At 75.1% G+C, this 54,700-nt stretch carries 63 protein-coding genes and 2 tRNA genes (2 of these 65 only partly in view); 33 read left to right on the forward strand and 32 right to left on the reverse strand.

The genetic code is table 11. The features are described 5' to 3' along the window. A protein-coding gene (locus tag ND486_RS18355; protein ID WP_374231490.1) for a glycoside hydrolase family 3 N-terminal domain-containing protein crosses the window boundary here: on the reverse strand, window positions 1-705 show its 5' portion. Its footprint begins 483 nt before the window's first position; 705 of the gene's 1,188 nt are visible here — the first part of the coding sequence; the start codon lies at window positions 703-705; the stop codon falls past the left edge of the window. Window positions 706-830: 125 nt separating this feature from the next. Beyond that, window positions 831-1,820 (reverse strand): glutathione S-transferase family protein, encoded by a 990-nt coding sequence (locus ND486_RS18360; RefSeq protein ID WP_179760868.1) that lies wholly within the window; start codon window positions 1,818-1,820, stop codon window positions 831-833. A gap of 35 nt (window positions 1,821-1,855) precedes the next feature. Between ND486_RS18360 and ND486_RS18365 the strand changes: the two genes are divergently transcribed. The 3 genes from ND486_RS18365 (at window position 1,856) to ND486_RS29850 (ending at window position 5,086) form a co-directional block, all read left to right on the forward strand. Continuing rightward, window positions 1,856-3,061, forward strand: coding sequence for an acetyl-CoA hydrolase/transferase C-terminal domain-containing protein (locus ND486_RS18365; protein WP_251785465.1), 1,206 nt, complete (start codon window positions 1,856-1,858; stop codon window positions 3,059-3,061). Between the two features lie 340 nt (window positions 3,062-3,401). Then, the gene (locus ND486_RS29845; RefSeq protein WP_308215858.1) at window positions 3,402-4,253 is read left to right on the forward strand and encodes a class I SAM-dependent methyltransferase; all 852 of its coding nucleotides are present in this window, start codon (window positions 3,402-3,404) and stop codon (window positions 4,251-4,253) included. Further along, a complete protein-coding gene (locus ND486_RS29850) occupies window positions 4,250-5,086 on the forward strand; it encodes a methyltransferase domain-containing protein (protein WP_308215859.1) in 837 nt (278 codons plus the stop codon). The genes ND486_RS29845 and ND486_RS29850 overlap by 4 nt, the downstream gene beginning before the upstream one ends. A gap of 47 nt (window positions 5,087-5,133) precedes the next feature. Here ND486_RS29850 and ND486_RS18375 read toward each other — a convergent pair whose 3' ends face one another. From ND486_RS18375 to ND486_RS18400, 6 genes are all read right to left on the reverse strand, one after another. After that, window positions 5,134-5,358 (reverse strand): hypothetical protein, encoded by a 225-nt coding sequence (locus tag ND486_RS18375; RefSeq protein WP_208821447.1) that lies wholly within the window; start codon window positions 5,356-5,358, stop codon window positions 5,134-5,136. A 26-nt stretch (window positions 5,359-5,384) separates the two neighbouring features. After that, window positions 5,385-6,296 (reverse strand): alpha/beta hydrolase, encoded by a 912-nt coding sequence (locus tag ND486_RS18380; RefSeq protein ID WP_251785467.1) that lies wholly within the window; start codon window positions 6,294-6,296, stop codon window positions 5,385-5,387. Further along, the gene (locus ND486_RS18385) at window positions 6,260-6,835 is read right to left on the reverse strand and encodes a GtrA family protein (protein ID WP_251785469.1); all 576 of its coding nucleotides are present in this window, start codon (window positions 6,833-6,835) and stop codon (window positions 6,260-6,262) included. The genes ND486_RS18380 and ND486_RS18385 overlap by 37 nt, the downstream gene beginning before the upstream one ends. Window positions 6,836-6,962: 127 nt before the next feature. Next, window positions 6,963-7,517 (reverse strand): protocatechuate 3,4-dioxygenase subunit alpha, encoded by a 555-nt coding sequence (gene pcaG, locus ND486_RS18390; protein WP_224403341.1) that lies wholly within the window; start codon window positions 7,515-7,517, stop codon window positions 6,963-6,965. Further along, window positions 7,514-8,212 (reverse strand): protocatechuate 3,4-dioxygenase subunit beta, encoded by a 699-nt coding sequence (pcaH, locus tag ND486_RS18395; RefSeq protein WP_062400788.1) that lies wholly within the window; start codon window positions 8,210-8,212, stop codon window positions 7,514-7,516. Before pcaH ends, pcaG begins: the two co-directional genes overlap by 4 nt. 29 nt (window positions 8,213-8,241) lie before the next feature. Beyond that, complete coding sequence (locus tag ND486_RS18400) at window positions 8,242-9,465, reverse strand: 4-hydroxybenzoate 3-monooxygenase (RefSeq protein ID WP_251785471.1); 1,224 nt, start codon at window positions 9,463-9,465, stop codon at window positions 8,242-8,244. Between the two features lie 69 nt (window positions 9,466-9,534). Between ND486_RS18400 and ND486_RS18405 the strand changes: the two genes are divergently transcribed. Continuing rightward, complete coding sequence (locus ND486_RS18405; RefSeq protein ID WP_208821458.1) at window positions 9,535-10,293, forward strand: IclR family transcriptional regulator; 759 nt, start codon at window positions 9,535-9,537, stop codon at window positions 10,291-10,293. Window positions 10,294-10,350: 57 nt separating this feature from the next. Then, entirely contained in the window at window positions 10,351-11,478 is a 1,128-nt protein-coding gene (locus ND486_RS18410; protein ID WP_208821461.1) for an epoxide hydrolase family protein, read from the forward strand. Between the two features lie 4 nt (window positions 11,479-11,482). On the opposite strand, the gene ND486_RS18415 is transcribed toward ND486_RS18410, so the two are convergent. Further along, the gene (locus ND486_RS18415; RefSeq protein ID WP_251785473.1) at window positions 11,483-12,712 is read right to left on the reverse strand and encodes an FIST N-terminal domain-containing protein; all 1,230 of its coding nucleotides are present in this window, start codon (window positions 12,710-12,712) and stop codon (window positions 11,483-11,485) included. Window positions 12,713-12,787: 75 nt separating this feature from the next. Continuing rightward, complete coding sequence (locus ND486_RS18420) at window positions 12,788-13,096, reverse strand: S24/S26 family peptidase (RefSeq protein ID WP_062404275.1); 309 nt, start codon at window positions 13,094-13,096, stop codon at window positions 12,788-12,790. A 112-nt stretch (window positions 13,097-13,208) separates the two neighbouring features. Here ND486_RS18420 and sodN point away from each other — a divergent pair, with 112 nt between their 5' ends. The 3 genes from sodN (at window position 13,209) to ND486_RS18435 (ending at window position 14,546) form a co-directional block, all read left to right on the forward strand. After that, on the forward strand, window positions 13,209-13,616 hold the full coding sequence (sodN, locus tag ND486_RS18425; RefSeq protein WP_062400785.1) for a superoxide dismutase, Ni: 408 nt from the start codon (window positions 13,209-13,211) through the stop codon (window positions 13,614-13,616). Window positions 13,617-13,740: 124 nt separating this feature from the next. After that, a complete protein-coding gene (locus ND486_RS18430; protein WP_208821471.1) occupies window positions 13,741-14,073 on the forward strand; it encodes a helix-turn-helix transcriptional regulator in 333 nt (110 codons plus the stop codon). Further along, window positions 14,070-14,546, forward strand: coding sequence for an SRPBCC family protein (locus tag ND486_RS18435; protein WP_251785479.1), 477 nt, complete (start codon window positions 14,070-14,072; stop codon window positions 14,544-14,546). Before ND486_RS18430 ends, ND486_RS18435 begins: the two co-directional genes overlap by 4 nt. Window positions 14,547-14,555: 9 nt before the next feature. Here ND486_RS18435 and ND486_RS18440 read toward each other — a convergent pair whose 3' ends face one another. After that, on the reverse strand, window positions 14,556-15,023 hold the full coding sequence (locus ND486_RS18440) for a MarR family transcriptional regulator (protein ID WP_251785481.1): 468 nt from the start codon (window positions 15,021-15,023) through the stop codon (window positions 14,556-14,558). 80 nt (window positions 15,024-15,103) lie between these two features. Here ND486_RS18440 and ND486_RS18445 point away from each other — a divergent pair, with 80 nt between their 5' ends. From ND486_RS18445 to ND486_RS18455, 3 genes are all read left to right on the forward strand, one after another. After that, on the forward strand, window positions 15,104-16,279 hold the full coding sequence (locus ND486_RS18445; protein WP_251785482.1) for an FAD-dependent monooxygenase: 1,176 nt from the start codon (window positions 15,104-15,106) through the stop codon (window positions 16,277-16,279). 19 nt (window positions 16,280-16,298) lie between these two features. After that, a complete protein-coding gene (locus ND486_RS18450) occupies window positions 16,299-16,853 on the forward strand; it encodes a DUF1697 domain-containing protein (protein WP_251785484.1) in 555 nt (184 codons plus the stop codon). Between the two features lie 255 nt (window positions 16,854-17,108). Further along, window positions 17,109-17,708, forward strand: a complete 600-nt coding sequence (locus ND486_RS18455; protein ID WP_251785485.1) for a superoxide dismutase — start codon at window positions 17,109-17,111, stop codon at window positions 17,706-17,708. Window positions 17,709-17,765: 57 nt separating this feature from the next. Here ND486_RS18455 and ND486_RS18460 read toward each other — a convergent pair whose 3' ends face one another. After that, entirely contained in the window at window positions 17,766-19,058 is a 1,293-nt protein-coding gene (locus ND486_RS18460; protein ID WP_251785491.1) for a competence/damage-inducible protein A, read from the reverse strand. 405 nt (window positions 19,059-19,463) lie between these two features. On the opposite strand from ND486_RS18460, the gene ND486_RS18465 reads away from it, so the two are divergent. Continuing rightward, on the forward strand, window positions 19,464-20,909 hold the full coding sequence (locus tag ND486_RS18465; protein WP_251785492.1) for a glycosyltransferase family 2 protein: 1,446 nt from the start codon (window positions 19,464-19,466) through the stop codon (window positions 20,907-20,909). A 43-nt stretch (window positions 20,910-20,952) separates the two neighbouring features. Here the strand turns inward: ND486_RS18465 and ND486_RS18470 are convergent, their stop codons facing one another. Then, entirely contained in the window at window positions 20,953-21,429 is a 477-nt protein-coding gene (locus ND486_RS18470) for a thioesterase family protein (RefSeq protein ID WP_062400776.1), read from the reverse strand. A gap of 254 nt (window positions 21,430-21,683) precedes the next feature. Between ND486_RS18470 and ND486_RS18475 the strand changes: the two genes are divergently transcribed. From ND486_RS18475 to ND486_RS18485, 3 genes are all read left to right on the forward strand, one after another. Beyond that, window positions 21,684-22,076, forward strand: coding sequence for an STAS domain-containing protein (locus ND486_RS18475; RefSeq protein WP_043280132.1), 393 nt, complete (start codon window positions 21,684-21,686; stop codon window positions 22,074-22,076). 6 nt (window positions 22,077-22,082) lie between these two features. Next, window positions 22,083-22,175 (forward strand) — tRNA-Sec (locus ND486_RS18480). A 43-nt stretch (window positions 22,176-22,218) separates the two neighbouring features. Continuing rightward, entirely contained in the window at window positions 22,219-23,469 is a 1,251-nt protein-coding gene (locus ND486_RS18485; RefSeq protein ID WP_251785493.1) for an amidase family protein, read from the forward strand. 13 nt (window positions 23,470-23,482) lie between these two features. Here ND486_RS18485 and ND486_RS18490 read toward each other — a convergent pair whose 3' ends face one another. Continuing rightward, window positions 23,483-24,529, reverse strand: a complete 1,047-nt coding sequence (locus ND486_RS18490) for a PLP-dependent cysteine synthase family protein (protein WP_251785922.1) — start codon at window positions 24,527-24,529, stop codon at window positions 23,483-23,485. A 74-nt stretch (window positions 24,530-24,603) separates the two neighbouring features. After that, on the reverse strand, window positions 24,604-25,638 hold the full coding sequence (selD, locus tag ND486_RS18495; RefSeq protein ID WP_251785494.1) for a selenide, water dikinase SelD: 1,035 nt from the start codon (window positions 25,636-25,638) through the stop codon (window positions 24,604-24,606). 184 nt (window positions 25,639-25,822) lie between these two features. On the opposite strand from selD, the gene ND486_RS18500 reads away from it, so the two are divergent. From ND486_RS18500 to ND486_RS18520, 5 genes are all read left to right on the forward strand, one after another. Then, window positions 25,823-26,680, forward strand: coding sequence for a hypothetical protein (locus tag ND486_RS18500; protein WP_251785495.1), 858 nt, complete (start codon window positions 25,823-25,825; stop codon window positions 26,678-26,680). Window positions 26,681-26,749: 69 nt separating this feature from the next. Beyond that, window positions 26,750-28,081 carry an L-seryl-tRNA(Sec) selenium transferase gene (gene selA / locus ND486_RS18505; RefSeq protein WP_251785496.1) on the forward strand — a complete coding sequence of 444 codons (1,332 nt, stop codon included), beginning with the start codon at window positions 26,750-26,752 and terminating at the stop codon, window positions 28,079-28,081. A 3-nt stretch (window positions 28,082-28,084) separates the two neighbouring features. Then, a complete protein-coding gene (locus ND486_RS18510; protein WP_251785497.1) occupies window positions 28,085-29,905 on the forward strand; it encodes a selenocysteine-specific translation elongation factor in 1,821 nt (606 codons plus the stop codon). Between the two features lie 48 nt (window positions 29,906-29,953). Continuing rightward, window positions 29,954-30,367, forward strand: coding sequence for an STAS domain-containing protein (locus ND486_RS18515; RefSeq protein WP_062400770.1), 414 nt, complete (start codon window positions 29,954-29,956; stop codon window positions 30,365-30,367). A gap of 259 nt (window positions 30,368-30,626) precedes the next feature. Continuing rightward, entirely contained in the window at window positions 30,627-30,953 is a 327-nt protein-coding gene (locus tag ND486_RS18520; RefSeq protein WP_060710891.1) for a WhiB family transcriptional regulator, read from the forward strand. A gap of 111 nt (window positions 30,954-31,064) precedes the next feature. Here the strand turns inward: ND486_RS18520 and ND486_RS18525 are convergent, their stop codons facing one another. Together ND486_RS18525 and ND486_RS18530 are read right to left on the reverse strand one after the other, a co-directional pair. Next, complete coding sequence (locus tag ND486_RS18525) at window positions 31,065-31,550, reverse strand: hypothetical protein (protein WP_251785498.1); 486 nt, start codon at window positions 31,548-31,550, stop codon at window positions 31,065-31,067. Between the two features lie 466 nt (window positions 31,551-32,016). Then, the gene (locus ND486_RS18530) at window positions 32,017-34,314 is read right to left on the reverse strand and encodes a SpoIIE family protein phosphatase (protein ID WP_251785499.1); all 2,298 of its coding nucleotides are present in this window, start codon (window positions 34,312-34,314) and stop codon (window positions 32,017-32,019) included. Between the two features lie 215 nt (window positions 34,315-34,529). Here ND486_RS18530 and ND486_RS18535 point away from each other — a divergent pair, with 215 nt between their 5' ends. The 4 genes from ND486_RS18535 to ND486_RS18550 all read left to right on the forward strand — a co-directional run bounded on the left by ND486_RS18535 (window position 34,530) and on the right by ND486_RS18550 (window position 37,558). After that, complete coding sequence (locus ND486_RS18535) at window positions 34,530-34,958, forward strand: STAS domain-containing protein (protein ID WP_251785500.1); 429 nt, start codon at window positions 34,530-34,532, stop codon at window positions 34,956-34,958. An 82-nt stretch (window positions 34,959-35,040) separates the two neighbouring features. Then, entirely contained in the window at window positions 35,041-35,472 is a 432-nt protein-coding gene (locus ND486_RS18540; protein WP_062400766.1) for an ATP-binding protein, read from the forward strand. A 1-nt stretch (window position 35,473) separates the two neighbouring features. Further along, window positions 35,474-36,250, forward strand: coding sequence for a SigB/SigF/SigG family RNA polymerase sigma factor (locus ND486_RS18545; protein ID WP_208825020.1), 777 nt, complete (start codon window positions 35,474-35,476; stop codon window positions 36,248-36,250). Window positions 36,251-36,340: 90 nt separating this feature from the next. Further along, window positions 36,341-37,558: an NAD(P)/FAD-dependent oxidoreductase gene (locus ND486_RS18550; protein WP_251785501.1), complete on the forward strand. Its 1,218-nt coding sequence runs from the start codon at window positions 36,341-36,343 to the stop codon at window positions 37,556-37,558. Window positions 37,559-37,611: 53 nt separating this feature from the next. On the opposite strand, the gene ND486_RS18555 is transcribed toward ND486_RS18550, so the two are convergent. Next, window positions 37,612-37,833: a DUF3618 domain-containing protein gene (locus tag ND486_RS18555; protein WP_062404273.1), complete on the reverse strand. Its 222-nt coding sequence runs from the start codon at window positions 37,831-37,833 to the stop codon at window positions 37,612-37,614. Window positions 37,834-38,054: 221 nt separating this feature from the next. Here ND486_RS18555 and ND486_RS18560 point away from each other — a divergent pair, with 221 nt between their 5' ends. The 5 genes from ND486_RS18560 (at window position 38,055) to ND486_RS18580 (ending at window position 40,838) form a co-directional block, all read left to right on the forward strand. Further along, entirely contained in the window at window positions 38,055-39,119 is a 1,065-nt protein-coding gene (locus tag ND486_RS18560) for a spore photoproduct lyase family protein (protein WP_251785502.1), read from the forward strand. A gap of 7 nt (window positions 39,120-39,126) precedes the next feature. Further along, entirely contained in the window at window positions 39,127-39,519 is a 393-nt protein-coding gene (locus ND486_RS18565) for an HNH endonuclease signature motif containing protein (RefSeq protein WP_161151331.1), read from the forward strand. 86 nt (window positions 39,520-39,605) lie between these two features. Then, entirely contained in the window at window positions 39,606-40,073 is a 468-nt protein-coding gene (gene bcp, locus ND486_RS18570) for a thioredoxin-dependent thiol peroxidase (RefSeq protein ID WP_073576290.1), read from the forward strand. A gap of 35 nt (window positions 40,074-40,108) precedes the next feature. Beyond that, the gene (locus tag ND486_RS29855; RefSeq protein ID WP_251785503.1) at window positions 40,109-40,765 is read left to right on the forward strand and encodes a transposase; all 657 of its coding nucleotides are present in this window, start codon (window positions 40,109-40,111) and stop codon (window positions 40,763-40,765) included. Beyond that, a tRNA-Leu gene (locus ND486_RS18580) sits at window positions 40,765-40,838 on the forward strand. The genes ND486_RS29855 and ND486_RS18580 overlap by 1 nt, the downstream gene beginning before the upstream one ends. Before the next feature lie 18 nt (window positions 40,839-40,856). Here the strand turns inward: ND486_RS18580 and ND486_RS18585 are convergent. Then, complete coding sequence (locus ND486_RS18585; protein WP_251785504.1) at window positions 40,857-41,570, reverse strand: TVP38/TMEM64 family protein; 714 nt, start codon at window positions 41,568-41,570, stop codon at window positions 40,857-40,859. 177 nt (window positions 41,571-41,747) lie between these two features. Between ND486_RS18585 and ND486_RS18590 the strand changes: the two genes are divergently transcribed. Beyond that, entirely contained in the window at window positions 41,748-42,146 is a 399-nt protein-coding gene (locus ND486_RS18590) for a carboxymuconolactone decarboxylase family protein (RefSeq protein WP_208825034.1), read from the forward strand. Window positions 42,147-42,150: 4 nt separating this feature from the next. Here ND486_RS18590 and ND486_RS18595 read toward each other — a convergent pair whose 3' ends face one another. The 10 genes from ND486_RS18595 to ND486_RS18640 all read right to left on the reverse strand — a co-directional run bounded on the left by ND486_RS18595 (window position 42,151) and on the right by ND486_RS18640 (window position 48,660). After that, complete coding sequence (locus ND486_RS18595; RefSeq protein WP_251785505.1) at window positions 42,151-42,840, reverse strand: non-canonical purine NTP pyrophosphatase; 690 nt, start codon at window positions 42,838-42,840, stop codon at window positions 42,151-42,153. Next, window positions 42,837-43,637, reverse strand: coding sequence for a ribonuclease PH (gene rph / locus ND486_RS18600; protein WP_224403355.1), 801 nt, complete (start codon window positions 43,635-43,637; stop codon window positions 42,837-42,839). Before rph ends, ND486_RS18595 begins: the two co-directional genes overlap by 4 nt. Window positions 43,638-43,659: 22 nt before the next feature. Next, window positions 43,660-44,445, reverse strand: a complete 786-nt coding sequence (locus ND486_RS18605; protein WP_251785506.1) for an MBL fold metallo-hydrolase — start codon at window positions 44,443-44,445, stop codon at window positions 43,660-43,662. Between the two features lie 8 nt (window positions 44,446-44,453). Then, on the reverse strand, window positions 44,454-44,855 hold the full coding sequence (locus ND486_RS18610; protein WP_073576166.1) for a hypothetical protein: 402 nt from the start codon (window positions 44,853-44,855) through the stop codon (window positions 44,454-44,456). After that, window positions 44,848-45,222 carry a hypothetical protein gene (locus ND486_RS18615; protein ID WP_073576167.1) on the reverse strand — a complete coding sequence of 125 codons (375 nt, stop codon included), beginning with the start codon at window positions 45,220-45,222 and terminating at the stop codon, window positions 44,848-44,850. The genes ND486_RS18610 and ND486_RS18615 overlap by 8 nt, the downstream gene beginning before the upstream one ends. A gap of 62 nt (window positions 45,223-45,284) precedes the next feature. Beyond that, window positions 45,285-46,115, reverse strand: coding sequence for a glutamate racemase (gene murI, locus ND486_RS18620; protein WP_062400757.1), 831 nt, complete (start codon window positions 46,113-46,115; stop codon window positions 45,285-45,287). A 3-nt stretch (window positions 46,116-46,118) separates the two neighbouring features. Continuing rightward, window positions 46,119-46,715: a rhomboid family intramembrane serine protease gene (locus ND486_RS18625; protein ID WP_208825042.1), complete on the reverse strand. Its 597-nt coding sequence runs from the start codon at window positions 46,713-46,715 to the stop codon at window positions 46,119-46,121. Window positions 46,716-46,764: 49 nt separating this feature from the next. Then, a complete protein-coding gene (locus tag ND486_RS18630) occupies window positions 46,765-47,712 on the reverse strand; it encodes a cysteine synthase (RefSeq protein ID WP_251785507.1) in 948 nt (315 codons plus the stop codon). 62 nt (window positions 47,713-47,774) lie between these two features. Further along, entirely contained in the window at window positions 47,775-48,050 is a 276-nt protein-coding gene (locus ND486_RS18635; protein WP_062404265.1) for a MoaD/ThiS family protein, read from the reverse strand. Window positions 48,051-48,165: 115 nt separating this feature from the next. Next, complete coding sequence (locus tag ND486_RS18640) at window positions 48,166-48,660, reverse strand: M67 family metallopeptidase (RefSeq protein WP_100880863.1); 495 nt, start codon at window positions 48,658-48,660, stop codon at window positions 48,166-48,168. Between the two features lie 134 nt (window positions 48,661-48,794). Between ND486_RS18640 and ND486_RS18645 the strand changes: the two genes are divergently transcribed. Beyond that, window positions 48,795-50,483 carry a bifunctional UDP-sugar hydrolase/5'-nucleotidase gene (locus ND486_RS18645; protein ID WP_251785508.1) on the forward strand — a complete coding sequence of 563 codons (1,689 nt, stop codon included), beginning with the start codon at window positions 48,795-48,797 and terminating at the stop codon, window positions 50,481-50,483. A 16-nt stretch (window positions 50,484-50,499) separates the two neighbouring features. On the opposite strand, the gene ND486_RS18650 is transcribed toward ND486_RS18645, so the two are convergent. Beyond that, window positions 50,500-51,051 (reverse strand): DUF2017 domain-containing protein, encoded by a 552-nt coding sequence (locus tag ND486_RS18650; RefSeq protein WP_251785509.1) that lies wholly within the window; start codon window positions 51,049-51,051, stop codon window positions 50,500-50,502. Between the two features lie 2 nt (window positions 51,052-51,053). Further along, window positions 51,054-51,362, reverse strand: coding sequence for an ATP-dependent Clp protease adapter ClpS (clpS, locus tag ND486_RS18655; protein ID WP_060710877.1), 309 nt, complete (start codon window positions 51,360-51,362; stop codon window positions 51,054-51,056). A gap of 38 nt (window positions 51,363-51,400) precedes the next feature. On the opposite strand from clpS, the gene ND486_RS18660 reads away from it, so the two are divergent. Both ND486_RS18660 and ND486_RS18665 read left to right on the forward strand, forming a co-directional pair. Next, window positions 51,401-52,687, forward strand: coding sequence for a nicotinate phosphoribosyltransferase (locus ND486_RS18660; protein WP_251785510.1), 1,287 nt, complete (start codon window positions 51,401-51,403; stop codon window positions 52,685-52,687). Window positions 52,688-52,690: 3 nt separating this feature from the next. Beyond that, entirely contained in the window at window positions 52,691-53,266 is a 576-nt protein-coding gene (locus ND486_RS18665; protein ID WP_251785511.1) for an isochorismatase family protein, read from the forward strand. 81 nt (window positions 53,267-53,347) lie between these two features. Here ND486_RS18665 and ND486_RS18670 read toward each other — a convergent pair whose 3' ends face one another. Continuing rightward, window positions 53,348-54,700, reverse strand: partial view of a BCCT family transporter gene (locus ND486_RS18670; RefSeq protein ID WP_251785512.1) — the 3' portion only. It continues 483 nt past the right edge of the window; the window shows 1,353 of its 1,836 coding nt (coding positions 484-1,836); its start codon lies beyond the right edge, outside the window; the stop codon is at window positions 53,348-53,350.

Below are 54,700 nucleotides of genomic sequence, written 5' to 3' on the forward strand. Positions count from 1 at the left end.
GGGGAAGTGCTTGAGGACCCCGAACACCCCGCCGGCCTGCTGCCCCTCGGCCCAGGCGGCGGCGTAGCGGGTGACGGTGGCCGGGTCGTCGGAGAACGAGCGGTCCCCGATGACGGCGGTGCGCGGCTGGTCGGAGACGTCGACCGACGGCGCGAGGTTCCAGGTGACGCCACGGGCCCTCAGCTGCCCGGCGCGCTCGCGGGCGATCCCGGCGACCTCCTCGGGGCTGTCGGACGCGGCCATCTGCCGGGCGCTGGGGACGTCGCCGTCGAGCTCGTCGATGCGCTGGACCCGGCCGCCCTCCTCGTCGACGGCGACGGCGAGCGGCGTGCGGGACGCCTTCTGCAGTGCCGCGAGCCGGTCGTCCTGCAGCAGCGCGGTCGCGTTGCCGCCGAGGAACACCCCGCCGACCTGCGACTCCCGCACGATCGCGGTGGCGCCGGCCGGGTCGGCGGCGTCCACCCCGACCATCAGGCGCTGGGCGAGCCGGTCGCGCGGGGACAACGCCGCCACCATCGGGGCGCAGGTGTCCGGGTCCGGTGCGGGCCGGGCCGCCGGTGCCGCCTGCGGCGCTGCGCCCGGCGGGGCGGCGTCGGTGCTGTTCGCGGTCGGCTGCGGCCCGGCGACGGCGACGAGCCCCGCCGTCAGCGCGCCCACGACGGCGGCGGTGAGCAGTCCGGTGCTGCGACGGCGTCGCTGCCGGATCACGGGGTGGGGTCGTCCAGGCACTCGCATCGCGACCATCGTGACAGGCCCGTCCCGGCCCGGCGCCCCCGCCGCGCCGCGGTCACCGGCTCCCCCGGCCCGGCCCGCTGCGCCGGGTGCGGGGCTCAGCCGACCGCGGGGACCCGCTCGGACTCCGGCGGCGGGCCGGGCGGGGTGCCGTCGCCGAACGGGCGCCCGCCCAGCTCCTCGCGGCCGTGCGCGGTCGTCCAGCCTGCGGTGTCGGGTCCCTTCGGGACGATCCCGGTCGGGTTCACCGACGCGTGCACGCCGTAGTAGTGCTGCTTGACCTGCTCGAAGTCGATGGTGTCGCCGAAGCCGGGGGTCTGGAACAGGTCCCGGGCGTAGGCCCACAGCACGGGGAGCTCGGTGAGCTTGTGCCGGTTGGCCTTGAAGTGGCCGTGGTAGGCGGCGTCGAAGCGGACCAGGGTCACCCACAGCCGGATGTCGGCCTGGGTGATCGAGTCACCGACCAGGTAGCGGCGCGTCGACAGGTGCTCGGACAGCTCGTCCATCCGCGACCACAGGGCGTCGTAGGCGCGGTCGTAGGCGCGCTGGGACGAGGCGAACCCGCACTTGTAGACGCCGTTGTTGACGTCGTGGAAGATCCCCTTCCCGATCTCGTCGATCGCCTCCGGGTCGGTCCACAGGTCCGGGGCGCCGTCGCGGTGGAGCCCCCGCCACTGGGTGGACAGGTCGCGCTCCAGCAGCGCGTACTCGTTGGTGACGACCTTGCCCGAGGCGACCTCGACCATGGCGGGGACGGTGACGCCCTCGTCGTAGCCGGGGACGGCCTTCTCGTAGGCCTCGCGCAGGTACTCGATGCCGAGCACGGGGTCGACGTTGCCCGGGTCGAGGTGGAAGCGCCAGCTGCGCTCGTCGTGCAGCGGGCCCGCGATGCCCATCGAGATCGCGTCCTCCAGCCCGAGCAGCCGCCGGGTGATGATCACCCGGTTCGCCCAGGGGCAGGCGCGTGCGCCGACGAGGCGGTAGCGGCCCGCCTCGACCGGCCACGGCGACGACCCGTCGGCCGTGATCCGCTCGGCCACCCCGAGCGCCTCCCGTACGAACTCACCGCTGTCCTGGTCGGTCCCCATGCCCGCCAACGCTAGCCCTGTGGTCGGATGGGCGCATGGGCGTCGACGGTGACCTCGCACGCGGTCTGTCCGAGCTGGTCGCGCCGGGTTCCCGGGTGGCGCTGGCCGACGGCTGCGGGCTCCCCTACGCGCTCGCCCGCCCGCTCTCGGCGGTCGCGGCCCGGGCCGGGGGTGTGCGGCTCGTGCTGGGCTGGGTGCCCGGCCCGGCCCCGGACCTCGAGCCGGACGCATTCGCCGACATCCGCACCGTCGTCGGGGGGCCGGGAGCGCGGGCGCTGATCGAGTCCGGGCGCGCGCACCGGGTCCCGGCCCGGCTCTCGGCGACGCCCGCGCTGCTGGCCGGCCCGCTGCGCCCGGACCTGCTGCTGGCGACCGTCGTCCGCGACGACCGCGGTGACCTGCGGTTCGGTGCGGAGGCCTCCTGGATGCGCGGCCTGTACGACGCCAGGGTCCCGGTCGCGGCGGTCGTGTCCCGCTCCGCGCCGCACGCCGACGCCGGTCCCCCGCTGGCCGGGGTGGCGGTGCTCGGTGAGGTCGACGGACCGGACGGGGCCCCGCACACCGTCGCCACCCCCGCGCCGCGCGACGCCGACCGGGCGGTGGCCGCCGCGGTCGCGGGCCTCGTCCCGGCGGGGGCGCGGATCCAGTTCGGCCCCGGGCGGCTGGCCGCGGCACTCGTCGAGGCCCTGGACGTGCCGGTCGCGGTGGACTCCGGGCTGCTCGCCGACGCGGTCGTCGACCTGGACGAGCGCGGGCTGCTGCGCGGGACACCGTCGTCGACGGCGCTCTACGGCAGCCCCCGGCTCTACGACTGGGCCGACCGGCTGGGCCGGGCCGGCCGCGGCACGGTCCGGCCGGTCGAGCACACCCACGACGTGTCCCGGCTCAGCACCGACCCGGGGCCGCTGGTCGCGCTGAACACCGCGCTGGAGATCGACCGGGACGGCCAGGTCAACGTCGAGGGCGTCGCCGGCTCGGCGGCCGGGATGATCGGCGGGCACCCGGACTTCGCGGCGGCCGCGGTCCGCGGGCCGGGACTGTCGGTGATCGCGCTGCCCGCGGCGCACCGCGGGCGCCCGACGCTGGTGGAGCGGCTCGGCGGACCGGTGACGACGCCGTCGCACGACGTCGACGTGGTCGTCACCGAACGGGGCACGGCGGATCTGCGGGGGCTCGGCCGCGGGGAGCGGCGACGCGCGCTGAGCGCCCTGTGGGACGGCGCCGTTACTCCGGACGGATGAACTCCGATCCATGGTGTGACCGGAACCACAGATCACCCGGGGTGAACGGATCGCCGACGTCCCGGCCGCGGGCCGCCGCCGGCCGGACGGTCGCGCCACGACGTCCACTCCGGACCCACGACGTGTGACGACCACATGACGTCACTGGTGGGCCCGCACGCAGCCGGACACCGCCCGGGCCCGCTCGCCGCCGCCCGGAAAATCCCCGGATGACCGGCTGAGTTGCGCATAACACAACTCCGGCGGCCGTTCCAGGTTCACCCTGGGTGAGCGGACAGGGGCCGCGGGGGCACCTACGGTCAGGGCCGTCCCGCACCCGAGCGCCGAGGAGGCGCGCCCCATGACGGCAGACCACCGCAGCGGGCTCCGGGGGCCCGCCAGCACCGTGCAGGAGTTCGGCGACGCGCCCACCGAGGTCCGCGAGTCCACCCACTACAAGCACGAGTACGTGCAGACGTTCGTCGACAAGTGGGACGAGCTGATCGACTGGCGGGCCCGCTACGCCAGCGAGGGGCGGTTCTTCGTCGACCAGCTCCGCACGCGCGGCGTCACCAGCGTGCTCGACGTGGCGACCGGCACCGGCTTCCACTCCGTCCGGCTGCTGGAGGAGGGCTTCGAGACCGTCGTGTCCGCCGACGGCAGCGCCGAGATGCTGGCGAAGGCCTTCGACAACGGGATGAAGTTCGGCGGGCACGTGCTGCGCGTCGTGCAGGCCGACTGGCGGTGGCTCAACCGGGACGTGCACGGCGAGTACGACGCGATCATCTGTCTCGGGAACTCGTTCACCCACCTGTTCTCCGAGCGGGACCGCCGCAAGGCGCTCGCCGAGTTCTACGCGATGCTCTCCCACGACGGCGTGCTGATCCTGGACCAGCGCAACTACGACGCGATCCTGGACAACGGCTTCTCCTCGAAGCACCGGTACTACTACTGCGGCGACGACGTCGTCGCCGAGCCGGAGTACGTCGACGACGGTCTCGCCCGGTTCCGCTACCGGTTCCCCGACGGGTCCCAGTACCACCTGAACATGTTCCCCCTGCGCAAGGACTACACCCGCCGCCTCATGCACGAGGTCGGGTTCCAGCGGGTCGACACCTACGGCGACTTCCAGTCGACCTACGCCGACGACGAGCCCGACTTCTTCGTGCACATCGCCGAGAAGGCCTACCTCGACCAGGAGGACGCCGAGTGACACGGACGACCCAGGACACCGCCGAGCACACCGCCCGGTCCTACTACGACTCCGACGACGCCGACACCTTCTACTCCCGGGTCTGGGGCGGCGAGGACATCCACGTCGGCGTCTACGACGCACCGGACGAGCTGATCTCGGTCGCCAGCGCCCGCACGGTGACCCGGATGGCCGAGGTCGCCGGGGTCGGCCCCGGCACCCGGGTGCTCGACCTCGGAGCGGGCTACGGCGGCGCGGCCCGCCGGCTGGCGGCCGCACACGGGGCCACGGTGCACTGCCTCAACCTCTCCCCGGTGGAGAACGCCCGCAACGAGCGGATGACCCGGGAGCAGGGCCTGGCCGGTCGGGTCGAGGTGACCACCGGCAGCTACGAGGACGTGCCGGTCGAGGACGCCTCGGTCGACCTGGTGTGGTCGCAGGACGCGTTCCTGCACTCCGGCTCCCGCGACACCGTGCTGGACGAGGTCGCCCGGGTACTCCGTCCCGGCGGGCAGGTGGTGTTCACCGACCCGATGGCCGTCGACGGGCTCGACCAGTCCTCGATCCAGCCGATCCTCGACCGCATCGCACTGTCCACGATGGCCACGCCCGGCTACTACACCGACGGTCTGGAGCGGCGGGGCTTCACCGGGGTCCGGTTCCTCGACCACGCCGAGCACCTCGCGACCCACTACCGCCGGGTGCGCGAGGAGCTGGTGGCGCACGAGGAGGAGCTGTCGTCGTCGATCTCGGGGCCCTACCTGACGGCGATGAAGGCGGGCCTGCAGCACTGGGTGGACGGTGGCCGCGCCGGCAAGCTCACCTGGGGGATCGTGCACGCGGTCCGGGCCTGAGGGCGGGCTCCGGCCCGGACCCCGCACGGGGCACGGGCCGGGCGCGCTCAGCCGTCGTCGTCGGCGTCGTTGCCGCCGTCGTCGCCGTCCTGCCGGCCGTCCTGGTCGTCGTCGCCGTCGCGGTCGTCGTCCGTGTCCTGCTGCTGTTGCTGCTGCTGGGGGGCCGGCGCGGGGGTCGCGGACCCGCCGCCGCAGGACGCGGCGGTGGTGAGGACGAGCGCGAGCGCCGCGAGGGTGCCGAGCAGCGCCCGGAGAGGGGTGGTTCGTCGCATACGCACGAGTCTTCCGGATCGCCCGGTCAGCCGCAGAGGAAGGCGCGCACCGCCGCGGTGGTGGCGGCGGGCTGCTCGTCGACGAGGAAGTGCCCGGCCCCGGTGACCGCCTCCCCGGCGACCAGGCCGGGATCGGCGGCCGCGCGGCGCCAGACCTCCAGCGGGCTCTCGTCGTTGGCGCCGACGACGCCGCGCTCGCCCCACAGCACCAGGGTGGGCGCGGCGATCCGCTCGCCCGCCGCTTCGGAGGCGGCGTCGTGCTCCAGGTCGATCGAGGCGCCGGCGCGGTAGTCCTCCAGCATCGCGTGCCGGGCCGCCGGGTCGGCGAACGCGCGCTCGTAGGTGGCCAGTGCCTCGGGCGGGTGCGCGTCCAGTCCGGAGCCCCAGCCGCCGAGCAGCGAGTGCAGGTAGCCGATCGGGTCCCCGGCGATGAGTCGCTCGGGCAGGTCGGCGGGCTGGATGAACAGGAACCAGTGGTAGTACGCCGTCGCCAGCGCCCGGTCGGTGTGCGCGTAGACGTAGGCGGTGGGGAGGATGTCGAGCAGCGCGGCCCGCGCGACGCGCTCGGGGTGGTCGAGCAGCATCCGGTGGGTGACACGGGCGCCGCGGTCGTGGCCGACCACGGCGAAGCTGTCGAACCCGAGCCGCGCCATGACGTCGACCTGGTCGGCGGCCATCGCCCGGAACGAGTAGCCGGCGTGGTTCTCGCCGTCGGAGGGCCGGCCGGACTCGCCGTACCCGCGCAGGTCGGTGGCGACGACGGTGTGGTCGCGCGCCAGGTCCGCCGCGAGCGGCCCCCACATGGCGTGGGTCTGCGGGAAGCCGTGCAGCAGCAGGACGGGCGGGCCCTCGCCGCCGCGCACCCCGTGGACGACGACCCGCTCCTCGGGCGGGCCGACGGTCAGGTCGAAGGCGTCGAAGTCGACTGTTCCGGGCACGGGTGCCGTCCTCCCTGGTCGGGTCGCGCACCGGCGGCCGGCCGCGCCACATCGAACACCCAGAACCGCAGCACCGCGAACCGCAGCAGCCCGCCGGCGAGGCTGGCGACCGCGACGACCGCGGCCTCCTCCCCCGGCGTGGTGGCCCCGGCCAGCTGGTGCAGCGCGAGCAGCACCGCGGAGGTGTAGGTCGCGTAGAACGCGACGGTGCCCGCGTCCTGCACCCACTCGCGCAGCCGGTGCGCGGGGGCGCCGTCGAAGGCGAAACGGCGGCTGGCCTCGGTGCTGATCGCGGTGGTGAGGACCAGCGCGACCAGGTTCGCCGGGACGGCCGGGAGCACCGGGCGGAACAGCAGGAACAGCGCGGCGTTCAGCGCCGTCGCCCCACCGCCGACGGCGGCGTAGCGGGCGAGCTGCACGGCCAGGGGGTACCGCCGCGACAACGCGACGACGGTACCGGTGACGCACCCGGGGACCCGGGCCGCGGAGGTCGCCGGGTCCCCGAACGGCACGTGTGCCGCCGACTGTGCTGCGTCCACCGGTCCTCCCGCCCCTGCTGGGTAGATCTTCGCAGGAGTACCCCCGACGGATCACCGGGAATCAACCGGACGCGTCACACCTCCACGGTGTGATGCCCCGGGCGGGTGCGCGCGCGGCCGGGCACCGTCACAGAGCGAGGAACACCGTCTCCCCCTCGCCGCGCAGGCGGATGTCGAACCGGTACCGGCCCGGGCCCTCCGCGACGGCGACGAGCGTGTGCCGGCGCGCCTCCGGGACCGCCGCGAGCAGCGGGTCGGTGGCGTGGGCGTCGGCGTGCTCGGGGAAGTAGATGCGGGTGACGACGCGGTCGAGCAGGCCGCGCGCGAACACCGAGACGTCGATGTGCGGGGCCTCGTCCGGCAGGGCCCCGGGCAGGACGGTGCGGACCTGCCAGCGGCCCTCGTCGTCGGTGGGGCAGCGACCGAAGCCGCGGAAGCCCTCCACCGTGGACTTCGCCGCGCCGCGCGGGTCGTCGGGGTGGTCGAAGCGGCCGTCCGGATCCGCCTGCCAGGTCTCGACCAGCGCGTCGGGCACGAGCGCGCCGGTGCCGTCGACCACGGTCCCGCCGACGAGGACGGCGCCCGGCGTGCCGTCGGGCACGACGTCCGGGCCGTCCGGCCAGGGCAGCCCCAGCGACAGGTACGGGCCGACGGTCTGGGTGGGGGTCAGCGGCAGGCTCATGCGTGGGGCTCCTCGAACGGGGTGGCGCCGCGGCCGCGCAGCACGATGTCGAAGCGGAAGGCCAGTGCCCACTCGGGACGGGTCGCGTCGAGGTCGAAGGTGGACACCAGCCGCCCGCGGGCCTCCTCCGGCGTCGCGTTGTAGATCGGGTCCTGGCCGAACAGCGGGTCGTCCGGGAAGTACATCTGGGTGACCAGCCGCTGGGTGAAGGCACGCCCGAACAGCGAGAAGTGGATGTGGGCGGGCCGCCAGGCGTTGTGGTGGTTGCCCCACGGGTAGGCACCGGGCTTGATCGTGGTGAACGAGTAGTTGCCCTGCGCGTCGGTGAGGACCCGGCCGCCGCCGGTGAAGTTCGGGTCGAGCGGCGCCGGCCAGTTGTCCCAGCGGTGGGCGTAGCGGCCCGCGGCGTTGGCCTGCCAGACCTCGACGAGGGTGTCCGGCACGGGGCGGCCGTCGGAGTCGAGCACCCGCCCGGCGACGACGATCCGCTGGCCGAGCGCCTCACCGCCGGCGCCGACGGTGAGGTCGTCGTCGCCGGGGCGGACCGGGCCGGTGAGCAGCGGGCCGGTGATCTCGGTGAGGCGCTGGGGCAGGATCACCGGCTGCTCGGACGGCGCCCGCAGCGCGGTGCTGCGGTAGTCCGGTGAGAGCAGCGGTGCGTGGGTCCCGGCCGGGACGGGGGCGTAGCCCTGCATCGGCGGTCCTTCCTCGTGGTGGGTGGGATCTAGACGGCACCGTGCGGGAGGCCGACGTAGTTCTCGGCGAGGCTCGTCGCGGCGGCGCGGGAGGTCACGCTGTAGCGCAGCTGGGAGCGCTGCAGGCCGACGCCGAACGCGTCGCCGCCCTCGGTGGCGGGGTCGAAGCGGTGGAGCATCGAGGTCATGAACCAGGAGAAGTGCTCGGCCCGCCAGACCCGGCGCAGGCAGGTGTCGGAGTAGGAGTCGAGGCCGCCGGTGTCGCCGTCGCGCAGCGCGCGCACGACCGCGTCGGCGAGCACCCGGACGTCGGCGATGGCGAGGTTCATGCCCTTCGCCCCGGTGGGCGGGACGATGTGCGCGGCGTCGCCGGCGAGGAACAGCCGTCCGCGGCGCATCGGGGAGGCGACCATGCTGCGCATCGGGGTGACCGAGGGCTTCTCGAGGAACTCGCCCTCGTTCATCGTGAAGCCCTCGCAGGCCAGGCGGGTGTGCAGGGCGTCCCAGATGCGCGCGTCGGACCAGTCGGCCGGGTCGGTGTCGTTCGGGACCTGGACGTAGAGCCGGGTCACCTCGGGGCTGCGCATCGAGTAGAGCGCGAAGCCGTCGTCGTGGTGGGCGTAGACGAGCTCGTCGGTGGTGGGCGCGGCCTTCGCGAGCACCCCGAGCCAGGAGAACGGGTAGACCCGCTCGGCGATGTCCGGTGCCACCAGCGGGCGGGAGACGCCGTGGAAGCCGTCGCAGCCGGCGATCACGTCGCAGCGCAGGACGTGCTCGGCGCCGTCGGCGTCGGCGTAGGTGACCGACGGGGCGTCGGTGTCGACGTCGTGCAGGGCGACGCCGGAGACGCCGAACTCGACCGGCAGGCCCGCGTCGTCGACGCGGTCGGCGAGCAGGTCCTTCACGACCTCCTGCTGGCCGTAGACGGTGATCCCGGTGCCGACGAGGTCGGCGAAGTCGATCCGGTGGTCGGCGGCGGGGGCGCCGGGGGCCTCGGCGAAGCGCAGCGAGATGCCGGTGTGCGGCATGCCCTCGCGGTCCAGCCGTCCGGCGACGCCCATCCCGCGCAGCAGCTCGACCGTGGGCGCCTCCAGCACCCCGGCGCGGACCCGGGCCTCGACGTAGGCGCGGTCGCGGGCCTCCAGCACGACCGAGTCGACACCGGCCAGCGCCAGCAGTTTCGCCAGCACGAGCCCGGCGGGGCCCGCCCCGACGATGCCGACCTGGGTCCGGGACTCGCGTCGCTGCGTCATGGGAGTCACCTTCCCGTTCCCGGCACGGCCGTTCGACCGAGCTTCCGCTCTACGGAAGAATGCCCGGTCATGACGACGCGTCCGGTCCGCTCGGGAGTCACCGCGCGGGTGCTGGACGTGCTGGGCGCGTTCAGCGCGAAGGACCCGGTGCTCGGGCTGACCGACATCGCCCGGCGCACCGGGCTCCCGCTGACGACGGTGCACAGGATCGCCGGTGAGCTCGCCGCGGGCGGGGCGCTGGACCGCGGCGACGACGGCCGCTACCGGATCGGGCTGCGGCTCTGGGAGATCGCGCACCTGGCCCCGGCCAGCCACGGGCTGCGGGAGGCCGCGATGCCGTTCCTGGAGGACCTGCACGAGGTCACCCGGCACAACGTGCAGCTCGCCGTCCTCGACCCGGACGACGCCGGCGAGGTCGTCTACGTCGAGCGCCTGTCCAGCCGCGACGCCGTCTCGATCGTCACCCGGACCGGGTCGCGGCTGCCGTCGACGGCGACCGGGGTCGGGCTGGTGCTGCTCGCCCACGCCGACCCGGCCGCGGTCGAGGCCGTGCTGGCCCGCCCGATCCGCCGGTTCACCCCGTTCACGGTGTGCCGCGCCGACGGTGTCCGGGCGCTGCTCGCCCAGGCCCGCACCGGCGGGTTCGTGGTGTCCGACCGGCAGATCGAGGAGGTGTCGATGTCGGTGGCCGCCCCGGTGCGCAGCGGGGACGGTCCGGTGGTCGCCGGGCTGTCGATCGTCGTGCCGGCCGCGACGAACCCGCACACCCTGGTGCCCGCGGTGCGCGCGGCGGCCCGCGGGATCAGCCGGGCGCTCGCCGCATCGTGATCGTTCCGATGCCGTGACCGGTACGCCCGCCGTGGCGTTCCGTGCCACCGTGACGACGTGCGTGACTTCCGGATCGAGATCCCCGACGCCGAGCTGGACGACCTGCGTGAGCGGCTCGCCCGCACCCGCTGGCCGGACCCGGCGACCGTCGACGGCTGGTCCCAGGGCGTCCCGCTGGACTACGCCCGCGAGCTGTGCGAGTACTGGCGCACCCGTTACGACTGGCGCCGCGTCGAGGCCGAGATCAACGCGTGGCCGCAGTTCCGCACCGGCCTCGACGGCGGCGGCGACGACTCGGTCGAGATCCACGTGCTGCACGCCCGCTCGAAGCACCCGGACGCGATGCCGCTGCTGCTCACCCACGGCTGGCCGGGCTCGCTGGTCGAGTTCCTCGGCGTGCTGCCCGCGCTGACCGACCCCGAGGACCCCGCCGACGCCTTCCACGTCGTCGTGCCGACGCTGCCCGGGTTCGGGTTCTCCGGCAAGCCCACGACGACCGGGTGGGGGGTCGAGCGGATCGCCGTCGCCTGGGCGCAGCTGATGGACCGGCTCGGCTACGAGCGCTTCGCCGCGCAGGGCGGCGACTGGGGCTCGATGATCACCTCGGCGCTGGGGACCGCGGCCCCGGAGATGCTGTACGGCATCCACCTGACGATGGCGCTGGCGCCCAAGCCCGACGACGCCGCCGGGCTCACCGCGCAGGAGAAGGCCGACATCCGTTTCTCCAAGGAGTTCTCCCGCTACGGCTCCGGCTACTCCGCCGAGCAGTCCACCCGTCCGCAGACCGTCGGCTACGGGCTCGCCGACTCCCCCGCCGCGCAGTGCACGTGGATCGTGGAGAAGTTCTGGGACTGGACCGACTGCGCGGGCCACCCGGAGAACGTGATCAGCCGGGACCGGCTGCTGGACAACGTCATGCAGTACTGGCTGGGCTCGGCCGGCGCGTCGTCGGCACGGATCTACTGGGAGAGCTTCGCCCGCCGCCGCCTCGACGACGTCGAGGTCCCGACCGGCGTCGCCCAGTTCCCGCACGAGATGGTCAAGCTCCCCCGGTCCTGGCTGGAGCGCCGCTACACCGACCTGCGCTGGTTCTCGCGTCCCGACGTCGGCGGGCACTTCCCGTCGCTGGAGCAGCCCGAGTCCTTCGTCGACGAGGTGCGGGGGTTCTTCCGCACCCTGCGCTGAGGTCTCAGACCACCAGCACGGACGCGGTGAACGCGTGCAGGTGGTTGCCCGGCCCGACCGGCCCGATCTCCCCGGCGGCGAAGAAGCCGGCCACCCGGGGTCCGGCCGCGTCGCCGGATCCGCCCGCGTGCGGGTCGAGGCCGACGCGCACGGCGTGCACGTCGTGGTCGGCGTCGCCGAACATCCCGGCGCCGCGACCGTTGCAGGAGAACAGCAGCGCGCCCGCGGCCGGCGCGGCGTGGCGCACCGGGGCGAGCAGCTCGTGCAGGTCCTGGGCGGCGCCCGCGGCGTCGCGGACCTGGAAGCGCACGGTGGTGCCGACCTCGACGACGTCGCCCGCGACGACGGCACCGTCGCCGACGTCGACGGCCAGCACCGCGCGGACCAGGAAGTCCCCACGGTCGTGGGACTCGGCGTACTCGTCGACCGCGACGCCCAGGTGCAGCCCGGTCAGCGCCTGCTGCTGCTCCTCGGGCGGCAGCGCGGTGACGATCTCGCGCAGCCGCTGGGCCGCGGGCCGCCCGGCGAGCTCGGCGATCCGGTTCCGCTCGGCGCGGGTGACGACCATCGGCGGCCCGATCGGGCGGCATCCCTGACTGACGACGACCCGCGCGTCGGACGTGCCGCCGAGCAGCACCCCGACCGCACCGCCGTGGTGCACGGTGCCGCCGGCGAACAGCCGGCCTGCCCCGGGCCCGCCGGGGCCGCTCGCCAGGCCGCCGATCACCGGGAAGCCCGGGTTCGTCGACGCGAGCCGGTCCAGCACCCCGCTGACCGGGAACGTGAACGGGTCGGCGAGCAGGACGGCGACGCGGTCGTCCTCGGCGGGCGGGACCAGGCCGCGCACGCCGATCGCGTCGCGGCCGTCCGGTCCGGCGCCGGGGCGGCGCTCGGCGACCGGGAAGATCGTCCGGACCCGGGTGCCGGGCAGCGACGCCGCCCAGACGGCGACGGCGGGCTCGCCCTCGACGCCGCGGCCATCGGCCATCACGCCGTGCGCGGTGGTCCCGATCGTCGCGCCGGGCGCGGCGAGCTCCATCACCCGCAGCCCCGCGGCCTCGACCTCCTCGACCGGCGCGGCCGCCCCCGCACCGGGGCAGACGAAGAACACCACGAGGTCGGGGACGACGCCGAGCGCGGCCAGCGCCTGCCCCGTCGCGACCTCCGCGGCGCCGACGAGGTCCGGCCCGACGGCCAGCCCGTCCCCGACCTGCACACCCTCACCGGCACCCACGACCCCGACGCTACGTCAGCCCACGGCTCCGGCACCGGTTCGGGACCGTGTGGGACGCCGGGTCCCGTGCGGGGCTCAGTGGCGGGGTCCGGGCACCCGGCCGGGGCGGGGCCAGAGGCGGTGGCGGGCGACGGCGTGGACGGAGGCAGGGCCCAGGGTGGCCGAGTCCGTGGAGCCGAACGGGTTGTCGCCACGGACGTGCCAGCCGTCGCCGTCGGGGTGCACGGCCCGCTTCACCGACAGCTGTCCGGGGCGGGACGCCCAGGTCACGAGGACGACGTCGCCGGACCGGACGGGCGCGCCGAACCGGACCAGCACGACGTCGCCGTCGGACAGGGCCGGGGACATCGACGGCCCCCGCACCGTCACCCTCCGCAGGCGCATCGTGGACTCCCTCCAGAGTGGATCTCTCGCGGCGGTGGTCGTCCTGCCCGACCACCGCCGCGAGGGTAGGGTCGCCGGTGCCAGAACGATCACCCCACCAGGGAGGACACTCATGCGGCTGTCCCGCATTCTCCGTCCGCGACTGGAGGCCACCGCGCACTGCGACCTCCCCTGCGGCGTGTACGACCCGGCCCAGGCCCGGATCGAGGCCGAGTCGGTCAAGGCGATCCAGGAGAAGTACCAGGGCAACGAGGACGTGGACTTCCGGGCCCGCGCCATCGAGATCAAGGAGCAGCGCTCCGACCTGGTCAAGCACCACCTGTGGGTGCTCTGGACCGACTACTTCAAGCCGCCGCACTTCGAGAAGTACCCGGAGCTGCACGAGCTGTTCAACAAGGCCACCAAGGCCGCCGGCGCGTCGGGCACTAAGGGCTCGAACGACCCGGCCACCGGCCAGGAGCTGCTCGACTACATCGCCCAGATCGACAAGATCTTCTGGGAGACCAAGCAGGCTGCCTGATCACAGGCCCCGAGACGGCGCTGACCAGCGGGAACCTTTCCCCGTGGTCAGCGCCGTCGTCGTTTCCGGACCACGGCGATTATATGCCTTGACCGGCATATACCCGCCATGGCATGTTCAACGGGTGCGTGACTCCTTCGACGTCCTGGCGGACCCGACGAGACGAGCGATCCTGGATCGGCTGCGGACGCCGCAGGGCTGCGTCGTCGGAGAGCTCGTGACCGCGCTGGAGCTGAACCAGACCGCGGTGTCGAAGCACCTGCGCGTGCTGCGTCACATGGGCATGGTCGACGTCGTCGTCGAGTCCCAGCGCCGACGCTACGTCCTCCGGGCGGACGCGCTGGCCGAGATCGAGACCTGGCTCGCGCCGCATCGCGCCTTCTGGGAGGAACGACTCGACGCCCTGGGCGCACACCTCGACTCCCTCGACAGCCCCCACGGAGAGGAACCATCGTGAGCATCCAGGTCACCGTCGATCCCGACGGCCCGGTCCTGCGCTTCGCGCGCCGCTATCCGCATCCGATCGAGAAGGTCTGGGCCGCACTGACCGAACCCGCCCAGATGAGCCGCTGGTTCCCCTGCGAGGTGCAGGCGGACATGCGCGTCGGGGGAACGATCACGCTGACCTTCGAGGACGGCGAGCAGGACCACGCCGAGATCACCGAGCTCGAGCCACCGACGGCGTTCGGGTTCACCTGGGCCGACGAGAGGCTGCGCTGGACCCTCGAACCCGACGGCGACGGCTGCGTGCTGCGTCTCGGCAACACCGTGCTCGACCCCCGCTGGTCGGCGAACACCGCCGCCGGGTGGGACCGCTGCTTCGAGGCACTCGCCGCACACCTCGGCGGGAGCGACCCCGGCACCACGACGGGACCCGACGAGGCCCTCGTCGCGCACTACCGTGCGGTGCTGGCCGACCGCCCGTCGTGACCCTCGGGGTCAGGCCGGCTCGTCGTCGACCTGCGCGGTGAGGTCGTCGACCATCCGCCCGAGCAGCCGGGTGAGGTCGGCGCGGTCGGTCTCCGACCAGCCCGCCATCGCGCCGGAGAACCAGCCGAGCACTTCGCGCAGGTAGCGCCCGACCGCGTCGGCGCCCTCGGGGGCCAGCTCGACGAGCCGGGCCCGCTGGTCGGCCGGGTCGGCGACGCGGTGCACCAGGCCGCGGCGCTCCAGCTCGTTCACCTGCCGGGTGACGTGCGGCCCGACCACCTGCATCCGGGCGGCGATCTCCCCCACCCGCAGCGGACCGCCCGCCGTGTGCAGCGTGATCAGCACCGACAGGGCGGGACGGTCGAGGTCGATGCCCGCGGCGGCGACCGCGCGTTCGACCACCCGCCCCCGGCTCAGGACGGTGCTGAGCTGGGTGATCCGCGGCAGCAGCGCGGCCAGCACCGGGTCGTCGGACACACGTCTCCCTTGATTGATACCTAAGTTAGGTATACGTTCGGCGTCGTCGGAAAAGGATACCTAAGTTAGGCAGGTACATCATGAAGGGGACGATCCTCGTGTCCGGGGCGAGCATCGCGGGGCCCGCGCTCGCCTACTGGCTGTACCGCCGGGGCTTCGCCGTCACCGTCGTCGAGCGGGCCGGCGCGGTCCGCGGCGGCGGCTACCCGATCGACGTCCGCGGCACCGCGGTCGAGGTGGTCGACCGGATGGGCCTGCTCCCCCGCGTGCGGGCTGCGCACGTCGACTCGCAGCGGCTCACCTTCCTCGACCCCGACGGCAGGCCGATCGCGACCGTCGATCCGGAGGCCGCGACCGGCGGGACGCACGGCCGCGACGTCGAGCTGCGGCGCGGCGACCTCACCGGCGCGCTGTACGACGCGGTCCGCGACGACGTCGAGTTCGTCTTCGGCGACTCGATCGCGAGCCTGACCGACCACGACCACGGCGTCGACGTGACCTTCCACAGCGGGGCCGAGCGGACGTTCGACCTGGTTGTCGGCACGGACGGGCTGCACTCGGCCACCCGCGCGCTCACCTTCGGACCGGAGGAGCAGTTCCACCACTACCTCGGGTACTGCTTCGCCGGGTTCACGATGCCGAACCACCTCGGCCTCGCGCACGAGGGCGTCATGTGGAACGTGCCGGGCCGGGCGGGGATCCTCTACGCGGCGGGCGAGGCCCCCGAGGTGCACGGCTTCCTGAACTTCGCCCGCACCGATCCGCCGTTCGACGCCTTCCGGGACCCGCAGGCCCAGCGCGACCTCGTCGCCGAGGTGTTCGCCGGGTACGGCTGGGAGATCCCGCGGATGGTCGCGACCATGCGCACCGCCGACGACCTGTTCTTCGACGTCGTCAGCCAGATCCGGATGCCACGCTGGTCGTCGGGCCGGGTGGCGCTCGTCGGCGACGCGGGCTATGCGCCGTCGTTCCTGAGCGGGCAGGGGTCGAGCACGGCGCTGGTCGGTGCCTACGTGCTCGCCGCCGAGCTGGCCGCGGCGCCCGACCACACCTCCGCGTTCGCCGCCTACGAGCACGGGCTGCGCGGGTTCGTCGAGCTCAACCAGGCCCTCGCCGCCGGGGGCGGCGGGCTCGTCGCGCCCCGCACGGCCGAGGACCTGGAGCGGCGCAATGCGGCGCTGCGCGAGCCGGTGGGCCCCACCGGTGACCGCATCCGCGAGGCCGCCTCGGCCTTCTCCCTCCCGGCCGTTGCGTAGACACGGCACCATTCCCGGCGTGCGTACCCACGTCGCGCTGCTGCGCGGGATCAACGTCGGCGGCCACGGGAAGGTCCCGATGGCCGACCTGCGCCGGGTGCTCGGCGGGCGCGGCTGCGCCGACGTCGTCACCCACATCCAGTCCGGCAACGTCGCCCTGACCAGCCCCGCGGGCGACGACGAGGTCGCCGCCACGGTCGCCGCGGCGCTGGTCGAGGAGTTCGGCGTCGAGCGCCCGGTGGTCGTGTTCGGCCGCGACGACTACCTCGCCGCGGTGGCCGCGAACCCGTACCCGGAGGTCACCGACCCGAAGCAGCTGCACGCCCTGTTCCGGGCCGGCCCGGCGTCCGACGACGACCGCGAGCGGATCGCCGCCGCGCTGGCGGCCGAGCGGGCGAAGGGCGGGCGGGGCGACGCCGTCGCCCGCGGGCGGGTGGTCTGGCTGCACCTGCCCGACGGGCTGGGACGCAGCGAGCTCGCGACCCGGCTGGCCGCCCGGACGAGGGCCGGCGACCAGGGCGGGACGATGCGGAACCGGGCGACCGTGGTGAAGCTGGCCGAGCTCCTGGGCTGAGCCGGACACGCGACGGCGCCGCGGCCCCGTCCGGTCGGACGTGACGCACGGCGCCGTCGACGGTGGATTCGAGCTGCCAGAACGATCCCCACCGCGTCGCTCGCATTTCTGCAAGTGACTTGCAGCAGAGTACATGTGGCGAATCGCCGCGTCCATGCGTGCGCGTCGCCCGTCGCGGGTAGGCGGCAGTTGCTACATAGTGGCAAGTGACCGCGCGTGGCATCCCGCCGCGCATCCCCGACGAGGAGAGGCCCCATGGCCGAGTACACGCTTCCGGATCTGCCCTACGACTACTCCGCGCTCGCCCCGCACATCGCGCCCGAGATCATGGAGCTGCACCACTCCCAGCACCACAACACCTACGTCCAGGGCCTCAACACCACCCTCGACAAGCTCGCCGAGGCCCGCGACCGCGACGACTTCGGCGCGATCGTCGGCCTGGAGAAGACCCTCGCGTTCAACCTCGGCGGCCACGTCAACCACTCCGCCTTCTGGAACAACCTCTCCCCCGACGGCGGCGACAAGCCCACCGGCGACCTGGCCGCCGCGATCGAGAAGGACTTCGGGTCCTTCGACGCGTTCCGGGCCCACTTCACCGCCGCCGCCACCACCATCCAGGGCTCCGGCTGGGCCATCCTCGGCCACGACCGGCTCGGCGACCGCCTGCTCATCCACCAGCTCTACGACCAGCAGTCCCAGCTCCCCGCCGGCCAGACCCCCATCGTCCTGCTCGACATGTGGGAGCACGCCTTCTACCTGCAGTACAAGAACGTCAAGCCCGACTACGTCAAGGCCTGGTGGAACGTCGTCAACTGGGCCGACGCCGCCGAGCGGTTCGCCGCCGCGAAGGGCTGAGCCTCCCCGCACCGCGACCGCGCCCCGCCCGGGAGCCCCGGGCGGGGCGTCGTGCCCTCAGCGGTGCGCGCCCGGCCCGGTGACGCCGGTGGCGCGCAGCAGCAGGTGCATCGCCAGGTCGACCGAACGCTCGCGGACGTCGGCGCGCCCGCCGGGCAGCTGCGGGTCGCGCGCGATGACCTGGCCGTCGGCGGTGGTCACGCAGAAGCAGACGTAGCCGACGGGCTTGGCCTCGGTACCGCCGCCGGGGCCCGCGACGCCGGTGACACCGACGCCGACGTCCGCCCCGAACCGCGCCCGCGCACCGTCCGCCAGTGCCCGCGCGACCACCGGCGACACGGCCCCGTGCGCCTCGATGAGCGCGGCGGGGACGTCGAGCAGCGCGGTCTTGGCCTCGTTCGAGTACGCGACCACGCCCCCGGCGACGTAGGCCGACGACCCGGCCCGGTCGACGAGCCGCCCGGCCAGCAGCCCCCCGGTGCAGGACTCGCCGGTCGCGACCGTCCAGCCCTTCGCGCCCAGCGCCGCGGCGAGCAGCTCGTCGGTGGTGCTGCCGTCGTCGCTGATGAGTGCGCGGCGGTGACGGTCGACGATGCGGGCCGCCAGCTCGCGGGCCACGGGCTCGGCGCCGGGCAGCGGGTGCAGGTCGACCTCCAGCTCCGAGCGTCGCAGGCAGGTGGTCACCTCCACCCCGGACACGTCGAGCTCGGCCTCCAGGACGCGCAGCGTCTCGGCGATCTCGGACTCCGGCAGCCCGGCGAAGCGCAGGAGCGTGGCCTCCGCACGGGGCACCCGGGTCAGCAGCTCCGCCACGGGCGCCGACTCCAGCGCGGCGGGCCACATGCCCTGCAGCTCGCGCGGCGGCCCCGGCAGCACGACGACCAGCGGCCCACCCGGTCGCGTCACGGCCAGCCCCGGCGCGGTCCCGACCGGCTCGAGGACGCTCGCGCCGCGCGGCACCCTGGCCTGTTTGGCCGTCGCCGCGTCGAGCGCGGGCCCGGCCCAGCCGGCGCGGCTCGCCCAGCCGGCGACCCGGTCGTGGATCCGGCCCTGCAGCGCGGTGTCGACCTCCATCTCCGCGCCCGCGAACCCGGCGACGACCTCGGCGGTCAGGTCGTCGGCGGTCGGCCCGAGCCCGCCCGAGGTGACGACGAGGTCGTCGGAGGCGACGAACTCCAGCGCCGAGCGCAGGTCCTCCGGGCGGTCCCCCACCAGCAGGACCCGCGAGACGGCGAAGCCGAGCTCGCCGAGGGAGCGGGCGACGAAGGGACCGTTGGCGTCGGCGACGTGGCCGGTCAGCAGCTCGCTCCCGGTGACCAGGACCGACGCGGTGGGACGGGACTCGCTCATGATCCGAACCTACCCGCGCCGGGAGGTCCGCACCCCGCCGCGCACGGGGTCACCATCGGTGCAGGTCCGGGGCGTCGGGACGCCGTCCGGTGTGGACTTGCCACCCGTTCGGGTGACGATGGTGCACGACACGCCCGGAACCGGACCACTCCGGCGTGTCGTCGCATCGCGAATGCCGCTCGTCGTGCCCCCGGACGGCCACGGGCAACCGCCCCGCGCGGCCGCCGTCGTCACCCGTACGGCGCACGATCGGACGGCACGGCTCCGACCTGCGCCGACGCCGTCCGTCGCACCACATCCGGTGAACTCCGCGACCGCGCACACGCACGGTGTCCGTTTTCCGGCAACCGCGCACTCTCAGTGTGAGCACAGCGGGCATACCCGACACTGTGTCCCATGTCAGGGATGTCTGCGCCGAACGACGCCGCGACCTGGGTCGGTGAGCTGGACCGGCTCGGCCCGCTGCGTGATCTGCGGGTCGACCCGGCGTTCCACGCCGCCCGTCTGCTCGTCACCGTCGGTGGCACTCCGCAGGGTCAGGTGACCGTGCCGCTGCGTGGCGGTCGCGCCACGATCGCGGAGCTGCGGTCCGCACTGATCACCCTGGGGTCGCCCGAGCGGGTGGTCCCGGCTCCGGTCGCGAGCGACCCCGTGACGGTGGTGATCGCGACCCGCAACCGGCCCGAGTCGCTGGCCCGCTGCCTGCGCGCGGTCCTCGCCTCCGACCACCCGGCACTGTCGGTCGTCGTCGTCGACAACGACCCGCCGGACGAGCTCACCCGCGACGCCGTCGCCGCCGCCGGGTCCCCGCGGGTCCGCTACGTCCGCGAGCCCCGCCGGGGCGCGTCGGTCGGGCGCAACCGGGGCCTGGCCGAGGCCCGCACCGAGATCGTCGCCTTCACCGACGACGACACCGAGGTCGACCCCGCCTGGGCCTCGCGCATCGCCGGCGCCTTCGCCGCGGACCCCGAGCTCGCCTGCGTCTCCGGCCCGGTACTGGCCGCCCGCCTGGGCAGCCCCGAGGAGCGCGCCGCCGACGTCGCCCTGGCCTGGAACAAGGGCTTCACCCCACGCCGGTTCACCCTCGCCGAGCCCCCCGCGGACTCCCCGATCTTCCCGTTCGCACCCGGCCTGTTCGGCATCGGCGCCAACCTCGCCGTGCGGGCCGGCGCCGCCCGCGCCGTCGGCGGCTTCGACGAGGCCATGGGCCCGGGCACCCCCACCCACGGCGGCGAGGACTGCGAGTTCCTGGTCCGCATGATCCTGGCCGGCAACGTCCTCGGCTACGCCCCGGGCGCCTACCTGTGGCACCACCACCGCCCCGACCAGGCCGCGCTGCGCAAGCAGATGGAGGGCTACGCCGTCGGGCTGGGCAGCTTCCTGGCCAAGGTGGCGCTGTCACCGCAGGGCCGGTCGGTCGCGCTGCGCCGGCTCCCGGCGGCGGTCGCCCGGCTGCGCCACATCTCCGACCGCGAGGCAGGCGCCGGCGTGGCGATGCCCGCCGACGCCGACCAGACGCGCAACCGGGGTCTGCTGAACGGCCCGCGGGCCTACCTCCGGTCGCGCCGCGCGGTGCGGCGGGCCGGCGGAGCGGTGCCGCCGCTGATCGGGCCGGCGCGGGCCGGGACGACCGCCCCGCACAAGATCCTGGCGACCGGCGGCCACCCGGCCGTCACCCCCGCCCGGCCGCACGGCACCGGCGGGTACCCGGCCGCCGCCCCGGTCCGGTCCCAGGGCGCCGGGGGCCACCCGGCCGCCGCCCCCGGGCGGCCGCAGGACACCGGCGGGTACCGGCCCGTCCCCGCCCGCACCGGCGGCCCGTACGGCGCCGGCCCCGCCCGGCGCGGCTGAGCCGCCCGCGGGCCGTGGCGACGCCCCGCCGCCACGGCCCGCGCTAGGACGTGGTGACGTCCGGACCCGGCCCCAGCAGGGCCGGGTCCGACGACGCGGCGACGAGCCTGCCGTGCGGGTCGGCGACCAGCCGTCGCGTCGTGGTGTCGAGGACCCCGAGGGTGCACTCCACCTCGGCCGCGAGATCGTCCGTCCGGTCCCCGTCGGCCGCGGCCACCCGGACGATCCGGTGACTCATCGTGAACGGCTTGCGCGCCGTGAACGCGATCACCGAGTCGATCCGCAGCTCGTCCCCGGCGCGCAGCTCGGCCCGGAAGTGCACCGTCGTCGACAGCAGCACGATCGTCAGGCCGTGTGCGCCGAGCGCGTGCTGGGACAGCCCGGCGGCACGGAAGTGCTCCATCCGGGCGTGCTCGCCGTACTGATGGTAGACGGCATGGTTGACGTGCCCGTTCACGTCCATCTCGTAGCTGCGGACACCGATCCGGACCCCGAACGGCGGAGACTGCTCGACGCTCATGGTCCACACCCTGCCAGCCGGGCCGGACCACCCCGGGCAGCGCGCCCGACCGTGTCCCGGGACGTTTGTGCCACCTGCGACCGCGGTCGTAGGGTGGGTGACCGCGCTGACTAGGCTGGTGCGGAGGCAGCACGAGCGGTACGTCAAGCAACGGCGGCCGGTTGTCACTCACGGTGACGTCGATGGCGCGTCCGGGAACGGACACGAGCACGGCGACGGCGCCGACGGCGACGACTCGCGAGGGAGCACGACACATGAGCAGTGAGACGCCCACCGGGGTGGGGGGAGACCAGGGCCCCGACGTCGGCGAGGTCGTCCGCTTCGAGGTGACCGAGCACGGTGACGGCGCCGTCGTCGTCGGAGTGCACGGCGAGATCGACACGATGACCGCGCCCGTGCTGAGCGAACGGCTCGCCGAGCGGATCGGCTCCGCGAGCCTGCTCGTGGTGGACCTGACCCGGGTCACGTTCCTCGGGTCGGCCGGGCTGGCGGCGCTCGTCGAGGGCAAGGAGAAGGCGGAGAACGCCGGCAGCCGGCTGCGGCTGGTCTGCGGCTCGCACGCCGTCACCCGCGCGCTCGAGGCGACCAACCTGATGTCCCTGTTCGACGTGGCCGACGGCGTGCCGGAGGCACTCCGCACGGCCTGACGACCCGGAGGCGTATGGGTGCCTGGTGGCCCCCGCGGTCTTCAACACCGACGTGGCCGAGCATCTCGGCCAGGCGGGTTCGATTCCCGTCCGCCTCCGCCGACCACCACCCCCGACGACCGGGACGACGAGCCCCACCGCGATGAGCATCCTGCACCTGGACGAGCTGTCCCCCACCTCGGGTGACGGCCCGTCCGGTGTGCCGGAGCTCGCGGCCGCGGTACGCGAGGGGCGGCTGAGCGCGGCCACCGTCGCCGAGCGGCTCCTCGCCACCCCCGGCGCGGTCCCCGTGGGCGCCGGGCTGGTGGTGGATCCCGCGCCGCTGCGCGCGGCCGCCGCGGCGCTCGACCGGCGCACCGACCGGTTCGCCCTGCCGCTGGCAGGGGTCCCGGTGGTGGTCGAGGACGGCATCTCCGTGGCCGGGCGCGGGGACGAGATCGTGCGCAGGCTGCGGGCCGCGGGAGCACTCGTCGCAGGGCGGGCGCGGACCGCCGAGCACGAGGTGGGCCTCGACGCCACCCCGGGTGGCCGGGCCACCGCGACCGTGGTCGCCTCCGGCGTCGTCCCGCTCGGGATCGGTGTCGACGGCGACGGCACGCTGCGCTGCGCCGCCGCCGCCCACGGGATCGCCGCGCTCAAGCCGGGCCGCCGGGTGCTCCCGCTGCCCGACGCCGCCGAGCGACGCTGGTGCGGGCTGGCCGAGCCCACCCTGCTCGCCGGGCGCGCGGAGGACCTCACCGCGGTGCTCGACGCGCTCTCGCGCGGCACCGGCGGGCCGCCCGCGCCGTCGTCGGTGCTGCGGCTCACCACCCCCGCCGGCGCCGGCCCCGGTCCGGCCGCGGCGCCCGTCTCCTCGCTGGCCGCGTCGCTGCGCACCGGCCGTACCCGGCTCGCCGGGCCGGACTCCGCGTCCGCGGTGCACGCGGCGATCCGGCTGCTGCAGGACGCCGGGCTGGGCCTCGTCGCGGCCGACCCGCCGTACCGGGCCGTGCTGGTCGTGCACTCGGCCCGCCGCCGTCAGGCCGGGCTCGCCCGCCGGGTCGAGGACCTCGGCCTCGACCCCGCCGAGCTGCCGCGCAGCGCCCGCAGCCTGGTCCGGCGCGGCCGCCGCGTCCGACGCCTGGGCGGGCTGCGTCCCGCGACCCCCGCGTCGTGGCGGCAGCGGATGGTCGCCTGGCTCGACGACGCCGGCGCCGAGGCCGGCCTGCTGCCCGCCCCGCCCGGGGCGTCCGGGGCCGGGTCCACCGGGATGGCCGCGTGGAACCTGGCCGGGCTGCCGTCACTGGTCGCGCCGGTGAACCGGCCCGGGGAACACGGCTGCGTGCAGCTCGTGGGCCGGCCCGGGTCGGAGCGGCGGCTGCTCGCGACCGCCGCCCTGCTCGCCGGGGAATGATCCCCGGCCCGGCTCAGTCCGCGGGCGGGGACCAGACCCCGGTCGCGACGAACCGGTCGAGGGTCTCCGTGTAGGGCGCCAGGTCCATCCCCTGGGCGGCGACCCAGGCGTCGTCGTAGTAGCTGTGGCGGTAGCGCTCGCCGCCGTCGCACAGCAGGGTCACGACGCTGCCCGCGCGTCCGGCGCGGAGCATCTCCGCGACGACCTGGTAGACGCCCCACAGGTTGGTGCCGGTCGACCCGCCCGCCCACCGGCCGGTGCGGTCGCGCAGGTGCCGGGCGGCGGCGACGCTGGCCGCGTCGGGCACCGGGACCATCCGGTCGATCACCGACGGGACGAAGCTCGGCTCCATCCGGGGCCGCCCGATCCCCTCGATCCGCGACGCCGCCCCGGTCGCGTACGACGGGTCCCCCGCCGTCCAGCCGGGCAGGAACGCCGACCCCTCCGGGTCGACGACGGCCAGCCGGGTCGCGAGCCGCCGGTAGCGCAGGTAGCGGCCGATCGTGGCCGAGGTGCCCCCGGTCCCGGCCCCGACGACGATCCACTCCGGCACCGGGTGCGGCTCCTCGGCCAGCTGGGCCAGGATCGACTCGGCGATGTTGTTGTTGCCGCGCCAGTCGGTCGCGCGCTCGGCGTAGGTGAACTGGTCGAGGTAGTGCCCGCCGGTGTCCGCGGCGAGCCGCTCGGCCTCGGCGTAGACCTCGCCGCCGTGGTCGACGAAGTGGCAGCGCCCGCCCTCCCGCTCGATCAGCGCGATCTTCTCCGGGCTGGTCGAGCGCGGCATGACGGCCACGAACGGCACCCCGAGCAGCCGGGCGAAGTACGCCTCGGAGACCGCCGTCGACCCGGAGCTGGCCTCGACGACCGTGGTGCCCTCGGTGATCCAGCCCGACGCGAGCGCGTAGAGGAACAGCGACCGGGCCAGCCGGTGCTTGAGGCTGCCGGTGGGGTGCACCGACTCGTCCTTGAGGTAGACCTGCACGCCCCACTCGGCAGGCAGGTCCAGCACGTGCAGGTGCGTGTCGGCGGAACGGTTCGCGTCGGCCTGGACGCGGCGCATCGCCTCGTCGACCCAGGCGCGGGTACGGGCACAGGAGCGGTCGACGGGCTGCACGCCCCGACCCTAGATCGGCCTCAGAGCCGGACCAGCCCGGTCCCCTCGGTCACGGTGCCGATCCGGGCCGCGCCGTGCCCGCGCCCGCGCAGCCACGCGACGGCGGCGTCGCCGCGGCCGGGGGCGGCGCCGAACAGCAGCCCGCCGGAGGTCTGGGCGTCGGACAGGACCAGCAGGTCCTCCTCGCCCGCGGAGCCCGCGACGACCCGGTCGTCGATCCAGGCGCGGTTGCGCAGCGTGCCGCCGGGGACGACGCCGTCGGCGACCAGCTCCCGCACCCCGCCGAGCAGCGGCACCGCGGCGACGTCGACGTGGGCGTCCACCCCCGAGGCGACGGTCATCTTCGTGAGGTGCCCGAGCAGGCCGTAGCCGGTGACGTCGGTGCAGCCGGTGGCGCCCGCCCCGCGGGCGGCCGCCGCGGCGTCGGCGTTCGGGGTGGTCATGACGGCGACGGCGGCGTCGACGTCCGCGGGCACCCCGCGTTTCACCGCGGTGGTGGTCACGCCGATCCCGAGCGGCTTGGTCAGCACCAGCTCGTCGCCCGGGCGCAGCCCGGCGTTGGTCAGGACCCGGTCCGGGTGGACCTCCCCCACCACGGCGAGGCCGTACTTCGGCTCCGGGTCGTCGATCGTGTGCCCGCCGACGACGGCGAACCCGCACCGCCGCCCCACCCCGGCGCCGCCCTCCAGGACGGCGGCCAGTACGTCCGGCCCGAGCTGCTCGGACGGCCAGCAGACCAGGTTCAGCGCGAACAGCGGGGTGCCACCCATCGCGTAGACGTCGGAGACGGCGTTGGTGGCGGCGATCGCGCCCCAGGTCCCCGGGTCGTCGACGACCGGGGTGAAGAAGTCGGTGGTCGCGACCAGCGCACGGTCCGCGGACAGCCGCCAGACCGCGGCGTCGTCCCCGGTGTCGGTGCCGACCAGCAGGTCCGGGTGGGACGGGGGCGTGACCGCCGCCAGGACCTCCCCCAGCTGGGCCGGTCCGAGCTTGCAGCCGCAGCCCGCGCCGTGGCTGAACTCGGTGAGTCGACGGGCGACACCGGTGTCGGACATGTCCCCATCCTGGCAGCGTCGCTCCGTGATCGCCCGCGTTACACACCGTCGACCGCCGGACTGCCGCCGTCCGCCGAACGGGGGCTGTCGGGCTGCGCCGGGGAGACGGAGACTGACGCACCGTGAGCAACTGCACGGGGGGTACGACGAGGTGACCGACGGTGTCACGGATACCGGCGCCGAGGTGACGGCCGAGGACGTACGCGACGACGAGACGACCCGCTCCGGGGACGCCGTTCCCCCGGCCGGGCCCGTCGCCGACGCCGTGCTCCCTCCGACGACGGCCGCCGGACTGCCGCAGCGCGCCCCGCGCGGTGGCGACGGCGCCCGCAGCGTCGAGCACACCGTCGAGGACCTGGTGGGCCGCCTCGCCGCGGCCGAGCACGCCCGCGACGCCGCCGAGCGCCGGGCCGAGGCGCTCGCCGCCGCCCTCGAGGACGCCCGGTCGCGGCCCGCGGAGACCTTCGGCATGCGCGCGGACAAGGTGCTGCGGATGGCCGAGCACGAGGCCGCGATGCGGCGGCGCACCGCCGAGACCGAGGCCGCGCAGCTGGTGGACGCCGCCCGCGACGAGGCCGCCCGGATCGTCGACGACGCCCGCGCGGAGGTCGACCGGCTGCGTGCGGCCGGGGTGGCCGCGCGGCGGGACAGCGAGCTCGTCGCCGACACCGCGGCGTCGATGCACGCCCACGTGTCCGCGCTGCGCTCCTCGGTGCGCGAGGAGATCGCCCGGCTGCACGGGATGCTGGGGTCCGAGCTCGGCAGGCTCGACGCGCCCTCCCGGGCCGCGCGCGGCGCCGACCAGGGCGAGCGTGTCCGGCGCCCGGTGGGCGGCCCGGCGCACGCCCTGCGGACCGGCGAGGCCCCCGGGACCGACGAGCTCGCGGCCGACGACGCCGCCGTGGTCGTGGACCACGCCGACGCCGTCGACCTGCCGGCTGTGGTGCTGCCCGAACAGCGCGAGCCGGAGCCGCAGGCCGATGCGGCCCCGGCCACCGGCACCGCCGCCACCGCCGAGGGCAGCGGGCAGCGGACGTCCTGACCCCGGGCCCCGGAACGCGACGGCCCGGAGCACGGGACAGCACGGTGTGACGGGGGTTACGGTGCGCCGGTGACTCCCGCCGAGCCCGACCCGCGCCGGCGCGTCCCTCGGACCGACGTCGTCCTGGCCGACCCGGCGCTGGCCGGGGCCGCCGCACGGCTGGGCCGGCCGCGGGTCAAGCGCGCCGTCGTCGCGGCGCAGCAGGACGCGCGGGCGGGCCGGATCGCACCCGAGGAGGTCGCCGCCGTCGCCGGGGCGTCGCTGCCCGCCGCCGCGACCGGGATCCGGGCGGTCCTCAACGCGAGCGGCGTCCTGCTGCACACCAACCTGGGCCGGGCGCCGCTGTCGGCCGCCGCCGTCGACGCGCTGGGGGTGGCCGCGGGCACCTGCGACGTCGAGCTGGACCTGGCGACCGGGCGCCGCGGGCCGCGCGGCACGGACGCGCTGGCCGCGCTGCGCGACGCCGTCCCGGGTGCGGGGGCGGCCTGGGTGGCGAACAACGGCGCCGCCGCCCTCGCGCTGGTCTGCGCCGCCCTCGCCGGGACCGGCCGCGAGGTCGTGATCTCCCGGGGCCAGCTCGTCGAGATCGGCGACGGATTCCGCATCCCCGAGCTGATCGAGTCCACCGGGGCCCGGCTCCGCCCGGTCGGCACCACCAACCGCACCCACCTGCGCGACTACGCCGGCGCGATCGGCCCGGACACCGCGTTCGTGCTGGTGGTGCACCCGTCGAACTTCGTGGTGACGGGGTTCGTCTCGGCCGTCGGGGTCCGGGAGCTGGCCGGGCTGGGGCCACCGGTCGTCGTCGACATCGGGTCCGGGCTGCTGACCCCGCACCCGCTGCTGCCCGACGAGCCCGACGCCGCGGGCACCCTCGCCGACGGCGCCGACCTCGTCACCGCCTCCGGGGACAAGCTCCTCGGCGGACCGCAGGCCGGTCTGCTCCTCGGCGGCGGGGACCGCGGCGCCGCCCTGGTCGAGCGGGTGCGGCGCTTCCCGCTGGCCCGGGCGATGCGCGTCGACAAGCTGACCCTCGCGGCGCTGGAGGCGTCGGTGGCCGGTCCGCCGACGCCCGTCCGGGAGTTCCTCGACGCCGACCCGGCCGCGCTGCGGGCGCGGGCCGACACGCTCGCCGCGGCCCTGGCCGCCGACGGGATCGACGCGACCGCGACGGACACCGTCGCCGGGGTCGGCGGTGGCGGCGCACCCGGGGTGGAGCTGCCCAGCGCCGCGGTCGCGCTGCCCGAGCGGTACGCGGCCGCACTGCGTGCCGGTGACCCGCCGGTGCTGGGCCGGGTCGCCGACGGGCGCTGCCTGCTCGACCTGCGGGCGCTGCCGCCGTCGGCGGACGCGGCGCTGGCCGGGGCCGTGCGCGCGGTGCCCGTGCCTCCGGAGGACTGAGCCGTGCACGTCCTCTGCACCGCGGGCCACGTCGACCACGGCAAGTCCACGCTGGTCCGGGCGCTGACCGGGATGGAGCCCGACCGGTACGCCGAGGAACGCCGCCGCGGGATGACCATCGACCTGGGCTTCGCGTGGACCGAGGTGCCGGGGGCGGGCACGGTCGCCTTCGTCGACGTCCCCGGGCACGAACGCTTCGTCGCCACGATGCTCGCCGGGGCCGGGCCGGTCCCGGCGGCGCTGTTCGTCGTCGCCGCGGACGAGGGCTGGATGCCGCAGTCCGGGGAGCACGCCGACGCGCTCGCGGCCGCGGGCGTCACCGACGGACTGCTCGTGGTCACCCGCTCCGACCTGCTCGATCCCGAGCTGGCCCTCGACGACGCCCGCGCGGCGCTCGCCGCCCGCGGGCTCGGCGGCTGGCCCTCGGTCGCCGTCTCCGCCCGCACCGGCACCGGTCTCGACGCGCTGCGCGGCGCGCTGGCCGCGCTCACCGCGCGGCTGCCCGCACCCGACCCGGACGGGCCGGTGCGGCTGTGGGTGGACCGGGCGTTCACCGTCCGCGGGGCGGGGACCGTCGTCACCGGCACGCTGCGCAGCGGCACCGTGCGCCCCGGCGACACCCTGGAGCTCGACGGCGGCGCCGGGCGGGCACCGGTGACCGTGCGCGGGGTGCAGGAGCTCGGCGAGCCGGTCGACGCCGCCGCCGCGGTCGCGCGGGTCGCGCTGAACCTGCGGGGCGTCCCCCGCGACCGGGTCGACCGCGGCGACGCGCTGCTCGGCCCGGGGGCGTGGCCGGTGACCGGGGAGGCCGACGCCCGGCTGCACGGGGTCGGCGGGCCGGTGCCGCTGCCGTCGTCGCCGGTCGGGCTGACCCTGCACGTCGGCTCGGCGGCCGTGCCGGTGCGGGTCCGCCCGCTCGGTCCCGGCCCGGCGGGCGGCGACCCGGTCGTGCGGCTGACCCCGGCACGGCCGCTGCCGCTGCGGATCGGGGACCGGGCGGTGCTGCGTGACCCGGGTGCCGGGCGGATCGTGGCCGGGGTGACGGTGCTGGACCCGGCACCGCCGCCGCTGCGCAGACGCGGTGCGGCCCGCCGCCGGGCCGACGAGCTCGCGGGGGCCGGTGCCGTCCCCGACGCCGACGCCGAGCTCGCCCGGCGCGGCACCGTCCGGGCCGACGACCTGGTGCGCTGGGGCGTGCCCGCCGGCGAGGTGGCCGCGCTCGCGGCCCGGGTTCCCGGCGCGGCGGGCCGGTTGCTGCACCCGGCCACCGCCGCGTCGTCGGCCGCCGCACTGGCCGCCGCCGTCGCCGCGCACGACGCCGAGGACCCCCTCGACCCCGGGCTGCCGCTCGCCGCGGCCCGGCGCGCCGCGGGACTGCCGGACGTCGCGCTGGTGGAGGCCGTGCTGTCCGCCGTCGGCGGGTCCGGTCTCGTCCTGCGCGACGGGCGGGTGCGGGCCGACGCGGACACCGGCCCGCCCGCGGCCCTGCGCGACGCCGCGGCCCGCGTGCGCGCCGACCTCGACGGGGCCCCGTTCGCCGCACCGGGGGCGGCCCGGCTCGCGGAGCTGGGGCTCGGGCCGCGGGAGCTGGCGGTGCTCGACCGCGCCGGGGAGCTGCTGCGGGTGGCCCCGGAGGTCGTGCTCGGCCCCGACGCGCCGGAGCGGGCGGTCGCCGCGCTCGACGGGCTCGACGGCGCGTTCACCGTCTCCGCCGCGCGGGAGGTACTCGGGAGCAGCCGCCGCGTCGTCGTGCCGCTGCTGGAGCTGCTGGCCCGCAGGGGCCTCACGGTGCGGATGCCCGACGGGACACATCGCCTGCGCTGAGCGGGCTCCGAGTGGCGACGCCGTGCCGCGGTGCCTACCGTCGACCCAATGACCGACCCCCGTCCGCCCGCCGCCGGCACCACCGACGGCTCGGGCGGGACGTCACCCGATGTCACCGACACCTGCGACGGGCTGCGGCTGGAGACCTCCCGGCCCGCGGACGGGACGGTCGTCGTCGCCGTGACCGGTGAGCTGGACATGCTGACCGCGCCGGAGCTGCGGCACGCGGTGGCCGAGCAGATCTCCGCGGCCTCGCTGGTCGTGCTGGACCTCGACGGGGTCCGTTTCCTCGGCACGTCCGGGCTGGCGGCGCTGATCGAGCTGCGGGAGCAGGCCCACCGGGCCGGGGTCGAGCTGCGTCTGGCGTGCACCGAGCGGCGTGTCCTGCGCCCGATCGGCATCGCCGGGCTGCACCATCTGTTCGACATCCACGACGACGTGCAGGCCGCACTCGACTCCTGAGAAAGTGACCTGAGTCACATCTCGGAGTGCCCGGATCCGCCTCCTCGCGCGGCGCGGTGCGCGGCGCGGGGGTGCGTGGCGGTGTCGTGAACAGGGGCGATGCCCGGTCCGTCCGACCGCGCGGCCGGCCCGGGACGCCTCGCGCGGCCCGTCGCTAGCACCGATCCCGGCGTCGCGCAGGTTTGATCTCGAACCCCCTCGGGAACCGGGGTGAGGAGCCAACCCGGTCCTCCCGGGCCCCGAGCGACGAGGTGAGCACGTGAGCGACGTTTCCCGGCTTCCCGGCCCGATGGACGACGTGTGGCAGTGGCAGCGACTGGGTGCGTGCCGCGGCATGGACAGCGCCGTGTTCTTCCATCCCGACGGGGAGCGCAACCCCTCCCGGTCGCGTCGCACCGAGCGCGCGAAGCAGGTCTGCCGGGGATGTCCCGTGCTGCAGGAGTGCCGTCGCTTCGCGCTGGCCAGCCGTGAGCCGTTCGGCGTGTGGGGCGGGCTGGGCGAGTCCGAGCGCCGCGCCATCATCGAGCGCCGCGACGCCGAGCGCATCGTCGCCGAGCAGGGTCCCGGCCTCGCCGCCGTCGTCTGACGGACCACGGACGACGGATCACCGATCCGGCACGGCCCGCCCGGGTTCCGGGCGGGCCGTTCCGCTGCTCGGCCGTTCCGCTGCTCGGCCGTTCCGGCCGCCCGGCCGGCGTCACACCGCCGAGGGCAGCGCCTCCGGTTCCGTGAGGTCCTCCGCGACGGGTCCGGCGGGCCGGTAGGGCAGCACCGGCAGGCCGTAGACCCGGGCGACGCGGCGCACCGCGCGGCGGACCACCTCGATCTCCGGGTCGTGCACCGGCCCGGCGGCGGCCGGGGCCACGCACCAGGTGTCGTCGTCGGGGTCGAACCCGACGAGCTCCGAGAGCGCCGCGACCAGGTCCGCCTCGTCGCCGTCCTGCACCGCCCAGCGCAGCCCGAGCCGGTGCACCCGCACCCGCTCGACCGGCAGCGCCGCGACCGGCACGTCCTCGGTGTCGTCCTCGGCCGCCAGCAGCTCCCGCGCCTCGACCGGTGTCAGCGGGCGCCGGGTGGGGGCCGGGTCGTCCCGCACGACCAGCAGGTCGGTCTCCCCCGCCTCACCGGAGAGCGCCGCGAGCGGGCCCCCCGCACGAGCGGACTCCGCCGCGGTCAGTGCCACCGCGACCAGCCTCCGCGGCCGCGTCGTCCCCTGCCTCACGCTCGCCCCCGTCGATCCCACACGTCCTCGTCCGTCGAGTACAACGCCCGGATCCCCGATTCGGGCGTCGATTACCCACCCGGACGGACGAGTGGGGTCACCCGGTCCACGAGCGGGCGACGACCCCCTGTCCGCGACCCGCGGACCGCGCCGACCGCAACACCGCCGTGACCTCGGCCCGCCCACCGGTAGCGCGGATGGGCCGGACGGTCGAACGGTGCCGGTCCGCCGCCGGGCGGGGCACCGCCCGTGGGCGGCCGCCCCGGACGGTCGACCCCGGACGCCCGACGCGGCCGGAGCGGTCGACCCGTCCGGCCGCGACCGCCGACACGGCAGGCCGGCCGCCGATCGGGTCGGCCGGTGCGGCCGATCGGGTCGCCCCCGCGCGACCGGGGCCGGACGGGTGACGGCCCGGTCGACCGGACCGTCAGGCCGGGTGGTCCAGACGGATCGCGAGCAGGGCGATGTCGTCGTCGAGCCGGTCCGGCAGGCAGACCTCGAGCACCCGCTCCACCACCCGCTCCGGGTCGGCGTCGGACGGCAGCTCCTCCAGCGTGCGCTCGATGAGCTCGGTGCGGGCGTCTGCGTCCTCACCGATGATGTCGGTCAGACCGTCGGTGTAGAACACGAGCAGCGACCCGGCGGCACACGGGACCGTGGCGCCGCCGCGGTGCGCCCCGGCGGCCCGCCCGAAGTCCGGCACCGCGCCGAGCATCGGCGAGTGGTGCGCGTCGAGCCGGTGCAGCCGGCCCTGCGGGTCGCGCAGCAGCGGCGGCGGGTGCCCGGCGTTGGCGTAGGTCAGCTCGCGTCCGCCGTCGGGGGCCACCGGCCCGAACCGGGCGTACACCGCGGTCGCCATCGCGGCGATGTCCAGGCCCTGCACCAGCTGGTCGCAGCGATCGAGCACCGGCCCGGGCGCGTCCCCGCCCCAGGCGTAGGAGCGCAGCACGCCGCGCAGCTGCCCCATCGCGGCCGCCGCCGACAGGTCGTGGCCGACGACGTCGCCCACCGCGGCGCCGACCGAGCCGTCCGGCATCGGCAGCACGTCGTACCAGTCCCCGCCCACCTGGTTGCCGTCCGCGCCCACCAGGTAGCGGGCCGCGACCCGCATCCCCTGGACCTGCGGCAGCGCCGGGAGCAGGCTGTGCTGCAGGGTCGCCGCCGCGGCCCGCTCCACCTCGTAGAGCCGGGCGTTGTCGACGGCCAGCCCGGCGCGGCCCGCGAGGTCCGAGGCCAGGTGCAGGTCGCGCTGGGTCCAGCGACGGCCGTAGGGGAACTGGGTGGACAGCGTCACCAGGCCGAGCACCCGGCCGCGGCCGAGCAGCGGGACGACCATCGCCGAGCGCAGCCGCAGCCGCTCATAGGCGTCGGCCGCCTCCGGGTCGTCGGGGTAGACCTCGCGGCCGTCGTCGGGCAGCTCCTGCACCAGGTACGGCTTGCCGGTCCGCACCGCGGTCTCGGCCTGCTGCTCGATCCGCACGGCCCCCAGCGGACCGGACCGCGACAGCAGCGCCTCGTCGTCGGCGTCCCGGGCGGCGACGGCCATCCGTTCGCGGGTCGCCCCGTCGGGGGTGTCGAGCAGGTCCACCGTGCACAGGTCGGCCAGCTCCGGCACCACGATCCGGGAGAAGCGGCGGCAGGCGTCGGCCACGTCGAGCGCCGTCGTCATCTGGGTGGTCGCCTCGGCCAGCAGCCGCAGCTGGGCCCGCGCGGCCTCGGCGTCGGCGAGCGCCGCCCGCCGCTCCTGCTCGACGACGACCCGCTCGGTGACGTCGCTCTGCACGCCGACGAAGTTGACCAGCTCGCCGTCGCCGTCGTGCACCGGCGAGATGGACACCTGGTTCCAGAACGCGGTGCCGTCGCGCCGGTAGTTGAGCAGCACCTCGGTGATCGCCCGCCGTTCCCGCAGCGCCTCGCGCACCCGGCGGACCGCGGACCGGTCGGTGTTGGGGCCCTGCAGGAACCGGCAGTTGCGCCCGACCACCTCGTCGAGGGGGTACCCGGTCAGCCGTTCGAACGACGGGTTCACCCAGGCCAGCGGGTCGTCCTCACGCTGCGGGTCGGAGATGGTGAACGACATCTCGGTGGCGAGCACCGCACGGTCGCGCAGGAAACCCATCCGGTCGCGGTCCTCGCCCTGGCCGACCTCGGAGTCCGACAGCGGCAGCAGCACGGCCAGCGCCCGCCCGGGCCCGGTGGCCGAGGTCTGCGCGTAGGTGCCCTGCCCCTGGGTTCCGGGGTCGGCCAGCGCGAACCCGGTCACCCAGACCAGGGTGCTGCTGGCCGTGGCCCCCTCCCCCGGGACCGGGACACCGTCGCGGTCGGGCATGAGCCCCGGTCCGTGCAGCGCGACCGGCTCGCCGGACACCGCCTCGCCGGAGGCGATCCGGGCCAGCGGGGACCCCTCGCCGATGTACGGACGGCCGTCCAGGTCGGTCAGCCGCGCGGCCTCGCTCCACTCGCGGACCCCGATGGGCAGCCGCACCGGGCGGTCACCGGCCAGCTCCAGCGCGGTCGTGTTGGCGTAGACGATCCGGCGCTCGGAGATGTCGATCATCAGGACGGCCACCTGCGCCCCGCCGCGCACGTGCGGCATGGCCGGGGTGCTCGGCTGCTCCCCGAAGGACTCCACCGAGGTCGCGACCGCCTGGTCGACGGCCCGGTCCACCGCGTCGCCGGGGGGACCCGCCGGGGCGTCGGGGCCGAGATCGGAGTACCGCGTCACCCGGGCGAGCCTAAGGGCAGGCGCCGTGCCGGGCCCGCCGAGCCCGGCCGGTATCGTCGGGCCCGGTCTCCTGTCGTGGGTGGACCGGACCCGGCGCGGGCCAGGACGGCCCCGCCGCGACCCCGGTGCGTCGTGCGGCGCGAGAAGACACCTGCCCGTCGAGAGCACGGCGGCGCTCCACAACGCTTCCGCGCCGCCCGGCGCCCGACACGGAGGTGATCACCCTGCCCGGATCCGCGCCGGCGCAACCGTCCCGGGGGGACGGGGACGCCGAGCTGGACGGCACCGACTCCGCCCACCTCGGCGTCGGCTTCTCCTCACCGCGCAGCGGCCTGACCGTGCTCACCGTGCGCGGCGAGGTCGACACCCTGACCGCACCGCGTCTCGAGACCGCCCTCGACGAGCTGCTGGACCTCGCCCCCGACGGCGACGGCCGCGACCTCGCCGTGGACCTGGAGGGCGTCACGTTCCTCGCCTCCAGCGGCCTCGGCGTGCTCATCCACACCGCCCGGCGGGCCGCCCGGGACGGACGGCGGCTGTTCGTCGTCGCCACCAACCGGGCCGTGCTCCGGCCGCTCGAGGTCACCGGCTCCGCCCAGCTGTTCACCGTCCTGCCCGACCAGGCGGGCATTCCCGGCGCCTGAGCGGGCACCCGGTCCTGCACACCCCCGCCGGAGGCGACATGATCCGGCCCGACACCCCCGTCGCACGAAAGGACTCGTCAGCGTGGCCCAGGAGGACGTGGCAGGCACGGCGCACGGCGCCGGCACCGACAACACCGTCGAGATCAGGGTCGCGGCGCGGCCCGCGCTGATCCCCACGGTCCGTGCGGTGGCCTCCGACCTCGCCGCACGCGCGGACTTCGACCTGGACGCGGTCTCCGATCTGCGGATGGCCGTCGACGAGGCGTGCGCGACGCTGGTCGCGATGGCCGCCCCCGGATCGCCGCTGCGGTGCACCTTCGCCGTCTCCGACGAGCGGATCGAGGTCACCGCCCGGGTCGAGACCGGCACCGGTGCGCAGCTGCCCACCGACTCCTTCGGCTGGCGGGTCCTGCAGACCCTGGCCGACCACGTCGCGGTCGAGTCCGGTGAGGAGGACGGCGGGCGCCCGGCCCTCACCATCCGCCTGCACAAGCTCGCGGGTCACGGGCTGTGACGTGACGTCGGACCCTCAGTACGCCCACCTCACCCCGCTGCTCGAGCAGTACGCGGGTCTCGACGACGGCGACCCCCGCCGGGAACGGCTGCGCGAGCAGCTCGTCACCGGCTACCTGCCCGTCGCCCAGCACATCGCCCGCCGGTTCAACCACCGCGGCGAGCCCCTCGACGACCTCGTGCAGGTCGCGACGGTCGGGCTGATCAACGCCATCGACCGGTTCGACCCGGAGAAGGGCGGTGAGTTCTTCTCCTTCGCCGTGCCCACGATCTCCGGTGAGGTACGCCGGCACTTCCGGGACCAGAGCTGGTCGATGCGGGTGCCGCGGCGGCTCAAGGACATGCACGTGTCGATCAACGGCGCGGTGTCCGAGCTGTCCCAGACCCTCGGTCGTGCGCCCCGGCCCTCGGAGCTCGCCGAGTACCTCGACCTGCCCGTCGCCGAGGTCCTGGAGGGCCTGGAGGCCGCCGAGGCCTACCGCAGCTCCTCGCTCGACGAGATGCTGTCGTCGGAGGACGGCAGCGCCACCGTCGGCGAGCTGGTCGGCGACGCCGACGCCGAGCTCGACCGGGTCGACTACCGCGAGTCGCTGCGCCCGCTGCTCGCCGAGCTGGCGCCCCGCGAGCGGACCATCGTGATGCTGCGGTTCTTCGGCAACCGCACCCAGACCCAGATCGCCCAGGAGGTCGGCATCTCCCAGATGCACGTCTCCCGGCTGCTCGCGCAGACGCTGTCCCGGCTGCGCAACCGGCTCGACCCGGAGGACCGCACCTTCTGACGCCCGGGCCGCGCAGCGGCGCCGTGCCCCGTCCGCGAGGATCGGGGCGGGACCGGCGCACCGTCCGGGCCCGGAGCGGGGAGGTAGGAGATGAGCGTGCCGGAACACGTGCTGGTGGTCGGCGCAGGACTGGCCGGACTGCGCACGGTGGAGAACCTGCGCCGGGACGGTTACGAGGGCCGGATCAGCCTGGTGGGGGCCGAGGAGCACCTCCCCTACGACCGACCGCCGTTGTCCAAGCAGTTCCTGGCCGGTGAGTGGGAGCGCACCAAGGTCGACCTGTGCACCGCCGAGGACCTCGACGAGCTCGGCGTACGCACCCACCTCGGCCGCTCCGCGGTCGCCCTGCGGCCCGCCGAGGACCCGGCCGACGGCTCCGAGGTCGAGCTCGACGACGGCACCGTGCTGCACGCCGACGCCGTCGTCCTCGCTGTGGGGGTCACCTCCCGGGTGCTCGACGACCAGCCCGACTCCGCGCACCTGCTGCGCGCCGTCGACGAGTCCGAGCAGCTGCGCGACGCGCTGGCCGCGGCGTCGTCGCTGCTCGTGGTGGGTGCCGGGTTCATCGGGGCCGAGGTCGCGAGCACCGCCCGGGATCGGGGTGTCACGGTCACCGTGGTCGAGACCGGCACCGTGCCGATGGCACGGCTGCTGGGCGACCGGGCCGGTGCGGTCGTGGCCCGGCTGATGAGCGACGCCGGGGTCGACCTGCGCACCGGGGTGTCGGTGTCGGAGCTGACGGACTCGGGCGCCACGCTCTCCGACGGGTCGACGGTGACGGCCGACGAGATCGTCGTCGGCGTCGGCGGGATGCTCGACCTGGGCTGGCTGGAGGCCACCGGCGTCGACGTCGCCGACGGCATCCCCTGCGACCACCGCGGCCGGGTCGACGGGCTGCCCGGGGTGTGGGCGGCGGGCGACGCGGCCGCCTGGACCGACCCGGACACCGGCGAGCGCACCCGGCTGGAGCACTGGACCTCCGCGAGCGACCAGGCCGCCGCGGTCGCCGCGGACATCACCGGCACGACCCCGCCGCCCGCCGCGGTGCCGTTCTTCTGGTCCGACCAGTTCGGCATGAAGATCCAGCTCGTCGGGCGGCCGGACCGCGCGGACTCGCTGCTGCCGCTGCACGGCGAGGGTCTCGACGACGGCCCGGTGAAGGGCACCGTGCTCGGCTACCTGCGCGGCGACGACCTCGTCGCCGTCGCCGGGTTCGGCGCGGCCCGGCTCGTCGCCCGCTACCGCCGCCCGCTGGCCGAGGGTGCCGACCGCGCCGCGACGCTGGAGCTGCGCGACTCGCTGTCCTGACACACGAACGCCCGGCCGGTGCGGGCACCGGCCGGGCGTGGTGTGCAGGCGGTCTAGCGGAAGATCGAGCGGACGATCGCCAGCCCGACCAGCGCGCCGACCGCGATCAGCGAGTACTTGACCTTCGGGTCGGCGAGCCGCTCCGCGAGCTGCTCCTTGCCGCCCTCGATGAGGTTCTTCGGGTTCGCCCGGTCCGCCAGGGCGTCCAGACTCTCGGCCAGCGCGTCCCGGGTCTTCTCGATCTCGCGCTGGATGTTCTCGGGGTCGCGGGCCACCACGTCCACCTCCGGTTCGGCCGGTACGCGTCCGCGCCCGGGACTCCTGCTGCTCGCGCCCGACGCTGCCCCGACACCGACGTCCGGGCACCGCGAGCGGCGTGGCACACACCGTAGCCACCGCACGGGCCGGTCCGCGCGCCCGCCCACGGCGCGCCGCCGATTCGGGTGCCGCGGACGGTCGCCGGGCGGTACCCGCACGATCCTGCGAGGCTGAGCCGGTGAGTGTGGAACAGTTGTTCGACATCCGCCGGATCTGGGCCGAACCGGACGCGCTGGCGTCGCCGCGCGGACAGCAGGTCGCACTGTCGTTCCCCGACGCCGAGATCGTCGAGGTCGCCTCGCACTGGAACATCGAGGCGCTGCACGGCAACGCCGGCAACGTGGACCGCTGGGTCCGGGTCAAGACCGAGAATCTGGTCCTGGGCGAGAAGAAGTCGCTCTCGGCCCGCCCCAACGGCCGCTCCGCGGACTTCATCGCCCCCTCCACCGCGAACGGCTGCGCGCTGGCCTGCGCCTGCTGCTGCGTCCCCCGGCAGAAGGGCTACGCGAACCCGGTCACCGTGTTCACCAACATCGACCGGATCGTCCGCTACCTGCGCGGGCACGTGCGGCGTCAGGGGCCCAAGACCGAACCGAACCAGGTCCACCACACCGACTGGGTCTACGACATCGGGGAGAACTCCGACGTCGCGGTCGACGCGCTGCTCTCGGACAACGTGGCCGACCTGGTCGGCTGCTTCCGGGATCTGCCCGGCGCGCGGGCCAGCTTCGCGACGAAGTACGTCAACCGCGAGCTGCTGGGCCTCGACCCGCAGGGCGGCACCCGCATCCGGTTCTCGCTGATGCCCGAACACGACAGCAGGCTGCTCGACGTGCGCACCACCCCGGTCGCCCGGCGGATCGCCGCGATCGACGACTTCGTGGCCGCGGGCTACGAGGTGCACCTCAACCTGTCCCCGGTGGTGCTGCGCGAGGGCTGGCAGGCCGACTGGGCCGAGCTCCTGACCCGGATCGGCGACGTCACCGGCCCCGCGTTCCGTGCGCAGGCCGCCGCCGAGGTGATCCTGCTGACCCACAACGAGGGATTGCACGAGGTGAACCTCGGCTGGCACCCGCGGGCGGAGGAGGTGCTGTGGCTACCCGCGATCCAGCAGGGCAAGCGCAGCGGCAACGGCATGTGGAACGTGCGCTACCGGGACACCGTGAAGGCCCGCGGGGTGCGTGAACTGCGCGGCCTCGTCGAGCGGCACGCACCGTGGCTGCGCATCCGCTACGCGTTCTGACCGTTCCGTGACCCCCTCCCCCGCCCAGCCCGGGCGCGCGCAGCGCCTGGCGCTGGCCGCGCTCCGCGACGGCGGGCACTGTGTATGGTGCCGCCGCGACTGCACCGGACCGGTCCGCGCCACGACCGACCACCTCGTCCCGAAGGTGAAGGGCGGACCGTCGTGGCTGGAGAACGAGGTCGTCGCCTGCGGTCGCTGCAACCGGGCTCGCGGTCACACGAGCCCCGCGGACTGGTTCGCCGAGTGCCGCAGGCGCGGCTGGGACCCGGACCTGCCCGCGGTGCTCGGCACGCTGCGCTCGCTCGCCGCGGCGATCGCCGAACGCGGCGGCCTGCGTCGTGCACGGCCCTACCTCGACGGCCAGCTGCGACGGCTGGAACGGCTCGCCGGGGAGCCCTGAGCCCACTCCGTCCACAACCGGACGGTCCGTCCACAGACCGCGTGCTCGGCGCCGAGGGCGGGGACACGGGTGGCACGCTGATCGTCATGAGCACCCGACTGCAGGCGGGCGACACCGCCCCCGACTTCACCCTCGACGACGCCGACGGCACGGCCGTCTCCCTGGCGGACTACCGCGGCCGCAAGGTCGTCGTCTACTTCTACCCGGCGGCGAGCACCCCAGGCTGCACGAAGGAGGCCTGCGACTTCCGCGACAACCTCGCCGAGCTGAACGGCGCGGGCATCGACGTGCTGGGCATCTCCCCGGACAAGCCCGCCAAGCTCGCGACGTTCCGCGACAACGAGGAGCTGACCTTCCCGCTGCTGTCCGACCCGGACCGCGAGGTCCTCACCGCCTGGGGCGCCTTCGGCGAGAAGAAGCTCTACGGCAAGACGGTCACCGGGGTCATCCGCTCCACCTTCCTGGTCGGCGAGGACGGCACGATCGTCGACGCGCAGTACAACGTGAAGGCGACCGGGCACGTGGCGAAGCTGCGCCGGGACTGGAAGGTCTGATGCCCGTCCGGCCGGCGGGCGCGGGGTGAGCGGACGTGCCCCGCGCCCGCCGGTGGACCGACGAGGAGCTGCTCGCGGCGGTGGCGGCGTCGCGACGGTTGAGCGAGGTGTGTCACCGGCTGGGCATCCGGCCCGGGCGGTACGACCAGCTGCGAGCCCACATCGTCCGGACCGGCGCGGACGCGAGCCACATCCCGGGCGCGCTCGACCCCGGGCACCGCAACCACCGACGGCGCTACACCGACGGCGAGCTGCGAGCGGCCGTCGCGGCCGAGGTCAGCGTGCACGCCGTGCTCCGGCGGCTCGGGTACGAGCCCAGCGGCGGCATGTTCCGGGCGGTGGTCGCGCACATCCGGACGCTCGAGCTCGACACGACACACTTCACGGGGCGTTCCTGGGCCCGGGGCCGGACCTTCCCGGGCCGGCGGGCACGCCCGCTGGCGGACATCCTGGTCCGCGGGTCGAGCTACCGCAGCAGCGCGACCCTGCGCCGGCGGCTCGTCGCGGAGGGGCTGAAGGCCGCGCGGTGCGAGGGGTGTGGGTGTGGCCTGACCGAGTGGCAGGGACGACCCGTCCCGCTCCAGCTCGACCACGTCAACGGCGACCACACCGACAACCGGCTCGAGAACCTTCGTATCCTGTGCGCGAACTGCCCCGCCCTCACCGATACCTGGTGCGGCCGAAAGAACTAGCCGGCGTACTCCAACTGGCAGAGAGACACGGTTTAGGTCCGTGCAAGTGCGGGTTCGAATCCCGCCGCCGGCACGCGTCGCGTCGCCCGCCTCACCCGGCGGGCGGCGCGGTCCCGCTCGGCCCCGCACTCCCGGTCGCGACGCCGTCGGGCTCGTCGGGCAGCGGCCGGCGGGCGGCGAGCAGCACCCCGCCGAGACCGAGCACCGCGCAGATCCCGGAGACCAGCAGCAGGGCCGGCGGTACGTGCCCGGTCACGGCGTCGCCGAGCGCGACGACGGCGATGGTGCTCGGCGCCGACCCGATCACGGTGCCGACCAGGTAGGGCCAGAACCGCACCTGGGACAGCCCGGACAGGTAGTTGAGCACCGCGAACGGCACCATCGGGATCAGCCGCAGCGACGTCACCGCGAGCACGCCGTGGTGGTCGAGCCTGCGGCGCACCCACACCGCGCGCGGGTGGCCGGCGTAGCGGGCGACGAGCCGCCCGCCGGTGGCCCGGACGAGCGCGAACGCCACGACCGCGGACAGCGCGGTCGCGAACAGGGTCAGCGCCGCACCGCCGACGGCGCCGAACAGCACCCCGGCGGACACGGTGAACACCGTCCGGGGGAAGGGCGGGACGTTCAGCGCGACCTGGAGCAGCACGAACACGACCGGGCCCCAGATCCCGGCGGCCTCCACGGCCCGGCGCAGCTCACCGAACCGGGGGACGGCGGACAGCCCCAGGGACCGGGCCACGAGTACGACGAGTGCGGCCGCGAGCACCAGCCCGAGGCAGCCCAGCAGAAACCGCCACCACCGCACGGAGATCACGGTACCGAGACCCGTGCCGGTGCCGTCGGCCGCGGTCGTCGCACGTGACCGGACTCCCCCGTGTGCGCCACCGGCCGCGGCCGTCCGCGTGGCCGGGCACCTCCGGGCGCGCCACCGGTCGCGGTCGGCGCGCGTGCCGCCCCGGTCGGCCGTGAGAGGCTGCCGACCATGAGCGACTCGGGTATCGACCCCGCCGAACTGGACGCCGACGGGCTGGCCGTGCGCCGCGAGGTCCTCGGCTCGGACTACGTCGACGCGGCGCTGGGCCGCGTCGACGAGACGACCGCGGACTTCCAGAAGCTGATCACCCGCTACGCGTGGAACGAGATCTGGACCCGCCCCGGGCTGGAGCGCCGGATGCGCTCGGCGGTGACGCTGACCGCGCTCGTCGCGCACGGGCACTGGGAGGAGTTCGAGCTGCACGTGCGGGCGGCCCGGCGCAACGGCCTGACCCGCGACGAGATCGTCGAGATCATCCTGCAGACCGCGATCTACTGCGGGGTCCCGGCGGCGAACTCGGCGTTCCGGATCGCGCAGCGCGTCCTGGCCGAGCCCGCTCCCGAGTAGTCCCTCAGCCGTCGGCGAGCAGCGCCTGCAGGTGCGGGACGAGCGCGCGCAGCGCGGTCCCCCGGTGCGAGGCGGCGTCCTTCTCCCCGGCGCTGAGCTCGGCCGAGGAGCGGTCGTCGCCCTCCGGGGCGAAGATCGGGTCGTAGCCGAAGCCGTTCTCACCCCGCGGGGCGCGCAGCAGGGTGCCGCGCCACGTCCCGTGCACCACGGTGCGCCCGGGCACGGAGGCCTCCGCGTCCGGGCCGCCGGTGCCGTCGGTGTCGCCGGGGGCGGGGTCGGAGTCGGGGCCTGCGGTGGCCGCGTCGGGCGTCACCAGCGCGGCGGCGCACACGAACGCGGCGCCACGGCGCTCGTCGGGGACGTCGGTGGTCTGCCCGAGGAGCAGCTGCAGGTTGGCCTCGTCGTCGCCGTGCCGGCCGGACCAGCGGGCGGAGAAGATGCCCGGCATGCCGTTCAGGGCGTCGACGGTGATGCCGGAGTCGTCGGCGATCGCGGGCAGCCCGGTCGCGGCGGCGGCGTCGCGGGCCTTGGCGAGCGCGTTCGCGGCGAAGGTCGCGCCGGTCTCGGGGGCCTCCGGGAACTCGGGGACGTCGGCGAGCCCGACGATCTCCACCCCGGAGAGCCCGGCGGCCTCGGTGATCCGGCGCAGCTCGACGAGCTTCTTGGCGTTGCGGGTGGCGAGCAGGATCTTCACGCCTCGCCCTCCCCCGCGGTGTCCGGGACGTCGGCGGCGGCCTGCGCGGCGATCTTCGGGTGCGGCGCGGCGAGCACCTCGACCTGCAGGCGCGCCAGCTCGGCGATCCCGGCGAGCGCGGAGTCCAGCATGGCGTCGAGGGTCGAGCGGGAGAACGTGGCGCCCTCGCCGGTGCCCTGGACCTCGATGAGGGTGCCGGTCTCGGTGGCGACGACGTTCGTGTCGACCTCGGCCCGCGAGTCCTCGGAGTAGGGGAGGTCGAGCCGGACGCGGCCGTCGACGACGCCGACCGACACCGCGGCGACCTGGCAGGAGATCGGCTTGGGATCGGACAGCTTGCCCTGCTCGCCGAGCCAGGTGACGGCGTCGCACAGGGCCACGTAGGCACCGGTGATGGCCGCGGTGCGGGTGCCGCCGTCGGCCTGCAGGACGTCGCAGTCGATCGCGATCGTGTTCTCGCCGAGCGCGCGCAGGTCGATGCAGGCGCGCAGGGACCGGCCGATCAGCCGGGAGATCTCGTGGGTGCGGCCGCCGATCCTGCCCTTCACCGACTCGCGCGACGAGCGGGTGTCGGTCGCCGAGGGCAGCATCGCGTACTCGGCGGTGACCCAGCCGAGGCCGGATCCCTTCCGCCACCGCGGTACCCCGTCGGTGACGCTGGCGGCGCACAGCACCTTCGTGTCCCCGAACTCCACCAGCACCGATCCCGCGGGGTGCTTCTGGAAGCCCCGGGTGATGGTCACCGGCCGCATCTCGTCGTCGGTCCGGCCGTCGGCCCTGCCCTCTGTTCGTGTCACCCGGCCATCGTAGGAAGCCGGTTCAGACCTCGAACACCGCGTCGGGCCGGGCGAGCTCGACGGTCCCGCCGAAGGCCGCCTTGGCCTCGGCGCCGAGGGACTCGCGGTCGAACCAGGCCGGGACGTGGGTGACGACCAGGCGCCGGGCCCCGGCGGCCGCGGCGTGCTCGCCCGCCTCCCGTCCGGACAGGTGCACCCCGGGCGGCCCGGCCTCGGCGTGCGGCCAGCTGGCCTCGCAGAGCAGCAGGTCGGCGTCGCGGGCGGCCTCGACGAGCCCGGGGCAGGCTGCGGTGTCCCCGGAGTAGGTCAGGACCCGGCCGCGGTGCTCGAGGCGCAGCGCGTAGGCGGGGCAGACGTGCACGACCTCGTACGCGGTGACGGTGACGGCGTCGTCCCCGGTGCCGACGGTGAACGGCTCGCCGACCACGAGGTCGTGGAAGGAGAAGACGTCGGTGAGATCGGTGCGGGCGTAGTCGGCCTCGGTGACGGCGTCGGCGCGGGCGAAGCGGGTGTGCGCACCGGCCGGGGCGTGCACGGCCAGCTTGCGCGAGGTCGCGTCGAACGGGGGCCGGGGGTGGTAGCGACGGTGCACCACCAGCGACGGGAAGTCCGAGCAGTGGTCGGGGTGCAGATGGCTGAACACCGCGGCGTCAAGGGAGAACGGGTCGGCGTGCCGTTGCAGGGCACCGAGGGTGCCGTTGCCGAGGTCGAGCGTGAGGCGGGTCGTCCCGGCCTCGACGAGGTAGCCCGATGCCGGGGACTCGGGTCCGGGGCCGCTGCCGGAGCACCCGAGAACGATCAGCCGCATGCGCGACCCTAACCCGTTCGTGAGGTACGCCGCAGCCACCAGAGCCCGACGAACGGCAGCACCAGCGGGACGAAGCCGTAGCCGGCGCCGAAGTGCGACCAGACCGTCTCGCGGGGGAAGTCGGCGGGGACGAACGTGGTGAACGCGCCGACGGCGAGCACGCCGACGAGCTCGAACACCACGGCGGACCAGGCGAGGCGGCGGAAGCCGGGGCCGGTGCCCGCCAGACCGACGGTGGCCAGGATGTAGACGAAGCCGGCGAGCGCGGACAGCGAGTACGCGAGCGGCGCCTCACCGAAGCGTTCGGCGATCTGCACGCCGGCCCGCGCCGAGGCCGAGAGCGCGAAGATGCCGTAGACGGCGATGAGGATGCGCCCGGGGCCGGTGGCGGTGGCGCGGGGCTCAGGCACCGGGCACCCCCGGGATCCACAGGCCCTGCAGGCGCAGCACGGCGACGAGCGTCCCGATCGCGCCGACGGCGATCACAGCGCCGCCCCAGCGGCTCGGCTCGGCGGTGGCGAACTGCAGCGCGATCACCGGGACGCAGACCGCGACGGCGAGGTAGATGAGGAAGGTCGACTGCTCGGGCAGGGTGACCCCGCCGAGCAGGACCCGGTACGCCGCGATCGCCGCCTGCACGACGATGAGCGCCACACAGATCCCGACGGCGACGGTGTGCACCCGGCTCGGGGGCCGGTTCAGCGCCGTCGTGACCAGCCCGAACAGCGCGGTGGCCGAGAGCGCCACGGTGATCACCAGGACGAGCGTTCCGATCACGGCGGGAACGCTACCCCCCGTTCCCGGTGCGGCGCGGAGGACCCGCCCGTCGCGGCCGGTGGTCAGGCGGACGGGAGCGCGGCGCCCGCGCGGCCCACGACCGAGCCGATCTCGGGGCCCAGGAAGCGGCGGCCGAGCCGGGCGAAGGGTTCCGGGTCGCCGGTGGCGAGGAAGCGGTGCGGCGCGGGCGGGGTCGTGTCGTCGCGCAGCAGGTCGTGCGCGTGCAGGGTCCGGACCAGGGTGCGGGCGGTCTCGTCGGCCGAGGACACCAGCGTCACGTCCGGGCCGAGGACGATCTCCAGCACCCCGGACAGCAGCGGGTAGTGGGTGCAGCCGAGGACGACGGTGTCGACCCCGGCGCGCTGCAGCGGCTCCAGGTACCCCTGGGCGACGCCGAGGACCTGGCGTCCGCTGGTGGTGCCGCGCTCCACGAAGTCGACGAACCGGGGGCAGGCCACCGAGGTGATCTCGGTGTCGCGGGCGGCGTCGAAGGCGTCGGCGTAGGCGCCCGAGGCGATGGTCGCGGCGGTGCCGATGACGCCGATCCGGCCGTTGCGGGTGGTGGCGACGGCGCGGCGCACGGCCGGGCGGACGACCTCGACCACCGGGACCGGGTAGCGCTCGCGGAAGTCGGCGAGACAGGCCGCCGAGGCGGAGTTGCAGGCGATGACCAGCGCCTTGACCCCCGAGTCGACGAGCTCGTCGCCGATCGCGAGCGCGAGGCGCCGGATGTCGGCGAGCGGGCGGGGCCCGTAGGGGCTGTGCGCGGTGTCGCCGACGTAGACGATCTGTTCGGCGGGCAGCAGGTCGATGACCGAGCGGGCGACGGTGAGCCCCCCGACTCCGGAGTCGAAGATGCCGATCGGGGCGTCGATACCGGGCGCGTCGCTCACACCCTAGGAGGGTAGGCGGTCGGCCTTCGCGACCCAGCGGGCGGCGACGACGCCGCCGATCGCGCCGAACAGGTGCCCCTGCCAGGAGACCATCGGGTCCGACGGCAGCACACCCCAGAGGATCGAGCCGTAGAAGAGGAACAGCACGACGGCGAGCAGGATCTGCCGTCCGTTGCGGGCCAGGAAGCCGCGGGTGAGCAGGAACAGGAACCAGCCGAACACGATGCCGGAGGCGCCGAGCACCGGCAGCGGCGAGGTCAGCCACACCCCCAGCCCGCTGATCACCCAGATCGTGGCGGTGACCGCGACCCACTGCACCGGCCCGCCGGACATGGCGAGGAACCCGAAGATCAGGAACGGCAGACTGTTGGCGGCGAGGTGCGCCCAGTCGCCGTGCAGCAGCGGCGCGGTGAGGATCCCCGCGAGGCCGTCGGTGCTGCGCGGGTAGATCGCCGCGGCGGCGTCGACCATCCCGCCGGACGCCTGGTCGACCGCCTCGATCGCGTAGAGCGCGGCGGTGAACGCCAGCATGATCACCGCGGCGCGCACCGGCGCGGGCGGCAGCACGCGGGCGGGGCGGCCGTCCGGGAGTGCGGTCATGTCCCCCACGGTACCGGCACGGCCGCCCGCTATGCCCGTTGTGCCCGGTTCAGGCCCAGAGGTGCCCGTCGATGCCCTGCGCGGCGGTCCCCAGGTCACCGGAGTACGCGCCGGTGGACAGGTACTTCCAGCCGCCGTCACACACGATCATGACGACGTCGGCGCGCTGCCCGGCGTCGAGCGCCTTGTTCGCGACGCCGAGTGCGGCGTGCAGGATCGCGCCGGAGGAGATCCCGGCGAAAATGCCCTCCTGCTCGACGAGCTGGCGGGTGCGACGCAGCGCGTCGTAGGAGCCGACCGAGAACCGTCCGGTCAGCACGGTCTCGTCGTAGAGCTCCGGGACGAAGCCCTCCGAGAGGTTCCGCAGGCCGTAGACGAGCTCGCCGTACCGCGGCTCCGCCGCGACGACCTGCACGTCGGGCTTGTGCTCGCGCAGGTAGCGCCCGGCGCCGACGAGGGTGCCGGTGGTGCCGAGCCCGGCGACGAAGTGGGTGATCGACGGCAGGTCCCGCAGGATCTCCGGGCCGGTGCCGCGGTAGTGCGCGTCGGTGTTGGCCGGGTTGCCGTACTGGTAGAGCATCACCCAGTCCGGGTGCTCGGTGGCGAGCTCCTTGGCGACGGCGACGGCCTGGTTTGACCCGCCCGCCGCCGGCGAGGAGATGATCTGCGCGCCGTACATGGCGAGCAGCTGCCTGCGCTCGGAGGAGGTGTTCTCCGGCATCACGCAGATGATCTCGTAGCCCTTGAGCCTCGCGGCCATCGCCAGCGAGATCCCGGTGTTGCCCGAGGTGGGCTCCAGGATCGTGCAGCCGGGCGTGAGCAGCCCCTGCTTCTCGGCGTCCTCGATCATCGCCAGCGCGGGCCGGTCCTTGATCGAGCCGGTGGGGTTGCGGTCCTCCAGCTTCGCCCACAGCCGCACGTCCTCCGACGGCGACAGCGACGGCAGCCCGACCAGCGGGGTGTCGCCGACGGCGTGCAGCAACGAGTCGTAACGCACGGGTTCTCCTCACACGACGGCACCGGGCGGGGACGCCGCCCGGTGCCGGGGTCCGGTGGGGCTCAGCGACCGCCGGCCACGGCCGGGAGGATCGTGAACGTGGAGGACTCCGTGACCGGGGCCTCCAGGCCGCCGGCGAAACGGATGTCCTCGTCGTCGACGTAGATGTTGACGAAGCGGTGCAGCTTGCCGTCGGTGATCAGACGGTCCTTGATGCCGCTGTGCCGCGACTCCAGGTCGTCGATGACCGCCGAGACGGTGTCGCCCTTCGCCTCGACGGTCTTCTCACCGTCGGTGTGCGTGCGAAGGATGGTGGGGATGGAGACGGAGACGGCCATCTCGGTGATCACTCCTGGTGGGTCGCTCTGGCGTGGATTTCTCACGCGCGACAACGCGGCCGGAGTACGGCGACATTCCCGCGCGACCTCCGGCGCGGGTGCGCGAGAGGGTCGATCAGGCCCGGTCGGGCACGTCGTCGGAGCCGGTGTGGGAGAACATGTAGGACTCCACGACCGCCAGCTCGTCCTCCACGACCTCGCCGTCGGCGAGGTGGTAGGAGCGCACCTCGGGCTCGGCGTCGGCGGTGGCGAGGCCCACGATCAGCCAGTGCTGGTCGGGGGTCCACTCCATCTGGGCGACGTCCTTGGGCGACGGGTAGGCCTCGGGCAGACCGGTGTGCGCCACCGGCCGCCGCGGCAGCCGCGTGTGGGAGTGGACGACGAGCATGCGGCGCTCACCGGCCGCGTCCAGCTCGCGCTCCAGGCGGATGTCCTCGGCCGGGGCGAAGGCGAAGTCGCTCGCCACCTCGTCGGCGTTGGTCATCGGCACGTAGCGCTCGGGGTGCTCGCCGGTCTCGGGACCGACGAGCTGCCCGCACGACTCGACCGGGAAGTCCCGGCGGGCATGCGCGACGATCGCATCGACGAGGTCGGACCGGAGGACGAGCACGACCCGAGGATACGCGGCCCCGGCCGCGGGACCGAACACCCGCCGGGCCGGAACCGGCCGTTCACGCACCCGACACCACGTTCTGTGATCCCGGCCACGGCCTCCCGTGCAGGGGTGCGTCCATACTGCCCTGCGTGCCCCCCTCCGGTCGCCGTGTCGGATTCGTCCTCGCCGCCGTGCTCGTCGTCGTCCTCGCGGTCGCGGTCACCGTCGAGGCGGTGACGCTCTCGGGCCGCCCCGCCGCGGGCGCGCCCGGCTCCGGCACGGTGCGGCTCATCGCGCTCAACGACCTGCACGGCAACCTGGAGCCGCCCTCGGGGTCCTCGGGCCGGGTGACCGACGACGCCGGCGCGCAGGTCGAGGCCGGCGGCGCCGCGTTCGTCGCCGCGCACATCGCGGCGCTGCGGGCGCAGGCCCCGGCGAGCGTGGTGCTGTCCACCGGCGACAACGTCGGCGCGTCCCCGCTGGCGTCGGCGCTGTTCCGCGACGAGCCGACCGTCGAGGTGCTGGAGCGGATCGGCGTCGCCGCGTCCGCCGCGGGGAACCACGAGTTCGACGAGGGCATCACCGAGCTGCGCCGGCTGCAGCGCGGCGGCTGCCACCCGGCCGACGGCTGCCGCTTCACCCCGTCCTACGACGGCGCGTCGTTCCCGATCCTGTCGGCGAACGTGACCGAGGGCGGGAAGCCCGCGCTCGCCGCGTCGACGGTGGTGGAGGCGGGCGGCGCCCGGATCGGCGTCATCGGCGCCACCCTGTCCGAGCTGCCCGACCTGGTCTCCCCCGACGGCATCCGCGGACTGGAGGTCGGCGACGAGGTCGCCGCGGTCGACGCGGCGTCGCGCGAGCTGACCGCACAGGGGGTGCGGGCACAGGTGCTGCTGCTGCACCAGGGCGACGAGGCGACCGGCGACGGCGGCCCGGACGCCTGTGCGATCGAGCCCGGCGGGCCGGGGTCGCGGATCGCGGCCGCGGTGTCCGCCGACGTCGACGCGGTGTTCTCCGCGCACACCCACCAGCAGTACGCGTGCTCGGCGACCGACCCGGCCGGGAACCCGCGACCGTTCGTGCAGGGCCTGTCGTTCGGAAGGCTGCTCTCGGTGGTCGACCTCGCCCTGACCGGCGACGGCGACGTGGACCGCGCCGCGACCGGCACCGCCCGCAACGTGGTGGTCACCCGCGACGTCGCCCCCGACCCGGCGGTCGCCGACGTCGTCGACCGTGCGGTCGCGCAGTCGCGGCCGCTGGCCGAGCGCCCGGTCGGCACCCTGGCCGGCCCGCTGCTGCGCGCGGCCGCGCCGTCGGGACTGTCCCCGCTCGGCACGGTGATCGCCGACGCCCAGCTCGCCGCCTCGCGCGGCGACGGCGCACAGCTCGCGCTGACCAACCCGGGCGGGGTGCGCGCGGACCTGGTGCCCGGCGCGGGCGGGCGGGTCACCTACGGGCAGGCCTACACCGTGCAGCCGTTCGGCAACATCCTGCAGACCATGACGCTCACCGGCGCCCAGCTGCGCGCGGTGCTCGACCAGCAGTTCACCGTCGACGACGGTCCGACGGTCCTGCAGAGCTCGTCGAACCTGCGCTACACGGTGGTGGCCGGGAACCGGGTCGGTGACATCTCCATCGGCGGCGTCCCCGTCACCGACGACGGCCGCTACCGGGTCGCGACGAACAACTTCCTGTCCGCGGGCGGCGACGGCTTCGACACCTTCACCGCCGGGACCGAGCTGGTCGGCGGCCCGGTGGACCTCGACGCGTTCGTCGCGTACCTGGGCGCGAACCCGGGCCTCGCCGCGCCGTCGACCGACCGGATCGTGCGCCGTTGAGGGGCGGCCGGGCGGGTCAGAGCCCGCGGACGCGGACCCGGACCAGGGAGTCCTGCACGTAGGTCAGCCAGTGGTAGACGCCCAGGTGCTGGGCCCGCGGGTCGTCGTCGGGCAGCTGCTCGGGCATGTCCTCGTTCACGTCGAGGGCGGTGCCGAGCGCGAGCCGCACGTCGTTGAGGGCGGCCAGCCAGGCGTCGGCCTGGGCCTCGGTGAGCTCGAGCCGTCCGCCCGCCTCGGGCAGCGTGTCCAGCACGGTCGCCGCGGCGGTGTCCTTGGCCTCGATCAGCGACGGCTCGTGCAGCGAGCGCATCCCGCCGGCGAGGTCGGAGTCCTCGGTGGTGAAGTCCGGCAGCAGCCGGGCCAGCACCCGGTCGGTCGGCCGCGACGTCGGGCCGGTGCGGATGCCGGTCAGCTCGGCCAGCTCGTCGGTGGGCGCGAGCTCGGCACGACCGGCGAGCATCTGGCGGATCTCGACGAACAGGCCCCGCAGGACGACGGCCTCCTCACCGGAGAACCCGGACGTGTAGCGGACGCGGTCGCCCCGCCCGCTGCGCTTCCAGCCGTTCACGCTCAGGCCCGCTGCATGGTGGCCCACAGGCCGGCCGCGTGGAGCTGGGCGACGTGGCCCTCCACGGTGTCCTTGTCCCCCGCCGACACCGCGGCGCGTCCCTTGTGGTGCACGTCGAGCATCAGCGCGGTGGCCTTCGCCTCGGGGTAGTGGAACACCTTCTGCAGCACGTAGGTCACGTACGACATGAGGTTGACCGGGTCGTTCCAGACGATGGCCTGCCACGGCGTGTCGGGGCCGGCGGACTCGTCCAGGTCGGGCGTGACCTGCTCGGTGGGCGCCGGGGACGGCGCTGGGGACGGCGCGGACATGCGCCCCATGGTGGCACAGGAGCCGTAGGCTCCCGGCCATGACCGGCACGGCCCTGCTGACCGACCGCTACGAGCTGACGATGGTGGCGGCGGCCCTCGCCGACGGCACCGCGGAACGCCACTGCGTCTTCGAGCTGTTCGCGCGCCGCCTGCCCGACGGGCGCCGCTACGGCGTCGTCGCCGGGACGGGGCGGCTGCTGGAGGCGCTGGAGCGCTTCCGGTTCTCCGCCGCCGACCTGGAGTTCCTCGCCCCGGTCGTCGACGCGGCGACCCTGGAGCGCCTGGGCGACTACCGCTTCTCCGGCGACGTCGACGGCTACCCGGAGGGCGAGCTGTACTTCCCCGGCTCCCCCGTCCTCACCGTGACCGGCACCTTCGCCGACGCGGTGATCCTGGAGACCGTCGCCCTGTCGATCTACAACCACGACTGCGCGATCGCCTCGGCGGCGGCCCGGATGGTGACCGCGGCGGCAGGCAGGCCGCTCATCGAGATGGGCTCGCGGCGCACCCACGAGGAGGCCGCCGTGGCCTCGGCCCGGGCCGCGTACCTGGCGGGCTTCGCGACGACGTCGAACCTCGCCGCGGGCGCCCGGCACGGCATCCCGACCGCGGGCACCGCCGCGCACGCCTGGGTCCTGCTGCACGACGACGAGCCGGCGGCCTTCGCCAGCCAGGTCGCCGCGCTGGGCACCGGCACCACGCTGCTCGTCGACACCTACGACATCCGCCGCGGCATCGAGTACGCCGTCGCGGCCGCCGGGCCCGGGCTGGGTGCGGTCCGCATCGACTCGGGCGACCTCGGCGAGCTGGCCCGCCAGGCCCGCGAGCAGCTCGACGCGCTCGGCGCCACCGGCACCCGGATCGTGCTCTCCGGCGACCTCGACGAGTACGCGATCGCCTCGCTGCGCGCCGAGCCGGTCGACTCCTACGGCGTGGGGACCTCGGTGGTCACCGGGTCGGGCTCGCCGACGGCCGGGATGGTCTACAAGCTCGTCGAGGTCGACGGGCGCCCGGTGGCCAAGCGGTCGAGCGCGAAGGAGTCCCGCGGCGGGCGCAAGGCGGCACTGCGCCGGTTCAAGCCGACCGGGACCGCGGTCGAGGAGGTCGTGTACCCCTACGGCACCGACCCGGTCCTCGGCCCGCACGACCGGGTGCTGCCGGTGCCGCTGGTGCGGGACGGGAAGGTCGTCGCCGACGACGTCGTCACCGGGCTGGAGGCCGCCCGGGAGCGGCTGCGGACGGCGCTGGTCGCCGTACCGTGGGAGGGGCTGAAGCTGTCCCGCGGCGAGCCTGCGATCCCGACCACCTTCCTCACCGGGAGCTGAGCCATGGCACGAGCGTTGATCGTCGTCGACGTCCAGAACGACTTCTGCGAGGGCGGCGCCCTCGCGGTGGCCGGTGGGGCCGCCGTGGCCGCCGGGATCGGGCCGCTCGCGACCGGTGGCCGCGACGGGCGGGTCTACGACCACGTCGTCGCCACCCGGGACGTGCACGTGGACCCGGGGCCGCACTTCTCCGACACCCCGGACTTCGTCGACTCCTGGCCGCCGCACTGCCGCGCGGGGACGCCGGGCGCGTCGTTCCACCCGGCACTGGACGTGGCGCCGATCGAGTGCGTCTTCGACAAGGGCGCCTACACCAGCGCCTACTCCGGGTTCGAGGGCGCGAGCGCGAACGAGTCGGGCACCCCGCTGGGCGACTGGCTCACCGAGTACGGGGTGACCGAGGTCGACGTCGTCGGCCTGGCGACTGACCACTGCGTCCGGGCGACCGCGCTCGACGCGGCCCGGCTCGGGCTGGCGACGACGGTGCTGCTGCACCACTGCGCCGGGGTGGCACCGGAGACGACGGAGCGGGCGCTCGCTGCGCTGACCGAGGCCGGCGTGGAGCTCCGCACCGCCTGACCCCCGGCGGCCCCGGCGCCGGACCGGCCGGGCACGCGCTCGTGGCGCGCACCCGGCCGGGTGCCGGACTCGGTGCCGGACTCAGTGCCGGTCGGCGGTGCCGACCGGGGCGGGCCGGTCGTCGTCGGGCCGGTCGACCGGGGCGAGGGGGTCGACGACGGCGACCGGGACGGGCTCGGCCCGGTCCCCCGCCCCGTCGGCCGACGCGGCGGCGGTCGCGGCGGGGTGGGTGCCGTCCGGGGAGGCGGGCTCACCGGAGTCGTCCTTCGCGAAGGACCCGACCTTCACGTAGAAGTCGTCGCCGTGGTTGTCGGTCGCCCACTCGACGGCCTGCTCCATCACCTCGGCGCTCTTCTCGGCGCGCAGGATGACCTTGTCCCGGCGCACGTCGCGGTGCAGCGCCAGGCACAGCAGCACCATGATCACCACGAACGGCGCGGCGACCAGGATCGTCAGGTTCTGGATGCCCGACAGGGCGTCCTCACCCCCGGTGACCAGCATCAGCACCGCGACCGCGCCCATCGCGGCACCCCAGAAGACCACGACCCACCTGCTCGGCTCGATGGTGCCGCGCTGGGACAGCGTGCCCATCACGATCGACGCGGCGTCGGCGCCGGACACGAAGAAGATCGCCACCAGGACCATCACGAGCAGGCCGGTGGCCGTGGCCCACGGGTAGGCGTCGAGCATCTGGAAGAGCTGGACGTTGGAGTCGTCGGAGAACTGCGCACCCTGCTGGGCCTGCTCGACGGCGGCGCCGCCGAAGATGCAGAACCAGACCAGCGAGACCAGGCTCGGCGCGAGGATGACGCCGCCGACGAACTCACGGATGGTGCGCCCGCGCGAGATCCGCGCCAGGAACATGCCGACGAACGGCGTCCACGAGATCCACCACGCCCAGTAGAAGACGGTCCAGCTCGACAGCCACTCGAGCATCGGCTCGCCGCCGACGGCCTCGGTGCGCCCGACCATCTCGAAGAACTGCGCGAAGTAGGCGCCCAGCGCGGTCGGCACCAGGTCCAGGATGATCACCGTCGGGCCGACGACGAACACGAACAGCGCCAGCGCCCCGGCCAGCACCATGTTGGTGTTGGACAGCCACTGGATGCCCTTGGCGACGCCCGACACCGCGGACAGGATGAACGCCGCGGTCAGCACGACGATGATCGCGGCGAGCACGCCGGCCCCCGGCACCCCCTCGACCCAGCCGACGGTCTGCATGCCGCCGCCGATCTGGAACGCGCCCAGACCGAGGGACGCGGCCGAGCCGAACAGCGTCGCGAAGATCGCGAGGATGTCGATCGCCCTGCCGATCGCCCCGTCGGCGGCCTTCTGCCCGATCAGCGGGACGAACGCCTGGCTGATCAGCTGCCGCCGGCCCCGGCGGAAGGTGGAGTAGGCGATGGCGAGGCCGACGACGGCGTAGATCGCCCA

Source organism: Pseudonocardia sp. DR1-2 (genome assembly GCF_023717215.1).
GTDB classification, from domain to species: Bacteria; Actinomycetota; Actinomycetes; order Mycobacteriales; family Pseudonocardiaceae; genus Pseudonocardia; species Pseudonocardia alni.

Bases quoted from the DNA above. Each gene is read 5' to 3' on its own strand.
- ND486_RS18360 (WP_179760868.1), bottom strand. From the start codon at position 1,820: ATGGGGACCGACCAGGACAGCGGTGAGTTCGTACGGGAGGCGCTCGGG.
- ND486_RS18365 (WP_251785465.1), top strand. From the start codon at position 1,856: ATGGGCGTCGACGGTGACCTCGCACGCGGTCTGTCCGAGCTGGTCGCG.
- ND486_RS29845 (WP_308215858.1), top strand. From the start codon at position 3,402: ATGACGGCAGACCACCGCAGCGGGCTCCGGGGGCCCGCCAGCACCGTG.
- ND486_RS18375 (WP_208821447.1), bottom strand. From the start codon at position 5,358: ATGCGACGAACCACCCCTCTCCGGGCGCTGCTCGGCACCCTCGCGGCG.
- pcaG (WP_224403341.1), bottom strand. From the start codon at position 7,517: ATGAGCCTGCCGCTGACCCCCACCCAGACCGTCGGCCCGTACCTGTCG.
- pcaH (WP_062400788.1), bottom strand. From the start codon at position 8,212: ATGCAGGGCTACGCCCCCGTCCCGGCCGGGACCCACGCACCGCTGCTC.
- ND486_RS18400 (WP_251785471.1), bottom strand. From the start codon at position 9,465: ATGACGCAGCGACGCGAGTCCCGGACCCAGGTCGGCATCGTCGGGGCG.
- ND486_RS18405 (WP_208821458.1), top strand. From the start codon at position 9,535: ATGACGACGCGTCCGGTCCGCTCGGGAGTCACCGCGCGGGTGCTGGAC.
- ND486_RS18420 (WP_062404275.1), bottom strand. From the start codon at position 13,096: ATGCGCCTGCGGAGGGTGACGGTGCGGGGGCCGTCGATGTCCCCGGCC.
- sodN (WP_062400785.1), top strand. From the start codon at position 13,209: ATGCGGCTGTCCCGCATTCTCCGTCCGCGACTGGAGGCCACCGCGCAC.
- ND486_RS18445 (WP_251785482.1), top strand. From the start codon at position 15,104: ATGAAGGGGACGATCCTCGTGTCCGGGGCGAGCATCGCGGGGCCCGCG.
- ND486_RS18455 (WP_251785485.1), top strand. From the start codon at position 17,109: ATGGCCGAGTACACGCTTCCGGATCTGCCCTACGACTACTCCGCGCTC.
- ND486_RS18460 (WP_251785491.1), bottom strand. From the start codon at position 19,058: ATGAGCGAGTCCCGTCCCACCGCGTCGGTCCTGGTCACCGGGAGCGAG.
- ND486_RS18465 (WP_251785492.1), top strand. From the start codon at position 19,464: ATGTCTGCGCCGAACGACGCCGCGACCTGGGTCGGTGAGCTGGACCGG.
- ND486_RS18470 (WP_062400776.1), bottom strand. From the start codon at position 21,429: ATGAGCGTCGAGCAGTCTCCGCCGTTCGGGGTCCGGATCGGTGTCCGC.
- ND486_RS18475 (WP_043280132.1), top strand. From the start codon at position 21,684: ATGAGCAGTGAGACGCCCACCGGGGTGGGGGGAGACCAGGGCCCCGAC.
- ND486_RS18485 (WP_251785493.1), top strand. From the start codon at position 22,219: ATGAGCATCCTGCACCTGGACGAGCTGTCCCCCACCTCGGGTGACGGC.
- ND486_RS18490 (WP_251785922.1), bottom strand. From the start codon at position 24,529: ATGCGCCGCGTCCAGGCCGACGCGAACCGTTCCGCCGACACGCACCTG.
- selD (WP_251785494.1), bottom strand. From the start codon at position 25,638: ATGTCCGACACCGGTGTCGCCCGTCGACTCACCGAGTTCAGCCACGGC.
- ND486_RS18515 (WP_062400770.1), top strand. From the start codon at position 29,954: ATGACCGACCCCCGTCCGCCCGCCGCCGGCACCACCGACGGCTCGGGC.
- ND486_RS18550 (WP_251785501.1), top strand. From the start codon at position 36,341: ATGAGCGTGCCGGAACACGTGCTGGTGGTCGGCGCAGGACTGGCCGGA.
- bcp (WP_073576290.1), top strand. From the start codon at position 39,606: ATGAGCACCCGACTGCAGGCGGGCGACACCGCCCCCGACTTCACCCTC.
- ND486_RS18590 (WP_208825034.1), top strand. From the start codon at position 41,748: ATGAGCGACTCGGGTATCGACCCCGCCGAACTGGACGCCGACGGGCTG.
- ND486_RS18605 (WP_251785506.1), bottom strand. From the start codon at position 44,445: ATGCGGCTGATCGTTCTCGGGTGCTCCGGCAGCGGCCCCGGACCCGAG.
- ND486_RS18625 (WP_208825042.1), bottom strand. From the start codon at position 46,715: ATGACCGCACTCCCGGACGGCCGCCCCGCCCGCGTGCTGCCGCCCGCG.
- ND486_RS18635 (WP_062404265.1), bottom strand. From the start codon at position 48,050: ATGGCCGTCTCCGTCTCCATCCCCACCATCCTTCGCACGCACACCGAC.
- clpS (WP_060710877.1), bottom strand. From the start codon at position 51,362: ATGTCCGCGCCGTCCCCAGCGCCGTCCCCGGCGCCCACCGAGCAGGTC.
- ND486_RS18660 (WP_251785510.1), top strand. From the start codon at position 51,401: ATGACCGGCACGGCCCTGCTGACCGACCGCTACGAGCTGACGATGGTG.
- ND486_RS18665 (WP_251785511.1), top strand. From the start codon at position 52,691: ATGGCACGAGCGTTGATCGTCGTCGACGTCCAGAACGACTTCTGCGAG.